This is a genomic window from Aerococcus agrisoli (genome assembly GCF_003797145.1).
Lineage (GTDB): Bacteria > Bacillota > Bacilli > Lactobacillales > Aerococcaceae > Aerococcus > Aerococcus agrisoli.
In genome coordinates, this window is the sequence record NZ_RKMG01000015.1 from 1 (window position 1) to 48921 (window position 48921).

The following is a 48921-nucleotide window of genomic DNA, read 5'->3' on the forward strand; positions in this document are numbered from 1 at the left end:
TCTAACTTTTGGGGGTCGGTACCGAACCTGATTTGGCTTCGTGGGTTTTTACTATAAAAACAATCATATTTTATTTTAGGTGGGTATGATTGTATTTATAGCATTTAAAATAACCGCTATTTGAACACTTCAGGGGGCTGTGCTTTCAAAAATGAGAAAAATCGCGTCACACAGAGGGCTGTGTGACGCGTATTTTTAAAGGCGAATCACACAAGGCGTTGTGTGACGCATTTTTTCTCATAAAAGTTCACACAGCTCCTTCAAGTGGTCAATTTCCGTATTTTTCATATCGAATATACACAATGCTCAAAAATAACCAACCCTCTTCTTCAAAAGTTAAATCATGACAATACAAAAAACGAGGCAGGGACCTTTTAATCCCTACCTCGTTTTGACTATCTTGATTTATTGGTATTCGCTTCACAAATAAAAGTACATCTAATTGAAGATGTTCACCCTTTTACAAATCCTTCCCTAGACAGAAATAATATCTTTTGGAAAAATAAAGGACTGAAAGTGTAGTTCCTATGCCGTGAAGAAGGATGAAATCGAGACCTTGGCTCGATTTCAAACCGGGAGACCTTGGCTCCCGGTGGTCCCACGGCTATAAGGAACGTACACTGTAAGGACGAAAATCGAAGATTTTAGTTTTCCCAGTATTATTCTGCGGCATCTTCGAAGACATAGTCAGGGAAGTATTTGCCGAGAATGAAGTCCAGGTCTTCATCATCTGTGAGGAAGCGGCTGTAGACTTCTTGGCCATCTTCAAAGTGCCCTTCAAAACCTAATACTTCAAATACGTCGATGACTTTAGCTACTTTCCATTGAATAGAGCGGCCTTCGACAACTTCGTATGGTTCTTCAAGGTTATCTTCTTTAATAAATTTGATCAGGTCTTCTTTCGACATATTCTCATCTAAATGATACAGTAAAATCTGATTTTCATAGGAATGGCGTTGTGAGCCATCTGTCATGTTACATGCTTGCTTTAGAATATTTACACTATAATCGTTTGTCATATGTATCAATCTCCTATCTGAAATATCTCAATTACAAATACTTAGAAAATTACATGACTGCAGAAGCGCCACCATCGATGTTTAATGCAACACCTGAAATATATGATGCGGCATCAGAAACCAAGAAGGTAATGGCTTTTGCAGCTTCTTCTGTGTTACCGATTCGACCAAGTGGTGTATTGCTTGATGCAGCGCGTGAAAAATCTTCCCACGGTGCATTTGGCATATTGTTTTGCCACATTCTTTCGATTTGTTCTGAACGAATCAAGCCGATACTTACCGCGTTTACGCGAATGTTATAAGGACCGAACTCTTTAGACAATGACTTGGTCAACGCTAATCCAGCAGCACGGCTGGTTGAAGTTGGTAATGAATTTGCGGGCGGTGTTTTCCCTGCGATTGCTGTTAAGTTTAAGATAGCACCAGATTTTTGCGCCTTGAAGTAAGGTAAAACCTCGCGGATAAAATGCACCGCACCAAAAATTTTCAAGTCTAAATCGCATTGCCAATCTTCATCGGCTACAGCTTCAAAACTAGATGCCGCACTTGATCCGGCATTATTCACTAAGATATCCACGTGTCCGAATTTTTCAACCGTTTCCGCAACCGCACGTTTAGCGTCCGCTTCACTGCTGACATCCGCCACCACATAGTGCACCTCTTTACCAGTTGCTTCTTTAATTTTCGCTTGGGCTTCAAGCAAACGTTCTTCGCGGCGTGCAATAATCGCCACGTCAGCGCCTTCGCGCACTAATTCTAGCGCCGTTTGGAATCCAATCCCTCTACTCGCGCCCGTAATAATTGCTACTTTTCCAGCTAATCCTAAATCCATATAATAGCCACCTTTCAAAATGAAAACACTTACGTCTTCATTATAACATTTTGCGTCTGATTCAGTGACTGATTGGTTTGCGAAAAAGGCGCATCCTAGCCAATCTGAAGCTTAACCAATACCAAACTTCGCGTTTTCCAATTTCGCAATATCCAATTTTTTCATCTTGAACATAGCATCTAAGACGCGTTTCTTCTGGTCTTCTTTTGCTGTTTCCATAATTTGATAGTAGCCTTGAGGGACGATTTGCCAAGAGATTCCGTGGGCATCTTGTAACCAACCCCAAGCTTCCGCATCCGGATTCGCAGACAATTTTTCCCAGTAGTAATCGACCTCTGATTGAGCGCCAGCGACGATCAAGAAGGACCATGCTTCGCTAAATTCTTCCGTGCCGCCAAAACCATGGTCCATTAAAACCAATTGTTGGTCGCCGATATTTAGTTCTGCGTAGTTGATTTTGGCACGGTCGTCTTGGGCTTCACCCTCGCCATAGTAATTCACATGACCCAATGTTGCCGTTGGGAAAACAGCGGTGTAGTGGTCAAGAGTTGCTTGCGTTTGACCGCAATATTGACCCGCAAAGAGTAGACTTACACGAATCTTGTGGTTGGCAGGCACGTTTTCGGCCAGCATCAATTGCCAAGACACACCGAAGCGATCGGCTACCCAAGCATAGCGTGGTGAAAATGGGTATTCGCCCAGTTCCATCATATCGGTACCACCTTCAGCCAGTTTGGCATAAAGTGCATCCACTTCTTCTGCTGTATCCAGTGCAACCATTAAAGAAAATGATGCATTCATTTTCATATCTGGGCCACCATTAATCGCTGAAAAAGCTTGATTTTCTAAAGTAAAATCGATGGCAACCGCATCTCCTTGAGGCATTGGATAGTGCATAGTGCGTGTAACTTCGCTATTGTCGAACAAGCTCATATAGAAAGCAACAGCTTCCTCAGCTTGGTCATTAAAGCATAATTGTGTGACAATCTGTCTCATATAAATGGCTCCTTTATTGTCTAAACTTGTAATATATATAAGTTAAGATTAACGCATTCTGCCCTACTTGTCTAATGAGACCAGTCGTCGACGAGGGGGAAAATTCGCTATGTTGAACAAAAAAAAACGACCAGTTTCCTGGCCGTTTGTCTTCATATATTCGGGTATTTTTACCAAGAGGCGACAACAGCGCCTTGGAAGGTTTCGTCGATAAAGGCTTTGACTTCATCGGTTTTGTAGTACTCTTCAAGTTGTGCTAAGGCTGGGTCTTCGGCGTTTTCGGTACGGGCTACGACCAGGTTGACCCAAGTGGTGTCTTCGCTATCTTCCATGGCAATGGCTAGGTCTTTGGCGCTCAATCCGGCATCAAGGATGTAGTTTGAGTTGATACCTGCAGCGGCCACGTCTGGTAATTGCGCGATGAATTGGGCTGGATCACCAGTGATGAATTCAAGGTTTAATGGGTTTTCTTCGATATCGTCTACGGTTGCATCGATGCCTAAGCCTTCAGGCAATGTGATGACACCAGCGTTTTCCAATACTAATAAGGCACGACCTTCTTGAGATGGTGTGTTTGGAATGGCAATAGTGTCGCCTTCTTGTAATTCGTCGACTGTATCATATTGTTCAGAGTAAATCCCCATTGGAATTGTGATATTTTCAAAGATAGGGGTTATTTCGTAACCTGTATCTGCGATAACTGTTTCTAAATAAGGACCAGTTTGGATTGAGTTGATGTCCAATTCACCTTCTGCTAAAGCTGTATTTGGTTTGACATAGTCGTTGAAGACAACTAACTCGATTTCAAATCCGTCTTCAGCGGCTTTGTCTTTGATAAAGTTAAAGATTTCTTCGTGGGGACCAGCTGTTACCCCAACAGTTAACACGCCATCATCCATCAAACCTTCACTTGCTGTTTCGCTTGATGCTGTATCGCTTGCACTATCACTGCTTGCAGCTTGATTACCACAAGCTGCTAATAATAATCCAGATGCACCCAAAATTGTTACTAAACCTTTTTGCCATTTCTTCATAACGTTTTCCCCTTTTTAAATACCTTATTTTTGTAAATCTAGATATACTTTTGCAATTCTACGTGCAGCTTCTCGTAGGATGATTTCATCTGCGATTAGTCCGATACGGATAAATCCTTCACCAGCATCCCCAAATCCGTGACCTGGTGCTACGCCGACATGCCCTTCATTGGCAATGGCCTCGAAGAAGGTTTGAGCGCTGACCCCATCTGGCGTTTGCAACCATTGATAAATGGTCCCTTTAGATGGTTTAACAGTGATGCCTGCCTTGGTGAATTCCTCAATCACCACATCGCGTCGTCTTTGATAAACGTCTTTCATTTCGGCAATGAACGGTTGCTCGTCTGCTTTGAGTAAAACAGCTATCGCCTCTTGAATTGCACCATACATACCAACAGTTGTATGGTCTTGTAGGCTGTTTAAATACTCAATCACTTGTGGATTCCCGACTGCAAAACCAACACGCCACCCAGGAATATTGTAGAGTTTTGATAAAGAGAATAACTCTAAGCCAACTTCTTTTGCGCCTGGTGTCTCTAAGAATGACAATGGTTTTTCATCATCAAATACAAATGGTGCGTAAGCAAAGTCATGAACCACGAAAACGTTGTTTGTTTCCGCAAAAGCCACTGTATCGGCGAAAAATGCCGGTGTCGCCAAGGCACTTGTCGGGTTATTTGGATAGTTGAGGAACATGATTTTGGCATCGGCCGCTGTTTTGGCATCGATTTGACTGTAGTCGACCAAGAAATCATTTTTTTCCAACAGATCCATAAAGACAGCTTTTGATTGGGTTAAACCAACGGCAGACAGGTAGTCTGGGTAAGTCGGGTTGGGCAACAGCATGGTGTCGTCCTTGTTGACCAAGACTTGGCTGACTTTCATGATGGCTTCTTTTGAGCCGTGGAACAAAGCGACTTCGGTTTTGGGGTCAATGGTCACACCAAATTGGCTTTGGTAGAAATGTGCCACTGCCTCTTTTAGGAAGGCTTCACCACGATAAGGGCCATAGCGGTCGTATTGTGGATTGTCGATAGCTGTTTTTAAAGCATCTTTTAAGGCTTGCGGTGGCTGTAAATCAGGCGTACCTACGGCCAAATCGATCACGTCGTCATATTTTGTTTTTAAATTCGCAATAATTGCGGATAGGCTTGAAAAATATTGTTTTGGCAAAGATTGATAGCTTTGCGCTGGTTGAAAATCTCCCATGTTCGCCATACCTTTCTGATAGGTTTTCTTGAATTAAATATTGTATATTTTACTTTAACCCTATTCAATCTTGAATTCAATCCATCATCCATACCCATTTCCGTCGGTTTTTGATAGTTTTAAACTATCAATAGTCATCGATTGCCATATGGCGCGGTTTGTTTGTACTATGTTCTTTCTAAAGATGCTACATATTTACTAAAAAAGCCCCGATGATAGGTTTGACCTGATCATCGGGGCTTACATGTTTTATTCAAAAGCATAGGTGCTACATTCAAGGTTGGTGGATACGCGGACCTTCACTAATGAAGTTGAGAGCTGTCTGAACGCCCGCGCTCACATCCTATGAAGTTGAGTTCGAAAAAGCAGCCCTCTGCCCACTTCAGAATAGTTTGCGTCACATTTCATGTGACACGGCACTATTCTTCCACTGGTTGAGGGCTAAACGCTTTTTCTCACATCCTATTTTTCATCCTTTATTTCTGCGTCGCTGATTTTTTTCATTTCGTCAGCTACGAATTGTACCTCTGTACCTACGACAACGTGTAGGTGGTTTTTGTCTAATTGGTTGACACCTGGTACACCCAGATTTCTGATTGCTTGTTGGTCAACTTTGTCTGCATCTTTCAATTCAAAACGTAGACGTGTTGCACAGTTGTAGTAAGAAACGATGTTGTCATCGCCACCAACTGCTTGGTAGATACCTGTTGCCATACGACCGTATTTGTCATCACTAGTGATACCTGCGCCTGCTGTTTCAGTTGTGCTTGCTTCAGATCCACCTTCCACTTCAGTCGTCACGTTTGTACCACGACCTGGTGTTGAAATATCAAATTTACGGATAACAAAGTCAAATACAAAGTAGTAAACTGCAAACATTACTAAACCTAATACCATTAACATCAATGGTTGGTTAGCAATTGGAATACGTAAGCTTAATACGAAGTCCACTAAACCGGCAGAGAAACCAAAACCAGCAGTCCAGTGGAAGGTTGCTGCGATAAACATTGATACCCCTGTTAAGAAGGCATGTAATAAGTAAAGCCCTGGTGCTGCAAACATGAATGAGAATTCAATTGGTTCAGTAATACCTGTAAAGAATGATGCGAACGCACCTGCAATCATAATACCAGCAGTAATTTTTTTCGCTTTTGGTTCAGCATTTTTGTACATTGCTAAAGCTGCACCTGGTAGACCAAACATCATAATTGGGAAGAAACCAGCTTGGTACATACCAACGACACCTTTTTCACCAGTAGATGCCCAGAAGTTACCGATATCATTAATACCGATTAAGTCGAACCAGAATACTGCGTTTAAGGCATGGTGTAAACCTGTTGGAATTAATAGTTTGTTGAAGAAACCATACAAACCAGCACCAAATGCACCTAAACTAGAAATAAAGGTACCAAATGCTACTAATGCGTTATAAGCCACTGGCCAAACGAAGAATAGAATAGCTGAGATAATCAACATGGCACCCGCAGTTAAAATTGGAATTAAACGACGACCACTAAAGAACGCTAGGGCAGTCGGTAATTTCGTTGAACTGTAGCGGTTGTACAAGTAAGCTGCCACAGTACCAGCGATAATCGCAATAAAGACGTTCTTAATTGCGCCAAACGCCATTGGCACTTCTTCAGCTGGAATACCTAATAATACCGATAAACCATTAACACTCAATAATTCCGTAACGATAAGGAAACCAACTAGACCAGAAAGACCCGCAGCTCCGTTTCCATCCTTACTCAAACCTGTCGCAATACCCACAGCGAATAAAACTGATAGGTTGTTGATTACCGCTAAACCGGCTTGAATTAAGAATATAGCAAGGGCATTTGTACCTTCACCACTTAAACCTGCCGGGTCAATCCAATACCCAATACCCATTAGTAACGATGCTACCGGTAAAATAGACACTGGTAACATAATCGATTTACCTAAATTTTGTAAATAATTTTTCATCTTCTTCACTCCCATTTATATCGAATTTATCGATGAATTGACTGTGCCATACGGAAATACGTATGACGTTTTCCGCGGACAGCTAAACTTAGCGCCACAATATTCTCTGGATGCGGCATCCGGCCATAAGACCCATCCCCAATATGATGACAATCAACACCAACACGCTTATTAGACAAGCCAATCGTCTCAATCACCGAAGTCGTCGCGCTCTCCTGACTCGTACCAATCGTAGACACTACCAGACCCCCTAGCGCATGAATCTGAGCCGTCACACGACGGTTTTCCTCCTCATACACACCAGGAACCGTATTGACCGCCGGAATCAACACCCCATCAGCACCATCACGCACAAACTGGGTCAACCGCGCCTCATCCACAATCGCCTCTTGCATCCCTGCACCATGCATCTTACCCGCAAAAACAAGGCCATTGAAATGTTGCTTAGCCAAAATAACTGCTTGTCCAATCGTCGCCATCGAAACCCCAGTCGCTGGATTACCCGTTAGGAAAAGGATGTCGATACCCAAATCATTGGCCGCCGCTAAGCTTTCGGGACTCACTTGGCGTCCCTTTGGCAAATGCACCGCATCTTCCAACAAAGCCATATCCGGATCAACCGGCTCTAAGTTGACGCCAATTGGTCGCCCCGTTAGGTGTTTAATAGTACGAATAACCTCGCGCGCCTCAACCTCATCAACTCCTGGCACCACTGGATCAAATACATCCAACTCGTTCAAGATAATGATGTCAGCACCGAAAGCAGCCATGACCTCAGCATTGGACAAGCCTTCAATCAAGGGACTTGCAGTGACAACCGTCTCACCAACAATCGTTCTACCTTCACTCGCTAAAATTGCTTGCTTCAACTCCGGTGCGGACATCTTCAAGATATCGCTCGCTGCACTTGAAATGAGTCGTTTCACATGATCATCTCTTTTCTTCTATTTGACTGTAGCCTACCTATTAAGCTCATTATAACCAAAATGATATAGTAATTCTACTTTTACTATAACGTTTTCAAATTTGCTTAAAACATTACATCATTTTAAGATTTTACCATAAAAAACAAAAAAATCTGGAACATTTTACTGTTCCAGATCAAAAATTTAGGATATTTGATGATTTCCAAACTTTTTTATGACGAATAGGTCATAAAACGTCACATGAAAATCTCATTTTATTTTTGAATAGCTTGTTCAATTTCAGCGATTAACGCTTCGTCTTCTAAGCCAGTCACTTCTTTAATAACTTCATTCACTGGTTTGGTATTCAATAACTCTTTTAATTGAACACTTTGATCATCAGCTGGGTCATCATAGTTAAAGATGAAGCCAACCGTTTCAAGTAAAGCAGTGTAAGATAAGCCACGTTCTTTGGCTTCGCGAATTGGACGGATAAAGCGTTCATCGTAACCTAATTTACGAATTGGGGTACGGGCAACACGGGTAATCGCATCAGAAATGTATGGGTTTTGGAAGCGTCCCACGATTTTTTCAATGTAAGCTTGATGTTTGTCTTGATCAAAGCCCCATTTTTCAACTAGTAAAGCACCTGTTTCGCCTAATACGTTACGTAATTGGGCTAGTACTTTTTCATCAGCTAATGCTTCATCAATTGTTTCATAACCGTAGAATTTACCTGTATAAGCAGTTGTGGCATGACCTGTGTTTACTGAGAATAGTTTACGTTCAATAAACGGTTGCAAGTCGTCTACATATAATACACCGTCTAGACGAATATCTGTCGTTTTCACATCAGTTTGGTCAATGACCCATTCGCTGAAAGGTTCAACGGATACGAATAATGGATCTTCGTGGTTTTGAATTGGGACAATACGGTCAACCGCAGCGTTAGGGAACCCAACTTTTTCTGCCGCATAGGCTTTGTCTTCTTCAGAGAAGAAAGCAGCTACTTTCTCGTGTAGGAAGTCCGTACCACCAATCATGTTTTCACATGCGATGACATCGATTGGACGTTCGTTGTTGTTTTCACGACGTTTTGCGATACCTTTCGCAATTAATTCCGCAATGTATGGTAAGACATTTGGTCCAATTGCAGTGGTTACGATATCTGCATGTTCGATTGCTTCGACTACAGCGTCAGGATTTTGACCGTTGTTGATACCTTTAAAACCAGATACTTCTAAACGTTCATGTTTGTCATCAGCATATTCGATTTCATATGTGTCTCGTTCGTTCAAAGCATTAATGATTGTTTCGTTAATATCTACAAAGGCTACTTCAAACCCATTCTTATGTAGAATTTCACCAATAAATCCACGACCAATATTACCAGCACCAAAATGTACAGCTTTCATCTACGCTTCTACCTCCTTAAGCATTTCAATAATTTCCGCTTCTGATTTCGCATCTGTCAAACGTACAACATTGCTGACGTCTGAACAGAAAATGGCGATTTTAGATAATAAATCTAAGTGATCATCGCCCACACCTGCAATCCCAAAGATGGCAGTTGCTAATTTTTCTTCTGACTCATCATCTGAAAAATCTACCCCTTGTGGTACTTGCACATAAGAAATGGCTGTTTGTTTCACGTGTGCTTTCGAACCATCAGTACCATGAGGAATGGCTACGAAATTACCCATGTATGTAGATACAATTGATTCACGTTCCAACATTGATAATACGTAATCTGCATCCACTGCACCTGCTTGTACTAATAATGCGCCAGCTGCACGAATTGCTTCTTCTTTCGAAGTGAAACTAGCATTTAATTGAATTAACTCCTGTTTAAGTTCCATATTAATCACTTCCCCTTCTGTTTTTCCTTTTTGTTTACTCTATACGTGTTGTTTCTTCTACAAATAATGAACTCAATAATTGGAACACAATCCCTTTTGTCCCGCTCTTATAGATTTCTGTATTTAAATCATTATCGATAATCGAACTTGATATTTTACCCAACAAGATTTCATTTTCATCCGACAAAGGTTCTGGTGCCAGTAGCAATAAAATTCGCTCCAAATCAATTGGTTCTTTATCCATCCCTAGAATGGAGAAAGACTTATCTAATTGGTAAATTTTAAAGAATGGCGCTTGCACCCACTGATTGGTCGAATGGAATAAAGCGATGTTGGAATGTGGAATACCTATTGGTGCTTCCAAATAACGGTGAATCACTTTGTCTGTCACCATTTCCGGATCAGACACGATTGTCGCATCAATATCTTTCACGATTGCTAATAGGGTTTCTTCAACACTATCACCAGCAACCACATCCACAATATCGAAGTTTTCCAAAATTTGATTGGCTGAATTCACTAAACGAAATAGCTTATCAAAACGTTCATCCGCACGCATTTGCATCCGGTCATTATTGAAACCACCCGATTTCATTTGCGATAGATTCTTCACTTCTTGGCGCAAACTCATAATCTCGTCATCTAGTAAGAGTGGCGAAATAACCTTGTAATTGTAATCAAAGCCTGGCAAGTAACTTGTCGATAAGATTAAATCCACTTCATTAAACTTAATCGTATCCATCTGTGAAATCTTGTAAATCTCTAGATTTTGAATTTCAGGGATTTTATTTTTAAAACGCCCCTCTAAAATCTTAGATGTACCAAAACCACCCGCTGTTAAAATGACTACTTTGATGTTGCTAGAAATCGGTTGTCGCTCAATGGACGATGCATAGTGGATGACGATATAGGCAATTTCTTCATTATTAAAGTTTTTCGCAGGAAAGACTTCTTTCAAACTCTCACCCACAGCTGCATGGAGATTCGGATATTTACTGGTAATTTTATCCAAGATATTATCATCGATACTTACCATTCCCTGATCAACACGCTTCAAAGCTGCATTTAAATGCGTCATCAAGTCTTCATATAAGGTGTTATCTTGGCGGAAGTCATAACCCGTTTGATTGGAAATCCGACGCGTTAATTCTGCCACCTGATAAGACAACTCCGTATTGAAGTTTTGGGAAAAAATATTTTGTCTCTTATTGAAGTTCATACCTTCTAATTGACGTGCAAAGAAATGGCGCTCATTCATGCTCACTGCCAAATGTCGGTTCTTCGCCACCAATTCATACAATTGATGTGATAAGCGAATAAAATGCGCCGACTGTCCCTTGGCTAATATTTCACTTTCGATTTCATGGCCCTGCTCTATACGCAAAATATTGACCGCAAAACTGATAATAATCGTTTTCAACTGATTATCCGGTAAAATCGCAAATTGATCTTTGGCAAAACCTTGGTTGAAAATATGGTGAATGAGTTGATAAATGGCACTCGGCACCAATTGTAGGAAGTAATCCTCTTGGTCCACTTGTGCAAAATCTTTGGCTTTCATCAATTGGAAGAATTCATACTCTTTAATATTTAAATCCAATAGATTAACGATTAATTGGCGAAGAATAATTTCATCGCCAACAACCGTTTGATTTCCATTTCGATCTGTTTGAAACTCTATGCCATATTCAGCAAAACTCGAACGAATCATCGCTAAATCTGTACTTAAAGTCCGTTCGCTTACCTTATAATCTGCAGCAATCGCATCAATCGTATCTACTTGATCCTGCATTAGGAAGGTCAATGCTAGGGCATTTTGCCTTTGTGCTTTGGAAAAAGTAGAAAACGGTGTTTGATGCAAGGCTTGATATAAAGCTTGCTTGTCTTCCTCGCTGCCCTCAAGATAATAACCATCGTTGCGCGGCTTCACCACAGTAAGGTGAAACTGCGCAACAGAGTCTTCGATGTTAGCTAATTCACGATATACCGTACGTTTACTAACACCTAGAATGTCTTGCAAGTCCTGTTGGTTTACACCATTGGGATAATCAAGCAGAACCCCTAATATGATTTTCTCACGTTTGGTAAAATACACGCTAACCGCTCCTTGATGCTTATTTTGTTGATAGCCTTCTACCTATTTTAGCTTGTCGATGACTTGGCTAAATTGTTTTTCTTCATATAATTTTTCAATTACTTCGAATGAAGCATTTGGTGCTTTGGCACGTGCCTCAGCATCTGTTGTTGCGTCTGTAATGACTAATACTTGTGCTGCGTTTGTTAATTCAGCAAATGGCACTGCTTCAGCAACGATGTCTAAATTCGCTTTTTTCAATTTGTTACGTAAAATTGATGCACCCATGATTGCTGCAGATGATGCATCTGTCGCATATGGTAATTGAATCAATTGAATATCTGCATAGGCTACTGTTTTAGCTTGTGTTGTTGCTTCGGTAGCATGAGCAGTTTGTGCTTGTGCATTACCTGATTGCATTTCTGCTAAGATTTCGTCATAGCGGTCACCGTCTAAGAAGTTCCCTACAGAAACGTGGGCTGAACTTGGTGCTTGTTTTTTCGCACGATCAGTTAATTCTTCTTGTGTGATGACTAAAGTACCTGGTTTGTCTTCCAATTTGCTGATGGCAGTGTTGGTAATAGACATGTCTAAACCTTGTGCTTTGGCTTTTTTACGTAATAATGACGCACCCATTGCACTTGAACCCATACCTGCATCACAAGCGAAGATAATACGGTCGATGTTGTCTACTGATAAATCAGCTGCTGTAGTTGTTGTAGCGGCACCAGTAGTTGATGTAGTTGCTTGGCCTTTAGATTGGGCTTTTGCATCTTTAATTGATTTTTGCGCTGCTTCAAAGTCATCGTCTGCTTTTTTATCCATTTTCAAAATAGCACTTGCTACTAAGAATGATACCACTGCACCGACTAAAACCCCACCGATAACGCCGATGTATGCGCCTGGTGCAGTCATACCAAGGATGGCAATGATTGAACCTGGAGATGCTGGACCTGTTAAGGCTGCACCTAATACTTGGAATGTGAATGTTCCTGATACACCACCTGCAATAACTGCTAGGAATAATAATGGTTTCATCATTACGTATGGGAAGTAGATTTCATGGATACCACCCAAGAAGTGAATGATAATTGCCCCTGGTGCTGATGCTTTGGCTGAACCTTTTCCGAATACAGAGAAGGCAAGCAAGATACCTAAACCAGGACCTGGGTTAGCTTCTAGTAAGAATAGGATTGAACGACCTAATTCTGTTACTTGTTGAGAACCTAATGGTGTTAAGATACCATGGTTGATTGCATTGTTTAAGAATAAAATTTTTGCTGGTTCGATAAAGACATTGGCTAATGGTAGTAAACCTTGTGCAATAATCCAGTCAACACCTGTCGCAAAGATTGTTGTCATTCCTGATACAAAAGGCCCTACTGCATAGAAACCAAGTAGTGTTAATAAGAAACCTAAGATACCGATTGAGAAGTTGTTGATCAACATTTCAAAACCTGCTGGAATGTGATCTTGGGCTTTTTCATCAAATTTCTTGATAACCCAACAACAGCACCCATAGTGGCGATTGCACCAGTTACGGCACCACGTTGACCGTATACCATTGAACCTCCGGTATAACCGATTAGGATTGGTAGTAAGTAGTCACGCATTGGCCCAACTAAGTTTGCTAGTTGTGCATTTGGTAACCACCCATCTGGAATAAATAACGCTGTAATAATACCCCAAGCAATAAAAGCACCAATATTAGGCATTACCATTGAGCTAAGGTATGAACCTAATTTTTGAATTGTAGCTTTTACACTTTTGTTTTCTGTTCTTTCTGACATGTTTACGCCTCCCTTTTTTTCTATATTTATATCGTACGTTGTTTTGAAAGCCGTTTCAATCACTTGTACATGCAAGTTTGGCACACTAGTTTGTGCCACCCTTTTCGCATTCCTTTTTTTAGATATTGTGATAGACTGAACGTATAGTAAATATATATTGGAGGTTAAATATTCATGGAGATTGAAATTTTTTCTACCAAAAAAGAAGCATCAAAGCGCGCTTTTGATATTTTTAGCGAAGCACTAGCAGATGGTGCCACAGTGTTTGGTCTTGCCACTGGTTCTACACCAGTTGATTTATATGACTACATCACTGCATCAGACTTGGATTTTTCACAAGCGACTGCCTTGAATTTAGATGAATACTACGGCTTGGCTGCAGATCATCCCCAAAGTTACGCAACCTTTATGAAAGAAAATCTATTTAATCAAAAACCTTTCAAAGAAACTTTTATTCCAAACGGTTTAGCCACTGATGTCACAGCTGAAGAGAATCGTTACAATGAAGTAATTGCAGCACACCCAATTGATTTACAAATCTTAGGGATTGGACAAAATGGCCATATCGGTTTTAACGAACCTGGGGCCTCACGTGATGTGGAAACTCATCTTGTTGAATTAGCGCCTTCTACCATTGAAGCTAATGCCCGCTTCTTTGATCATATCGAAGATGTGCCAACAAAAGCATATTCAATGGGCTTAGCCTCTATTATGAAATCGAAGAAAATTCTTTTGCTCGCTTTTGGTGAAGCTAAAGCGGATGCTGTGAAAGCCATGGTCGAAGGACCTATTACGCCCGATGTACCAGCCAGCATCTTGCAAGAACATGACAATGTCATTGTCTTAGTGGATGATGCTGCCGGCAGCAAACTACTAGGGAAATAATATATATAAGAAGAAAGCTGGTTGATGGCCTGACATATTTGTTAGGTATCGCCAGTTTTTTTCTATTCTTGGGGTTAGCTTGTCTAATCCCACAAGAAAAAGCTCCCCCAAGCTAGCAAATTGCCAACTTGGAAGGAGCTTTATTTTTTTTATGGATGATTATTCAACTGTTACTGATTTTGCAAGGTTACGTGGCTTGTCAACGTCTAAACCACGGTCTAATGAAGCGTAGTATGCCAACAATTGAGTTGGGATAACACTTACTAATGGAGATAACAATGATTCAACTTTAGGAAGAACGATGTCGTCACCTTCACGGTCTAAACCTTTCATTGAGATTACCAATGTTTTCGCACCACGAGAACGTGTTTCTTCGATGTTACCACGAGAGTGCGCAGCAGTATTTGCTTGTGTGATGATACCGATAACAGGTGTACCGTCTTCGATTAGAGAGATTGTACCATGTTTCAATTCACCAGCAGCAAAACCTTCAGCTTGAATATAAGAAATTTCTTTTACTTTCAAAGCAGCTTCACGGCTCACTTCGTAGTCCATACCACGACCGATGTAGAATGCGTTGCGTTTGTCAGTGAACATGTCAGTTGCTAATGCATGTACGTGATCTTTTTCGTCGATCAATACTTGGATTGCGTTCGCAATGATTGATAATTCATGTTTCATGTCGAATTTCGCTTCGAAGCCTAAATCTTTACGTAATGCTTCTGCTAAAACAGCCATTACAGCGATTTGACCAGTGTATGCTTTTGTTGAAGCAACAGCGATTTCAGGACCAGCATTCAATAACAATGTGTAATCAGCTTCACGAGATAAAGTTGAACCTTTAACGTTAGTGATTGTTAGAGATTTATAGCCTAATTTGTTTGTTTGTACTAATACTTGACGGCTATCTGCAGTTTCACCTGATTGTGTTAAGTAGATGAAGAATGGGTTTTTGCTTAATACTGGAATGTTGTAAGCAAATTCAGATGCCACGTGAACTTCTGTTGGGATACCAACAAGAGATTCGATAATATTTTTACCAACTAAACCGGCATGCATAGAAGTACCAGCACCGATGATGTAGATGCGGTCACTTGCTGTGATGGCGTCTAAGATTTCTTGATCAACAGTTAATTGACCTGCTTCATCTTGGTATTCTTGAATAATACGACGTAATACAGCTGGTTGTTCGTCGATTTCTTTGATCATGTAGAATGGGTAAGTACCTTTATCTAAGTCTGAAGCGTCTAATTGCGCAGTGTATGCGTCACGTTCAACAGTTTCACCTTTAAGGTTTTTGATTGTAACGTTTTCTTCAGTTAAGATAACGATTTCGCCATCATGGATTTCAACGTATTGGTCTGTTAAATCGATTGAAGCCATAGCGTCAGATACGATTGTGTTGAAGTCAGTACCTTTACCAATCAATAATGGAGATTTGTTTTTCGCAGCGAAAACAACACCTGGTTCTTCTGAATCGATTAAAGCGAATGCGTATGAACCTTCAATAACGTTCAATGCTTTTAAGAAAGCAGCTTCAGCATCTAAACCATCAGTTAATGCGTAATGTTCAATCAAGTTTACAGCTACTTCTGTATCTGTATCTGAATGGAAAGTTACACCTGATAAGATTGATTCTTTGATTTCGTTGTAGTTTTCGATAACGCCGTTATGTACTAATGTAAAACGACCAGTAGTTGATTGGTGCGGGTGAGCGTTACGTACACTTGGTTCACCATGAGTGGCCCAACGTGTATGACCGATACCAGTATGTGCTTCAAGGTTCATGTCTACTTCGCTCTCTAATTTCGCGATACGACCTTCTTCACGGAATAAATGACCTTGTTGACCTTCTGCATCGACAACGTAAACACCTGCTGAATCATAACCGCGGTATTCCAAACGTTCCAAACCGTTTAATAATACCTCTTGAGCTGATCCATTACCAATATAACCTACAATACCACACATGTTGTAGTTTCCTCCTATTTTGGCGGCATGAAATTAGGCCCTAGTCTTCTAGTGCCTGCCGCAGTTTTATTTGGTTACTACGCACTTGGTGGCTATTTGACTAGCTAAAATGAGTTTCTAAGTCATTGATTAGCTAGCTTTTTTCCTCACCTATGGACCGTACAGCCCCTGAATCATCCGCCGAACATTTCGATAAATTCAGTCCTCGTCTCCTGCATCGCTACAGGACTGGCGCTATCTCACTCTGAGATTTTATTAAAGTAGTAACTCACTACATTTTATAAATATAAAGATGCAATGTCAATACTTTTGCAGTTAAATTGCGGATTTTAAGACTATCTTAACGAATGCCTTGTTAGAAGTGCTTACATTTCATGTCATATTGTCCGAATAAAGAAAAAGGTGCTAGGTCCAACCTGACACCCTTAAATTGTAAGAACATGTCTCGCAATAAATGCTATCTTTAGCTTTTTAGCAACCTTTCATTTACGTAAACAAAACACTATACTATACAGTATATGGTATAATTATAAAAATAATGTACATCAATTTAATGATAATGTTAACAATTGGTCGATTTTAATAGGGTAATTTTTTAGGGAATAGAGATTATGTATGAAGAACAAGGTTACATAAAGTGAGGGTAAATTTATGAAAAAAGTTTTTGGTTTGATATTTTTCCTTTGTGTGATGTTTTTAGTTGGTTGTTCAAGCGAAAGCTCTTTTTCACGAGAATTTAAGGATGCAGCAGCATCAGAGGGTATCTATCTTGACAGCTATGCGGCGCAAATATGGTTTGATAAAGATGGCGTAAAGTTTGAGGGATTAACCATGAATACTCCTGACGACGATGCAGAAGAAGTTACGACGATTCTTCCTTTAGAAACCGAAAAATACTACGATTACGATATTACAAAAGAAGATGGCGACTTGATCCTTTCAGTTGTAACGGATTCAGATCCAGTAACCTATACCCTTGAAATACAAGGGCCACGACTATTATTTGATAACACCAATGATTTAACTTATAAATCTTCGTATGCATTTGAATAAAAGCTGATGCTCAAAGAGCGTTGGGCTACTTATAAAAGATGATTCCGAAACGTTATCGGAGTCATCTTTTTTTCTATCGATGTATTTTTACTCCGATTCCCCAATGACTTCGGTTTCGCTCAAAAATTATGTGCCGAAAACCTACACAAAAAAGTGCTGATGAGCTTGAATAAAATCCCACCAACACTATTTATAATAGAAACGAAAAAGGTGCCAGGTTAAACCTGACACCCTTAAATTGTATGAATATGTCTAGCAATGAATGCTATTTTTATCTTAGTACCAACCGTTAGCTAACCAGAAAGCTTGAGCTGCTGTCCATGAACCGTAACGTTCAGCTACATATGCATCTGCTGCTGCTTCTTGTTCAGCTGCTGAGGCACCGTATGCTACTAAACCAGAGTTTAATTGGTAACGACCGTAGTAACCACCTGCTGCGTTATAAGCTGTGTATGATCCACCTGACTCTTTTTGAGCAATCCACTCTTTAGCTGCTGCTTCTGAACCAGAAACAGTAGATACAGTAGTAGTTGCAGCTGGTGCTTCATAAGTTGTTTCTTCTGCTGCGTAAGTTTCAGCTGGTGCTTCATAAGCAGTTTCAGTTACAACTTCTTCGGCTACATCATATGTTGTTGCTTCAGCAGTAGCTGAATCTTCAACTGTTACTTCTGCAACTTCACCAGTAGCTTCATCTGTTACGAATGAAAGTTTAGTACCTGGGAAAATTAAGTTAGCGTTTTTGATGTCGTTGATAGCAACTAAATCATTAACGTCTACAGATGCTGCAGATGCGATAACACCTAATGTATCTCCGTATTGGATAGTGTAAGAAGTAGTTGATCCGTCAGCAGAAATTTCTAAGTCTGCTACGACTTCATTAGTTGAACGTGCTGTCCAAGTTGATGCTTCTACACCGTTGTTAGCTGTTACTGCGAACAAACTTGCTAATGCAAATGATGTGCCTAAGATAATTTTGTTTAATTTCATAATTTAATACGCTCCTTATTCAATTAAGAATACTTTTTAAATGTTTTATTTAAGTTGTTATGGTCTTGCCTATGTTGTGGTGCTGCTCTTATTGGCGCACCTTCGCTAGATGAAGCTCATATCTTCTTATCTACAAGCAATATCTTAGCACGGGGATTTTTTGAATGCACTAAAATGGGGCATCTGTTAATGGCTCTTAACTGACCTGCAACCTAAAACCGGACTTTTGCAAAGATTGTGTAAAGCTGTAATATTTCTGTAATATTAAATTTGCGACTTTTTTCCTTAAAAGTGATAATCCCGAAAATTTCACAATTTCTGTAACAAAAGGCTTGATTTTATTGGTTTTTAATATTTTCAAACAAACAAATGTTTAAAAAACGTTGATATATCAACACCCTTTAATGTTCGCCTTTAGAAATACCCCTGTAACAAAAGTCCTTTTCTTTGTTAAATTACCTTTTTTAAAAGCTATTTGTACAAATGACGGCATAAAAAAAGACCGAACCGAAGTTCAGTCTTTACGTTTTATAGTACTGGGATAGCTGGATTCGAACCAACGCATGACAGAGTCAAAGTCTGTTGCCTTACCGCTTGGCTATATCCCAATGTAGAATGGAGGGAGAAGGATTTGAACCTTCGAACCCGAAGGAACGGATTTACAGTCCGCTGCGTTTGGCCACTTCGCTATCCCTCCAAATATCGTACTTGAATAGTATAGCATCTGAAAATAATTTTTTCAAGCATCTTTCCCAATTTTTTTTGAAATTTTTTCATGACGATCATCCGGGCAAAAATTACCCGTCAACCATTCCGTCTATTATATAGAAGAAACATGTCCATCACGGCCAATTTTTCCGTCTCATTTAAAGATCGATATGCCCCTTCAGGCAAGTCTCCCAAGTCTAACGGGCCAATTTTTTGGCGAAACAAATCTGTTACTTTCACCCCACAAGCAAGGAACATCTTCTTAATTTGATGGCGTTGCCCTTGAGAAATTCGGACAATCCCCGTCGACGACTGCGCACTAGCGGTTAGAATGTCGAGCGTCGCTGGCTTACACACCGTCCCGTCCTCAAAAACCACACCTGCTTCAAAGGCAGCCACCATTTTCCCATCCATCAAACCATTCACCGTCACACGGTAGGTCTTTTCGATGTCGAACTTGGGCTGTTGCAGGATGTAATGGAGCTGGCCATTGTTGGTTAAAAATACGAGTCCATGGGCGTCGCGGTCCAATCGACCTGAAATAGACAGATTTCCGGGGTTATCCTCAGGCGCGATAAGGTCTAAAACCGTTGGGAATTGGGCATCTTTATTGGCGGACACATAGCCTTTTGGTTTATGTGCAATGTAATAGGTATGGGTTATATTAGTTTCTAGGGGCACCTCATCTACGGTAATGGTCATCCAAGATGGATCCACAACGGTCCCAAATTCATAGACCACTTGCTGATTGACCAGAATTTTCCCATCTTTGAATAGGCGTTTGATTTCTTTACGCGTGCCTAGGTTGGATTCCAATAACAATTGACCTAGTAACATATGTTCACCCTTTTCCCTTTGAAGTATCTTGCGACATAAATAAGTGTTTATTATAGAACAATTTTTGCGAAATGTGTCTTAAATACCAATGAGCAATTTGCCACTATGGTATAATTTAAAGTGAAAAACAATAGAATGGAGGATAGATTCATGCAAATAGATTGGTCAAGCATCTTTTCATGGACAAATGTTTTCAATCTAATTGATATTTTAATTGTCTGGCTCTTTATTTTCCAGCTCTTAAAAATCTTGAAAAATACGAAAGCCTTCAATATTTTGAATGGCGTATTCATCTTTTTGCTGATCAAAATTATTTCTACCCTATTTCAACTGAAAACCGTTGACTGGATTATGAATAACATCATTCAATGGTCTGTTATTGGGGTAATTGTGATTTTCCAACCAGAAATTAGACGTGGATTGGATCATTTGGGTCAACAGTTCTTTGCCGGTAAACGTGAAGCTGGTGCCCGCAATCCGAATGAAAAAATGGTTCGCGACCTCGTTGAAGCGAGCGAATACATGAGTAAACGACGGATTGGTGCCCTTATTTCCATGCAACGTTCTCAACCTTTGAATGAATATGCGTCTACAGGGATTACCCTGAATTCTGCTATCTCATCTCAATTGTTGATTAATATATTTATTCCGAATACACCTTTACATGATGGGGCTGTCATTATCCAAGATATGACGATTACTTCAGCCGCTTCCTATCTGCCTTTGTCAGAAAACCCTGATATTCCTAAAGAATTGGGTACACGACACCGTGCAGCCGTTGGGTTAAGCGAAGTTACTGACGCCTTAACGATTGTTGTGTCGGAAGAGACTGGGGGCATTTCGGTTGTTGAGCGTGGTGAAATCACCCGCGACTTGTCGAAAGATGCGCTATATAATATTTTAGCTGATAACTTTATTCATAGTAGTGACGAAGATAATAGTGATAATTTCTTATCCAACTGGTTTAACCAATTAACAGGAGGTGGCAAGTCGGATGATTAATAAATTTTATAACAACAAAATTGCTTTATTATTACTGTCCTTATTCTTGTCCCTTCTTTTATTTGTTTACGTGAAGGCAGAACAATATAACGAGAATCCGATTAGCTTTTTCCAAAATGTGAGCGAAGCGACAACGGAAACCATTTATAATGTGCCCGTCTATATCGATGGTAATGTGGATAATTACTATATTAGTGGTTTGCCTGATTCTGTTTCTGTCAGTTTGTCTGGGCCAAAAAATGTCATTGATCAAACCTTAGAAACAAATGACTTCAAGGTTGTGACTGAAGATTTAACTAATCTTGGTGAGGGTTCGCACTATATTCAGTTACAAATGGAAAACTTACCTGAATCTGTATCGTATGAAATTTCACCATCAAGTGTAAACATTGCAATCGACACAGTGCAAACAACTGATGTGCCTGTAGAGGTTGACGTGGTTAATAGTGATGCTGTTGCAGAAGGTTTTAGTATCGCTGATATTACGACAAATACGAGCACCGTTACTTTAACCGGTGCTACATCAGATATTAATAGCGTCAGCAAGGTATACACAAACGTGACGATACCAGATAATTTGAGTGAAGACTACACGACGACAGCAACCGTGATTACGGAAAATGCGGATGGCGATATTTTAAATATCAATACGGACCCAACAGAAGTTGAAGTGACTGTTTCTGTAGAAGCAGATGCTGCTGCGGTGCCAATTGAATTGGAAATCACCAATCAACAAGACAACTATACTTATGAAACAACCCTACTTGATGGTCCAAATGCTTCTTTATCTGGTGATTATGACGTCATCAATGCCGTTGAGAGCGTAACAGCAACGGTTGATGTAGCTGATATTACGGAAACAACGACGATTGATGCACCGATTACTTTGCCTACAGGTGTTGAAGCGGTGACGCCAACAAGTGTCCGTGTTCAAGTAGTCCCAACTGCCACAAGCTCTAGCTCAAGTTCTTCAAGTAGTTCATCTTCTAGTACGTCGAGCACTTCAAGTGCTAGCGCAAGTGCCAGTTCCAGTGCTGCCTCTTCTAGTGCATCGACGAGTAGTTCTAGCGTGATTGAATCTTCTGCATCCTCAACATCGAGCGAAGCAGCGAGTGAAGCGAGTAGCGCAACAGATACTTCTGTAGGTGTTGGCGATACGGATAACACTGATTTTACTGGTCTTGATCGTGAGGTTCAGGCCGATGAAATTAATAACGATGCGTCAACGAATGACGACAATGGTTCATCGAGTGTAAATGTTTTTAATGGAATACTTGCATTTTTCGCAAGTTTTTTCTAGTATTAACCAATACAGCCTTTTTCTAGTGATTGGTCACAGCAAATTGACCATCTGAGGTTTATTGGGAATCCATATATATATCAATGAATAAAATTGAAGCAAAGACTTCAACAATAAAAGGAGTAAATTATGAGAAAATACTTTGGTACTGATGGTGTTCGTGGTTTAGCAAATGAAGAGTTAACCCCTGAATTAGCATTTAAATTAGGTCGTTTTGGTGGTCACGTGTTAATGCAACATGCACCAGAAGGCATCGAACACCCTCGTGTTTTAGTAGCCCGTGATACACGTATTTCTGGTCAATTATTAGAACAAGCACTTTCAGCAGGTTTATTATCTGTTGGTATTGAAGTACAACAACTAGGTGTTATTTCAACACCAGCTGTTTCTTACTTAACACGTACAACAGGTGCGACTGCTGGTGTTATGATTTCAGCAAGTCACAACCCTGCACCAGATAATGGTATTAAATTCTTTGGTAGTGACGGTTTCAAATTGTCAGATGCTCAAGAAGAAGAAATTGAAGCTTTATTAGATCAAGCTGAAGATACATTACCACGCCCTTCAGCAGAAGGTTTAGGTACTTTATTCGCTAACCCTAGTGCTGTTGGTAAATACTTAGAATTCTTAGCTTCTACAATTACTGGTGACCTTTCAGGTATTAAAGTAGCGGTTGATGCTGCCAATGGTGCAACTTCTCCACTAGTAAACCGTTTATTCGCTGATTTAGGTGCAGACTTTACAACAATGGCAACTTCTCCAGATGGCGTAAACATCAACAAAGGTGTTGGTTCTACTCATCCAGAAAAATTACAGGAACTTGTAAAAGAAACAGGCGCTGATATCGGTGTTGCTTTCGATGGTGACGGCGACCGCTGTTTAGCTGTTGATGAAAATGGTAATCTTGTTGATGGTGACCAAATCATGTTCATCTGTGCAAAATTCTTAAACGAACGTGGCAAATTAGTAGATAACACAGTTGTTTCAACTGTAATGTCTAACTTAGGTTTCCACAAAGCCGTTGAAGAAGCTGGTATGAAAGCTCCTCAAACAGCAGTTGGTGACCGTTACGTAGTTGAAGAAATGCGTGCAAAAGGTTACAACTTAGGTGGAGAACAATCAGGTCACATCATCTTCATGGACTACAACAATACTGGTGACGGTCTTTTAACAGCTGTTCAATTACTATATGTATTGAAAACAACTGGCAAAAAATTATCAGAATTAGCTGGCGAAATGAAAACTTACCCACAAGAATTGATCAACGTTCGCGTAACTCGTGAAGGTAAAACTGAAGCTATGAACTCTGAAACAGTTCAAAAAGTCATCGCAGAAGTTGAAACTGAAATGGCTGGCAACGGTCGTATCTTAGTTCGCCCTTCAGGTACAGAAAACTTACTACGTGTCATGGTTGAAGCCCAAACTGACGAAGATGCACATGCATTCGCAAAACGTATTGCTGACCAAGTAACAGCAGAATTCGGTATCGAAGACTAATTTACTTCAAACTACATACAATCAAAAAACGAGATTGAGCCCTTGCCCAATCTCGTTTTTTTGTACTTATTTCCCTGCTAAATAGATTGTCATGGCGCGATGTAAAAAGTCGGTTGCACCTGGCGCAATCTTTTCATAGTAGGCTTTGAATCGGTCATCAGTTTGATACATATCAACAATGGCTGCATGTTTGCTAGCATCATACATACCATCCGGCCAATAAAAAGTTAGCCATTGGCGGTGTAAGTCACAAACCTCTTGCGCCAAATCGCTACTTGGATCTCCTAAAGCCACTGCCTCAGCCAATTTGCTATTTAATTGGTCATTCAATTCCTCAATTGATTGCCAGCTCGCTTCATCAGCATCGCGTAATTTGTCTTCGCTTGCATCCACAATATCACCCCCATATTTGGCGCGAATTTCGACCCCATATTGGTTTTCATTTTCTCGGATAACTGTTTCTTTCATTGCTTCAAATTTTTCTTCATTGGACATGGTCAGCCCCTCCTTCTCTGCTATTAGTGTCTTATTCACCATATGGATGAGTGTATCCAACCGTTGCCGTTCCTTATCTAGATACGCTAAATGGTCAGATAATGCTCTTTTCACATCAAAATCTGGTGCATAAATAATTTGCTTAATCGCATCCAGCGACAAGCCCATTTCTCGATACAACAAAATTTGTTGCAAGCGGTCCAAATCTGCCTGCGCATATAAGCGATAACCCGCATCTGAATAATCACTCGGCGTCAGCAAACCAATGCTATCGTAATAACGCAACGTTTTGTGCGTCAAGCCGGTCATCTTAGCTACTTGTCCGATTGTATACATTTCACTCACCTCACTAATAGATTAAGGGCTGCCCTAGGGTAAGGGTCAAGCGTTTTTGTAAAAAAAGTTGGACCGATTTTTCTCAGCCCAACTTTATCATAGTATCTTTAAATTAATGGTCGTGATGATGATCATGTTGGTGTTTTTCCATTTGCATAATCATATATGCACGGTCCTCATCCGACATTTCCTCGCGATTCCGCTTCAAACTGAAGTGATCCGGAACCGGGTCCAAGCCCCCCGGAACCATCGGATTACAACGCAAAATCCGTGCCGTACCCATCAACGTCCCCTTGCCTGCCCCGTGCTTATTAATAGCCTGAATCATGTACGTCGAACATGACGGATAATACCTGCACGTTGGTGGGAACATAGGCGAAATATACTTTTGGTAGCCTCGTACCATCTTAATTAATGTCTTTTTTGCCATCCTACGCCTCTTTTTCCCCTTTTTCAACCATTGGTAATAAAAGTGCATCTGCGATTTTCTCAGCAGCTGCCTCACCTTTTAATAATTTGATAATGTCCAATGCAAAATACACCGCTGTCGCCGGACCACGAGAAGTTAATACTTTATGGTCTGCGTCGTAAAAGGTAATATCTTCATGGAAATGCTTGTAATTCACACGGTCCTCGAAACCAGGATAGTTCGTCCCGTCTAAATCACCAGCGATACCTGCCGCATTCAGTACAATTGGTGATGCACAGATGCTTGCGATATATTTTTGATTGTCATATTGTTTGGCAATCAAGTCTGTTACACGTTTGTCTCCCGCCAATTTCTCAGCGCCTGGACGTCCACCGGGTGTAATCACCATATCGTAGGCATCGACATCGATGTCATCTAACATTTTGTCGGCCATAATCTCAATCCCATGGTCGCCAAGTGTGGAAAGACCCTCATTAATTGATACGATATCAACCGGAATATCCGCGCGACGCAAGTAATCGATGACGGTAATTGCTTCTACTTCTTCGTAGCCTTCGCCTAATAAAATCATTGTTTGCATGATAAACCCTCCTGTCTGCTCGTCTGCTTTAGACATATCTTAACGGATTTTTCGCCATAAGAAAAGGACCGACACTCGTCGATCCTTGTTATTGCATGTTAGAAAAAATTATTCTACGCGAGAACCATCTGCGTATTCACCATTTTGGTGGGCACGACGACGTTCCTCAGCTTGTTTGCGTTGCTCTTCAGTTTGTTGTTTTTGATAATCAGCACGTGTCATCACGTCGCTCACATTCATATTCACTTCAACAACTGTTAAACCAGTCATACGTTCAACATTGGCTTTAATTTTTTCAATTGCTTGGTTAAATGCAGCTGGAATATCTTTACCATATTCAGCGATTACAGATAAATCAACAGCAACTTCTTTTTGACCGACTTCAGCGCTTACGCCTTTAGTCTTATCGTCGCCACTAGAGAAGAGACTTTTCACACCTGATGTGAAGTCACCTTTTAATTCTAAAATGCCATCAACATCTTGAACAGAGTTATTCGCAATACGTTCTAAGACGCGAGGTTCAAAAGCTAATGTATTTTCGTGTTGTACTTGTTCATTTGTTTCTGCCATTATAAATTCCTCCTATTTTTGTCGTTGGTCTAGCCAACAGGTTCATAACCTATAAGTTAACTATACCGTGAATATTTCATCATTTCAAATGATACGGGTTATTATCTGGTAAAAAAGCGAAGCCACTCGCGAACATCCAATTTACCATCGAAATATGCCCCTACAAGGTAGCCAATACCTGCAATGATAAATACCAGGGCGGCTGTCGCAAAGTTGAAAATGACCCATAATAAGGCGAATAAGAAGGCCGATAATAAGCCGACAATCCGTCCTTTATATTGGCGCCATACTGCCTTTAATTGTGTATGATCATTTCTTTCTGACATATTATCCCCTCCTTACTGTACGCGTGGTGCAGCGGCTTTTTTCGCTTGATTTGCCGCTTCAATACTTGCTTGACTCAATTGTGTTACCTTAACGTCCACGTCTTTGACAGGCACACCCATTGTTGTTTCAATGGCGTGTTCTACATGACTTTGCACTTGGTTTGCCAAGTTAATCACGTCTGCCACTTCATCCACTTGGAAGTTCACTTTTACTGTTGTATCTTCCGGTGATTTACCAAATTTGGCTTTGGCAGTTGGGAACTTCACGCTAGGTAGATGTTGAATAGACCGAATAGCCGTATCTTCAACTGAACGTTTCGTAAATGTTAATTCCCCTGTTTCCGTCTTCACCAATAGATTGTCTCTTTTTCCCGGTGCGAAAACTGCTTGTAATAAAACAAATAGGATGACCAAAGCTACAAAAGCTAAGGCGCCCAGCATCGCCCAGCGACCGTATTCATTAGCTAGGACGACGTCTTGTACAAATGGGGTCAAATATTGAATTGGATAGAAGATTGCGATGGCAAATAACAATGCCAAGAATCCTACCAAGGTTAATAAAATTTGTAAGTACCTTCTAAATGTACCCATTGGATCTCCTCCTACGCTATATAATATAAATTATCATAATTAAATCTTACAATAAAAGTTATCAACATTGCAAACAATCTGCATAATAATTCGAATTAAAAACAAATTATTTCAATTAATCATCAAACCGTGCTAAACTAGGGGAAATCAAGCACATAGAAGGAGAAAAAAGATGAAAACTGTTGTAATTAGTGGATCGAACGTTGGTACAAAATCTCGCGTAGCCGCAGATGCCTATATTGAACAAGCGAAAAACTACCGCCCTGATGCGGATATTGAATTAATTGACCTTGCCGAAAAAGATATGATGTTTTCTGATGGTCGTAACTATTTTGAATATCCTGGTGATACTGGTGAGGTATTAACTACCATCATGGCTGCGGACGTTTTGGTCTTATCAATGCCAACCTTCCAAGCCTCTTACCCAGCAACAGTGAAAAATCTTTTTGATTTATTACCTGTTAACGCCTTCCGTGACAAAGTAGTCGGCGTCATCAACACCGCTGGTTCACCACGTCACTACTTAATGGTAGAAACACAATTGATGCCAATTCTTCATTATATGAAAGCAACAGTTGTCACAAAATACGTCTTTATCGAAGACCGCGACTTCAGCCGTAACGAAATCGTCAACGACGACATCATCTTCCGAATGGAACGCTTAGTCGACGACGTCTTCACCATGGCAGACGTTCAAGCCGAAATCATGGCCAAAAAAGACGCAGAATACGGATTTTAAGAACAGGATGCGACAATTAGCGCTAAGACCCAAACACTGGAAGACTATTGCAGTGACACACGCAGTGTAGCGCAATATAGTCTGAAGTGGAGTTGGGTCTGCTAATTGGAGCTCAACTCCAGGATGCGAGCGCGGGCGTTTAGACAGGTACACTGGAGGGAATATGCAGTAGCAAGCGCAGCTTGCTGCAAATATTTCCGAAGTGGAGACCTGTCTGCCCAAGCGAACTCAACTATAGGATGAGAGAAAAAGCATCCACCCAAACAAAAAACGACCGCCAGCGCGAAGCTAGCGGTCGTTTTTCTGTAGGTATAATAAAATTAGCTGTTTTGTGCGATAAAGTCATTCACTAATTCAGCGAATGGACCTGATTTTTCGATTTGTACCCAGTGGCCACATTGACCAAATAGGTGCAAGTCAGATTTTTCAATCAAGTTGCTTAGACGTAATGATGTTTCTTTTGGCACAATCTTATCATCGCGACCATGTACTAATAATGTACGGTTGGTAATGGTTTTGAATTTTTCATCCGGGAATGATAAGTTGTTTACTGATTTTTGACGTGGATATGGGAACATGCTTGAGAATGCTTCGTGGAAACCTTCTTCGCGGCTTGCTTCATAACGTGTTGTGATCAACTCTTCAGAAGCAAATTTTTTGTTGTAAGTAAATAAATCAACTAGTTCAGCCATATGGTCACGTGTACCTTGGTAACCCCATACTTCATTCAAGCCGTAAGGGATATCCATTTCAACACCCATGGCACCCATGGTAATCAATAAGTTCGTACGTTCTGGATGATTTAAAGCCATAGAGAAAGCTAATGAACCACCAAATGAGTTCCCTACAAAGTTCGCTTTTTCAATGTCTAAAGCGTCCATGAAGTCCACAATTTGTTGTGTCCATAATTCGATACCATAGTTTACTTGGTCCCCTGTTGGTTTATCAGAATAACCGAAACCAATCATATCTAAAGCATACACATGGTTTTGTTTACCAACTTCTGGTAATACTAAACGCCAGTTAGCGTATGCTGAAACCCCAGGGCCTGAACCGTGGATAAAGATTACTGGTACGCCACCATTTTCTTGGCCAACCTCTAAGTAGTTTGTATTAAAGTTACCTGTTTTTACACTATTTTGAATTTCTGGTCTTGTCATATTTCTTCCTCCTTCGCTAAATCGCTGCCTATCAGTCGCATAAATTGAATGAACACCTATATTATAGGTGTCCATCCTTTTCTATGCGTCTAGTTGTTCCACATAGCAGAACGATTATTAAACTTCACGTGGTTCAACAGTGTCAGTATCGAATGTTAAATCTGTTAAGTCGTTACGCCCAATTGGATTTTCACCACGGTATAACTCATCAACTTTGGCATCACTTACATCGTAGATGAAGTTTGCTTGTTCCAATTTGTTTTTAATTGGCTTGTTGTATACGTTCAATGCTTCCTTAGGATCTGTTACTTGAGGTGTACCGTAACGGAAGTAAGTTTCTGGAAGTTCGCCACCAAACCAAATGATTGCGCGTTCTTTGTCTTTTTCTGTCCAGATAACCGGTTCCCAGTCTGGTTCGAAGATTAAGTATCCAGAGTCACCGAATAATTCAATACGGTTTCCACCTGGTTCAATGATGTACATACATAATGCTTGAGAAACCCCATGTTTTAATGGACCAGCTTCAATTGGAATACCCCATTCCACACAAGCTTCAGCTAAGTCATTTAAATGTTGCGGTAAACCATACCAGTAAGCTAAATGGTGTAAACGACCGTGTTGTCCTAATTCATCACCCATCAAAGCAACTTCATGCACTAATGGTGATACAGATAACCAAGTTGCAAAGTATTCTCCATCTGGTTTTTGCACTGCTTCACGTAAGTTGAAACCTAATGCATCTAAGAAGAATTCATGGTTTTTATGAACGTTATCTGGATGTGTTAATAAGTTAATGTGGTCGATACGACGAACTGGCACACCACGTAATGGTTTTCTTTGAGAACGGTTGATTAAGCCTGATTGTAAATGTTCTGGTGCTTTGTAACGTTCAACTTCCCAGAATAATTCTAATGTATGGCCATCTAAGTCTTTGAAGCGGTAAGAAGGACCAAAACCATAGTGATCAGTGATCCATTCACCTTCAATACCTAACTCATCTAAAGCAGCAACACGACGGTCTAAAGCAGCTTGTGAGCTTGTACGGAAACCAGTGTAAGCTAAACCAGCTTCATCAGCAGCCGTTAATTTTAACGAGTATAAGTAAGTATCTTCGTATGCACGTAAGTAAACTGATTTTTCATCACGATGCACTACAGTCATACCCATTAATTTTGTAAAGAAAGCTAATGATTCTTCAGGTTTTGGTGTGTAAAGTTCTGCAACTGCTAATTGGTGTACGTCAAAGTTTAATTCTCTCGCTGTGTTTGTCATAATAAATTCTCCTTTATCTTATATGATTATTTGACAGTAAAATGTAACGATTCTAAGTTTTGAAATTTCACTTGAATCGAATCGCCGCTATTCAATGTAACGGCTTGACCTAGAGCGCCAGTTAAAATAGGTTGTCCCGCTTTGACACTTTCGCCACGCTTGGCTAGCTGATTAATCAGCGATACCAATGCGTTAATGGGACTGCCTAGAACATTACTTCCTTGACCATTACTAATCACTTCACCATTTACCAAAATCTGTGCTGTTTCGCTTTCAATGTCTATATCCTCGAGTGCAAAAGCTTGCTCCGATAGATAGTAGCCACTGGCTGACGTATTGTCGGCGACGACATCCTGCAATTGAAATTTGAAGTCTTCATATCGACTATCAATAATTTCCACCCCACTGAAGACAGCGCTTACATTTTTAGCGACGTCTTCAGCAGTGACAGGACCCATCATGTCTTTTGCTAAAGTAACGACAATTTCTGCTTCAATTTTAGGATGGATATAGTTATCGACCAGTATGGTATCGCCAACAGATCCATCCGCAAAGATGTAGCCATATATTGGTTGATTTACCCCCATTTGGGTCATCTTGGCTTCAGAGGTTAAGCCCAATTTTGGTGCCAACACCCTGCTACCGTGCATGCGTTTCAACTGAATGAGCGCTTCTTGCACATGGTAGGCCTGATCCAGAGATAAATCAATTGCTTGTGTATCGACAATGGATGAGATGGCCCTTTTTTCTTTCTGGGCATCATACAATTCCATCGCGATCTCGTGTATCAGTGAGTCTTCATTCATAATCCTCCCCCTCTATTCTTGCCTTTTGGATAATTGTGCTGCGATATCCATCACCATATCCTCTTGCCCCCCTACTACACCAATTTTTCCTAATTCCATTAGAATACTTCTTGAGTCGACATTGTATTTCTTACCAGCTCTTTGCGCGAACAAGCGGAAGCTTGAGTACACACCAGCATAGCCTAAAATTAACGAGTCATTGTCGATGATGACTGGTTCTGGTAATAATGGTGCAATAATATCTTGCGCCACGTCCATTATCTTGAATAAATCAACGCCAGTTTGGTAGTTCATCTTATCTAAAACTGCTACCAATACCTCCGTTTGCGCATTTCCGGCACCAGCACCCATACTACGGGCTGAACCATCTACAAAACTTGCGCCAGCTTCAACAGCTGCAATCGTATTACCAATCGCTAAGCCCAAGTTATTGTGGGCATGGAAACCAACTTTACAGTTTAAGTTTGCCACTAGCAATTCAATACGTTCTTTCACTTCACTTGGTAGTAAAGCCCCTGCAGAGTCTGTACAATACACCACATCTGCACCATAGCTTTCCATCAATTTCGCTTGTTCTAGTAATACTTCTGGTGAAGCCATATGGGCCATCATTAAGAAGCCAACTACTTCCATACCTAATTCATTTTTGGCAAATTTGATATGTTCAGCCGAAATATCTGCTTCAGTAACATGTGTCGCAATACGCACCATGTCTGCACCAGCTTCTCGTGCTTCTTTTAAATCATCCAAAGTCCCTACACCAGGTAAAAGCAAACAAGCAATTTTTGAAAATGGTGAATTTTCTTTGGCTGCACGAATCAATTCAATATCAGAATCTTTTGAAAAACCATACTGGATAGATGAACCACCAATACCATCCCCGTGTGAAACTTCGATGTATGGTACTTTGGCCTCATTCAATCCCTTGGTTACTTCAATTACTTTTTCTTTGGTGTATTGGTGGCGGATGACATGGGAACCATCTCTAAGCGCTACTTCAACTAAGGTAATCTCTTGACTCACTGTAATTCCCCCTTCACTCATGCTTGATGAAATACTTTATCCGCAAGCTCTTCAGCAACACCAACAGCTGAAGCTGTCATGATGTCTAAATTGCCTGAATACACTGGCAAGAAGTCACCAGCACCTTCAACTTCAATAAATAAGGTGATTAAATTGCCTTCAATAATTGGATCTTGACGTAAATGGTAACCAGGTACGTAAGATTGAATTTCTTTCTCACGTTTTTTAATCGAAGCAACAATCTTTTCTTCATCCATATCTTCTGGATCAACCAAGGCATATACCGTATCACGCATCAAGATTGGCGGTTCCGCTGGGTTTAAAATGATAATGGCTTTCCCTTTATCAGCCCCACCCACGATTTCCAAGGCTTTTGATGTTGTTTCGGTAAATTCATCGATATTTGCACGTGTACCCGGACCAGCTGATTTACTAGAAATCGTCGCCACAATCTCAGCATATTGCACATGGGCAACATCCGAAATCGCTGCTACTAAAGGTGTCGTTGCTTGACCACCACACGTAATCAAGTTCACGTTCTTTTCATCAATATGTTCATCGATATTCACACTTGGTGATACATACGGTCCAATCGCTGCTGGCGTTAAATCTAACATGATGATCCCTAATTCTTGCGCCACTTCATTATTATGATGATGGGCACCCGCTGAAGTAGCATCGAACAAGATTTGCGGTTTATTTTCTGATGCTAGTAAACCATCAATCCCTGTATCAATTACTTCAAGTCCGTTTTCCGCAGCTAACTTCATACCGCGCGACTGTGCATCTATCCCAATCATATGGGTCACTTGCAACTTATCGCTCTTTAGTAGCTTCATCATCAAATCTGAACCGATATTCCCAGAACCAATAATGCCGGCCGTTACTTTTTCAGTCATCTTATCTCCTCCTGCCTCGTTTACGCTTCAAAACGAATGGCTACCTCGCCTAAACCTTCAGAAAACTCACATGTAAATGCATCACCAGGATTTGCTGCAATCGCTGCAGATAAGGCTCCTGATAAAATCACTTCACCACCCTTCAATTGAATATCAAATTGCGCTAACTTATTGGCTAACCAAGCCACACAATAGGCTGGATCTCCTAGCACCGCTGCCCCGTTTCCTTCATTCACAAATTCACCGTTCTTGTATAACTTCATCGTCACACCGATACGGTCAATCTCCTCAGGCTTGAAACGTTTATCTGACAAAATGTAGAAAGCAGAAGAACCGTTATCCGCCACCGTATCCGCTAGCGAAATCTTCCAATCCTTAATTCGACTATCCACAATCTCAATTGCCGGTACAATAAATTCGGTTGCCTTCAGCACATCCGCTGTCGTCACATCCGGTCCAGCTAAATCTTCCTTTAAGATGAAGGCTAATTCTCCCTCCACACGAGGTTGGAGTACTTTGTCAAAAGGAATTACAGGATTTGCTGACGTAACCTCCATATTGTCAAACAAATGACCATAATCGGGTTCATCCACCCCCAAAGACTCCTGCATAGCCTTAGACGTTAAACCAATCTTTTTGCCGACAATCACTTGTCCTTGATCTAATTGTGCCTGGACATTTGCCAATTGCACGTGGTATGCTTCTTCAACCGTTAAATCCGGTTCTACACTAGTAACTGGTTGCGTACTTTCATGATCTACACTAGCTTTGGCTAATTGCGCTGCTAGTTGGGAAATCTTGGCGTTCGTCATCTTAGATTCCTTCTTTCTAATTACTTGTATCGCTTTGTTAGTGTTATTATATGTAAGCGCTTTTATAAAATAATAGAATAATTCCGCTATACGGTACAAAACGAATTCTAATTAAGTTATAATGTAGAAAAGGCATTTAATTGGGGAAATTATACGTAAGTTATGTAAGCGCTGCTATTTTTGCCGTTCCGATATGCGGAACACCTTTTCAGTAAGATTCAGAAAGGAATGTATCTGGTGACCGAATCAAATAATGATCAATTAAAGTCCGTATCTAACGCCCTGCGTATCTTGGAGTACTTCTCCAATACCCGCACTGTCATCTATGTAAGTGAAATTGCTAAGGAGATGAATCTCTCTAAATCAACGGTTAGCCGTCTTGTTCGAACCTTGGAAAAGGAGAAATTCCTCGAGAAAGATATCTATTCTCAAGGCTATATCTTAGGGAAAAAGATACTTGCGATTGCGGGGGTATTATCTAATACCAACGAAATCTACCGCGAATTAAGCCCTGTCCTCTCCGATATTGTCCAAGCAACCAAAGAAAGTGCCCAAATTGCCGCCCTAGACGGGACGGATGTTTACTATATTAGTAAAATCTCTGGCCCCTATTATGCCGATATCAATACCCAAATTGGCCTCAAACACCCATTTCACGCAACTGGTACCGGTAAAGTGCTCATGGCCTATCAGGATGAAGCAACGATTGACGCTGCCTTAAGCCAAGACCTCGAAGCCTTTACCGAACACACCCTCACCAACCCTATCCGCGTCCGCAAAGAATTAAGCAAGGTAAAAGAACAAGGTTATTCCCTTTCAATAGAAGAAATGACATATGGCAATTACTCACTTGCTTTCCCTGTCCGCAATTATGAGAACAAAGTTGTATGTTCTTTATCAATTGTTGGTCCCTTGTCTCGGGTCAATAATCAAAAATTAAAAGAATACATGCATATTTTACGTGATGCTACCATGGATGCGTCTGAACGCTTGGGTTATGAGCCATAAACAATATTGTTTTATTTTAATATTTTGACCGATTACTATGCAAAAAAGTGATGACACGTTTGTTGCAATTCGCTATACTCTGCGTATCTGGCTTTTTGGCCACACAATAGGAGGAAACATATGGAATTTTCACTAATGACGCGCTTTATCGCGGAGATCATGGCAACTGCATTGCTGATTATATTGGGGAATGGTGCGGTAGCCAATGTTGAGTTGGATGGTACAAAAGGGACCAAATCTGGATGGTTAGTCATCGCATTTGGTTATGGACTTGGGGTTATGATACCTGCACTTATTTTTGGTTCTATTTCAGGTAACCACATCAATCCAGCCTTTACAATTGCCTTGGCCGTATCTGGGTTCTTCCCATGGTCAGAAGTAATCGTTTATATCGTTGCCCAATTAATTGGTGCTATCATCGGTCAATTAATTGTCGTGTTAATTTACAAACCATACTATGATTTAACAACAAATGTTGATTGTGTATTTGGTTCTTTCTCTACAACAAGCAATTCACCAGGTCCTTGGTATGGATTTGCCAATGAATTCGTTGGTTCATTCATCTTATTCTTCGGTGCCTTAGGTATTACCAAAGCACCGTTCTTCGCAGACTTCCAAGGTTCTGCACACTACGGAATTGGTTTCTTAGTAATGGTACTTGTTGTCTCAGTTGGTGGTCCTACTGGTCCTGCCTTAAACCCAGCGCGTGACTTAGGTCCTCGTTTGGTACATCATTTCTTACCATTAAAACACAAAGGTTCTTCTCACTGGGATTATGCTTGGGTACCAGTTGTTGCCCCTATCTTAGCTGGGATTGTAGCCGTTGCTTTATACAAAGGTTTATTCCTATAAAATATGACACTCTTTTTCAACACATGCATGCCGTCAAACAGACGATGTGCATTTTTTTTATTTAAGGATGTGAGGACCGACGCTCAGAAAGCCACCGGTGGAAGATTAGGGCAGACGATGACGGTAGTCATCGGCAATCTAATCTGAAGCGCAGGGCTTTCTGGAGGTCCGAGCTCAACTTTAGGATGTGACAATAAGCGCTTAGACCCAAACACTGGAAGACTATAGCAGTGACACACGCAGTGTGGCGCAATATAGTCTGAAGTGGCGTTGGGTCTGCTTATTGGAGCTCGACTTCATAGGATGTAAGGATTGGATTCGATCAAAAGAGGGCTGAGGCCCTCTTTTCATTTTGGTTTTTAGATGTGATTCAGTAGATTTCACACTGATAGTTGAGGATTGTATTTATTGAATTTAAAATAACCGCCATTCGAACACTTCAGGGCGTTGAAGTGTTCAAAATGAAAAAATTTGCGTCACACAGAGGGCTGTGTGATTTCTTTTTATATAGTTGAATCACACAGGCAGTTTTGTAAACCATTTTTTCTCATAAAGGTTCACAAAACCCCTTGAAAGAATCAATATCTACTTTTATCCATTTTGATAAATAACATAATGTATTTTTTGCTTTATTAGTATTGAATAGAAATGCTGTTGATCATACGCCTGAGATTTCAAGACCACTAGAGGTTGGTGGTTGATGCGGGCAAAGAAAAAATGCGTAACCCCAGCAATAACTGAGATTACGCATTTTATAGCGCTTGTTCTTTTCACCAATTAGGCTACTTCGATTTGTGCATCCGGGTTGTTGAATACTTCTTCGTCTAGCGTACCTAAACGTTTTGAAGTTACGACACCTGCTAGGATTGAATCGTTTACGTTTAAGGCTGTACGGCCCATGTCTACGATTGGTTCGATTGATACCATCAAACCGATGATTTCAACTGGTAATCCTAATGTACCGAAGACGATTAATGATGCGAATGTTGCACCACCACCTACACCGGCAACACCGAATGAAGAAATGACTACAGTACCGATAATTGTTAACCAAACCATTGGATCAGATAGGTCTAAACCGACTGTTGGTGCAACGATTGCAACCAACATTGTTGGGTAGATACCTGCACAACCGTTTTGACCGATTGATAGACCAAATGTTGCGGCAAAGTTTGCTGTTGCGTCTTCAACACCTAGTGATTCAGTTTGTGTTTCGATATTTAATGGTAAGGCACCACCACTTGAACGTGAAGTGAAGGCAAAGCTCAATACATTACTTGCTTTCTTGAAGTAGTTGATTGGACTGATCTTGAAACCTGCCAAAATAATTGCATGGATAGCAAACATGATGATGATCGCTACATAAGCTGCAACCACAAATGTTGCCATGTTGATTAAGGCTTGGAAACTAGATGATGCTAATGCTTTTACCATCAATGCGAAGATACCATAAGGTGCCATACGCAATACTAACGTTACGATTCTTGAAACGATGACGTCAAAAGTATCGATCATTTTTTTGAAGTAGCTTGCTTCTTCTGGGTGTTTCTTCGCAATACCTAGGTAGGCCACACCTACAAAGGCTGAAAAGATCACTACGGCCAAGTTAGAAGATTGGCGTAAACCGGCTAAGTCTTCAAAAATGTTTGTTGGAATAAATGATAAGATTTGTTGCGGTAATGTTGTATCCGCAATTTCAGCTTGGCGTTCTTGGATATATGCGATACGCGCTGTTTCAGCTGCGCCTTGTGTAAATTGGGCACCATCTAAATTGAATAATAAAGCAATTGCTAAACCTACGAATGATGCGATGGCTACGGTAATAATTAAGATCGATAGGACACTAGCCCCAATTTTACCTAAATTATTTCCACCCTCTACACGAGTAAAGGCACGAACTAATGATACGAAGATCAAAGGTACTACTAACATTTGCAAGAAGCTTACATAGCCGTTCCCTACAATGTTGACCCAATCTAAAATTGTTGTCGTTGTACTTGAATCTGAGCCAAATAATAATTGAATAGCAATACCAAATACAATACCAATACCTAAACCAATGAATACACGGTTAGCATATTTCACGTGTTGGCGAGCTAAACGGTTCAAGAATAAAAGTACAAGCACAAATACGACAAGTGTTAATACGACTGCCATTTCTTTTCCCCCAATATAAAAATATAATTTATGCTGGTTCATCACCAGCAACATCAATTACATCAGTTAATTGGTCAGCTAATATTTCAATGAAATGCTCGGCTTCAGCACTTAGTTTACGGTATTTATTTTGAATATAAATCATATGGTTGGCCTCAGCATCAACGATAGGGATGGTACGCATCATATCGCGGAAGGGTGAAGTCAAAATACCCGTACCAACTAAGATAGCTTCCGTTTTGACAAGCACATTGATAGAAGTTGCCCGGTCACTAACGTAAATGGTTGCTTGTGTAGACTCTTCAGCCAAGTCAAGGGCTTCTTCAGTTAGTTGGGCTGAAGAACCTTGTGCTTGCTCGAAAGTAACAGATGGGTATGCTAACAAGTCGGCTTGCGTAACAGTTTCCCGGTCTGCTAAGGGATGGTTAATACCAACGAAAACGTGCGGCTGGAACGTACCCATTTCTGTGTATTGCAACTCATTGTGGTTTAAGTATTGTTTGATTACCTTTTGATTGTAGGCATTCATATACAAAATACCGATTTCTGAGTAGGCATTTTTCACATTTTCCATTACATGCGTTGTTGAAGTTTCCAACAAACGGTAATGGTGGGTATGTTCTTCATCCGTTGCTAATAAAATCGCAAAGGCTTCAGAAACAAAATCATAATGCTGACTAGAAATAGAAAATAATTTCTTTTGATTAGCATCTAAATAGCGATTTTCCATGACAGAAACTTGTGACAGCACATCACGGGCGTAAGAAAGGAATTCGCTTCCTTCTTCAGTAATAAAAATCCCCCGTTTTGTACGTTCAAAAATTTGAATGTCATACTCTTCTTCAAGCTCACGAATGGCCGTTGATAAACTTGATTGTGCCATGAAGAGTCGTCTAGCAGCCTCACGGAATGACCCACTATCTGCAACAACAACCGCATACTTTAATTTTTGAAAATTCATGGCGTTCTCATCCTCCCCTTTTAACGACTACACTCACATTTTTAAATGTTACACTAGTCTAACTATTTTTACATTGAATCTGCTCACAAATGCACAAATTATACTTGAAAAGCTTGATTGATATCCGCCACAAGATCTTCGCTATTCTCAATCCCTGTAGAAATACGTAAAATCTTGTTAGTTAGACCATATTTGGCCCGCAATTCAGTCGGAATATCCGCATGCGTTTGCGTCTCTGGGTAGGTAATTAAACTCTCAACCCCACCCAAACTTTCTGCAAAGGTAAAAATATGCAACTTGTTCAAAGCATCTTTAATGATTGATTCATCCTTCACCGCAAAGGTCACCATACCTCCACGTCCAGCATAATACACTTTTTCAACTGCATCGTGTGCTTCTAGCGCTGCAACCAATGCCTTGGCGTTCTTTTCATGTTGTTGTAAACGAACAGCCAGTGTTTTTAAACCACGGATAATTAACCAACAGGCAAACGGATCTAACGTAGCACCTGTTGTATTTAATTGGAATGTTAATTTTGTATTGATAGCTTGGCCTTTGCTGACCACTAACCCACCTAACACATCATTATGACCGCCGATATATTTGGTCGCAGAGTGTAGGACGACGTCTGCCCCATCTTCTAAAGGTCGTTGGATAACTGGCGTATAGAACGTGTTGTCAACTACTACAATCGCGCCCACGGCATGTGCTTTTTCCGAGATTGCTTGAATATCAAATTCTACCATCATTGGGTTTGTTGGGGTTTCAATGAAGACTAATTGTGCACCCTTTTCAATTTCAGCGTATAACTCAGCTTCATTTAAACAGTAAGTAAAGTTGTAGAAGCCTTTTTCTTCTAAATGATGGAAATAACGGTATGATCCACCGTATAAATCTTGTAAGGTCACAACACGGTCACCAGAATCTAATAAACCTTCAATAACTAATTGGATGGCAGCCATACCAGAAGATGTCGCAAAACCTTGTTCGCCGTTTTCCAAAGCAGCAATTGCTTGTTGTAAAACGTCACGAGTTGGGTTAGCTGTCCGCGTATAGTCATAACCAGTAGATTGGCCTAAACCAGGATGTTTGTATGCAGTTGAGAAATATAGCGGAGTGTTAATTGCGCCATAAGATTTGTCGCTACGGTTACCAATTTGTGCCAATACTGTTTCAATATGTTTATCCGTCATGATTATTACCATCCTTTTCGAAATTATGCAAAACCGGAATTATCGCTTTTGCCAATCATACCACTCATTTCTTCGTTCTTATTTTCGAATATATGAACGATAGTGTTAAGAATAGACGAACACACGCTGATAAGTATAGTATAGCCCTATTTTCGCCAACAAAAAATGGCTAGGAAAATAAATTTCCCAGCCATTCTTGGTATATTATTTATTCGAAAAAATGTTTGTCGCCTAAAATTATTTGAAAGCTACGTAAACTGTTACGCCGTTAGCGTCTTTTGCAGTTACTAAGTTTTCTTCTTCAGCTACAACACGGTTGTTTGCTTTTAATTTTGCAACAATTTCGTTGTATAAATCTTGGTTATGGTAAGTCAATGTGTATGCTGCTAAACCAGTTTGGTCATCAGCGTAAGGTACCATACGTTCTGAACCCCAAGTATTTACAGCAACATGGTGATGGTAGTTAGTGTATGAAGTAAAGTGAACATTACCAGGGAAGCCCATTTGTTCTACTAATTGCAATTCATCACGTAAGAAACCAAAGAATTCTTCTACTTTATCAGATGATAAGTGTAAGTGACCAATGATTGTGCCATCAGGGAAGAATGCTTGTGGTTCGTCAGATGAACGGCTAGCCAATACACCTTCAGCATCCATAGGTTCAGTCACACCTACAACACCACCATTTGCATCATGTGTCCATCCGTCAGATGAGCGGTCAGAGTAAATTTCGATACCATTGTCTTCTGGATCTTGTAAGTATAAAGCTTCAGAGTATGCGTGGTCAGATGCACCAGAAAGTGGTGTTCTGTTTAATAACATACGGTACAATACATCACCTAAGGCTGCGCGGTTTGGTAATAACCATGCAGTATGGTATAAACCATTTTTAGGACCAGTGATTAGTTTGTAGTCTTTAGAACCATCTAAGATTAAAAGTGGTGTTTCTTCGCCTTTCATACCCAATTCCACAATACCAGGTACTTCTTCATCTTTTAAGATGTGTAGACCAATTGCTTCATTATAGTAGCGTTTCATTTTGTTTAAGTCTTTGACACGGTAAGTAACCGTTGAAATTGTTACGTCGTTAAAAAATTTCTTTTCCATTGTGATACCCCTTATATTAAGTTATTTTATGTTTGTTTTGTTTAATGTATGGTTTACTTGGTTGTCAATCTACTTACTTTTTGTAAGTACACGAATAGTATACCCTATTTTACATGTTTGGTAAACACTTCTTGCTCATAATTTCGTTAATTTATTTTTCTTAATGTTTTTGGTGAACCGAAATATTTTTGCGAAACTTTGCTAAATTTAATGAAACGTTACGCCAAATGATTTATAATAAGAATGAACAATTAGAAAAAAGGAGTGACTCAAAAATGTTAGATTGGTTTGCAAATGCCAACCCCGTTTTACAAGCCACGCTTGCCGGCGTATTCACTTGGCTCATGACGACACTTGGCTCAGCATTAGTATTTTTCTTCAATGATATTAACCGTAGAGTCCTTGATATAATGAATGGTTTTGCCGCTGGTGTGATGATTGCAGCAAGTTTCTGGTCCCTATTAGCGCCCTCTATTGAAGCCTCAGTTGAAGCAGGCTGGGGTCGTTTAGCCTTCTTCCCTGCCTTAGTTGGTTTCCTCGTTGGTGGTCTATTCTTACGTGGTATTGACTATATCACCCCCCATTTACATATGGGTAAAAACAAGACAGATGCCGAAGGGCCTAAGACCAAGTTACCTGCAACAACCCTACTATTCTTGGCTGTAACTATCCATAATATCCCCGAAGGATTATCTGTCGGTGTTGGCTTTGGTGCCCAAGAATTAGGCCTATCTTCTCTAGCAAGCGCCATGGTACTAACCATGGGTATTGGGCTACAAAACTTCCCTGAAGGTGCAGCCCTATCAATGCCAATCCGTGCTGAAGGTGCCAGCAAATGGCGTGCTTTCCAATTAGGACAAGCTTCTGCTTTAGTAGAAATCGTTGGTGCTGCGATTGGTGCGTTACTTGTTTCACAAGTTACCGTTATTTTACCATATGCCCTAGCATTTGCAGCAGGTGCGATGATCTTCGTCTGTGTGGAACAATTGATTCCAGAATCTCAATCACACGGTAACTCAGATATCGCAACCATCGCTTTGCTAGTAGGTTTCGGTGTCATGATGACATTAGACGTAGCCCTAGGATAAAAAAACAGAGTGCGACAAAAGTTGCCCAGCTTTGGAACGTTGGAAGAAAATGAACAGCAAGCCCGCACTTTGGGATTTATGGATTTTTCTGAAACGCAGCCAAAGCTAACTTTTGGAACACGTTTCAGCGTGCGACAAAAGTTGTTTTAGAATTATGATAGGAAAAACGATTAGCGGCTAAAATTATAGTCCTAGTCGTTTTTTTACTCATTTGGTTGCATACAAAAAGGATGAAATGAACGCATCCGGCGTCATTTCACCCTTTCAAACTGAATAATGATTAGAATTTCACGCCAGCGTCTTTCATTGCTTCTTGAATGTAAGCAGCTGATTCGTGTAATTTGGCTTCTTCCCATTCGTTCAAAGCGACTGGAATGCGTTTTTCAACACCGTTGATACCAATTACACAAGGCATTGATAAAGCAACGTTTCCGTCATAGCCGTATTCACCACGTAAAGTCGTTGAAGCTGGGTAGATAGAACGTTCATCTAAGACTACTGCCTTAGCCATTGTAACTGCAGATTGTGCAACACCCGCATTGGTCCATCCTTTACCGTTGAAAACATCGTAAGCTGCTGTCACAACATTGGCTTTGATATCTTCTGGACTAGATAAATCAACTTGTGGATCACGGTCCAAGTAAGTATCTAAGTCAGCGTATGGTACACCTTGAATGTTCAAGTGGCTCAATACAGGGAATGCAGTCGCACCGTGTTCACCCATCATGTAACCAACAACTGATTTAGGGTCAACGTCATAGGCATTGGCGAAGACGTTACGTAAACGTGCTGAATCTAGCATTGTACCAGTACCGAAGATTTTACCAGCTGGGTAATCAAATTCATTTTCCGCGATGTACAGAATCGTATCCAATGGGTTGGTGATTACGATAATGATTGCTTCACGAGTATGCGCAGTAATATTCCCCATAACGTCACGAATAGTTTGACTGGTAATTTTCGCAAGACTTGCACGGTCTGGTTCAGCAGTTGGGTCATCCGGGTCAGGCATAATTGAATTTCCTGCTGCGATGATGATAACGTCCGCGTCATCTGTTTGTTCATAGCCACCGTGTGTTACTTTAATGTTGTTCATATAAGTTAAAGCGCGGGCTTGTTCTTGGTCTAAAGCCTCACCACGAGCCACGTTTTCCTTAATATCAATCACACCAATTTCACCGAACACGCCAGCTTTCATCGCATCTGCTAAGACGTATGAACCTACGTGACCTACACCAACAACGACAAGTTTATTTGTTTTCATAATAGCCTCCAATTTTCTCATGTATTTTTAATTAATTATAACTCATTTTGGTGAAAAAAACAGAAAAAATCCGAGCTGGCTTTGACACCCGCTCGGAAAAGCACATCTATCCTTATTTCACGACTAAGACATGGGCCTTCACATTCCGTACCACGTATTCAGAAACAGAACCCATCATGGCCCGTTCAATGGCACCTTTACCTGTCGCACCAACGACGACTAAATCGGCCTTATTCTTATCAGCAAATTCCACAATACCATATCTGGCATCGCCCTTGATTACTTCTAAGGTTACATTGGTAAAGCCAAGTTCCTCAGCTTCTTTTTGGTAAGAATCAAGGATTTCGAGTGCATCCACACGACTTTCTTCATACAGTTTGATTGAGGCATCCGGATTCGCAAATCTTACAAAATCATCTAAGACATGTAAGACGATTAATTCAGAATCGTTACGTTTCGCAATAGATACCGCTTCGCGGAAAGCACGGTAAGATGCATCAGAACCATCAACGGGTAATACTATTTTCTTGTAGCCTGTGACTGTCATCATAAACCCTCCTTATTTTACTGGGTATTGAAACTTACAAACACTTTATTTAATTACTAGCACTGGGATTTGAGATAAACGCACTGTATATTCGGCAACAGATCCAACAAGTGCACGAGAAATCGCACCCTTACCTGTTGCGCCAATTACCACTAATTGGTAGTCCCCTTCATTGGCAATTTTGGCAATTTCCCTTCTTGGGTTACCAAAAGCAGTGAACGTACGAATATCAGTGAAATTGCGATTTAAGCCGTACTCAACGTATTTTTCCAAACTTTCTAATGTTCGATCTTTCATCTTTTCCTTATCAGATTCAGAAATTCGAATGTCACCGAACACATAATCATCAGCGACCACGGATAAGACATCTACCTTTGCACCAGATCTTCTAGCAATCTCGACTGCATTTCGAAACGCCTCTTTACTATGCTCAGAATCATCAACCGGTACTAAAATTTGCTTAATGTTATCTAACATCTCTCGTTCCCTCCCTTGCTCCTTTGTTCACTCATATTATACCACTTTATTGTAATCGCTTACACAAATATACCCTTTATTTTATCAAATAATTTTTTCGTAAAAAAAAAACGACACCAGGTCGATGTCGTTTCGTTTTTTATATCACTCACACCACTTACAGTGTTTTTAACTCAGTAAAAGCAAAGTCTTCCGCAGTCAAATCTTTCAAGAAAGCAACGGTTAAATCAACTGTATCTTGGAAATCTTGATAAGCAGAGATTAAGTAATGCGTATGCGCGTAGCGTGTTGGCATACCTAAAGTTGCAACCGGCACACCGTTATGGCCAGTATGGATTGATCCCGCATTGGTACCACCACCGTCACGGACAGCCTTTTGAATATGGATGCCGGCTTTTTCACTCGCAGCCACAATCATGGCATTGAAATGATCGCTAGCAATATAGGTAGAATCACGGTAACGCAATTGTGGCCCTTGTTTCACACGACCTTGGCCCAAGGTTGCTGATTTCGCATAGTCATCTGACGGCGTACCTTCAAAAACGATGGCCGCTTGTGGATTTACACGGTTAGTCGTTACTTTCGCACCACGCAAACCAACTTCCTCTTGTGTCGCAAAAGCCCCAACCAAGTTAAATGGCAAAGCCTTCACCGCATCCGGACCCAACTCATTGAAGACAGCAAGTGTTGCCGCCACACCAAGACGGTTATCAAAAGCCTTACCCATCATCATACCGTTACGTTCATTCACATAGAATTTCGTTGCCGGTACCACAGGTTGACCCACTTCAATCCCAAAATCATTGATGACTTCCTCGCGACTTGTCGCCCCAATATCAAGCTTCAAATCCTCCAAAGCAACCGGTTTTTGGCGTTCAGCAGCCGACATGAAATGAATCGGTTTACTCGTCGCAACCGCAGGCACATAAGACATATCCTTCGTACGCACCATAAATGCTTGAGATTGCGCAGACGCAGCCGTCCAACCACCCAAAGCTTGCATCAACAGCAAACCATTCTCATCGATTGCTTGCACCATAAAGCCCACTTCATCCATATGCGAATCCAACATCAAAGTTGGTTTATTCGGATCCAACTCAGCAAAATTCAAATACAAATTCTTCATCGCATCCTCTTGCAGCGTAAAATCACCCTTATTGGCCTTCACAACCGCAACCACATCATCCTCAAAGCCCGGCGCACCGTAAGCATTCGACAAATCTTCTAACAATTGAATATATTTCATATCGCACCTCTTCTATCCTCTAATGTATCCATTTTAGCGAACTTATTGGCAAAAAGAAAGGCATCCCAATCAGGACACTGACCCTTCCACTTCAACACCCCAAGCAAAACAAAAAAGGCTAGGATCTCCCTAACCTCTGCGAAACTGCTTATTTATCAGCATTGATAAAATCGTATTTTTCCGGTTCTTCGTTAAATTTACGTACAACATATGGGCATAATGCCTTGATTTGAATATCTTTTTCATCCGCAAATTCAACTAAACGCGTTAACAATTTTTCTGCAACGCCTTCGCCACGTAATACTGGGTCAACCCAAGTATGTGTCGCAACGATGATATCTTCTGCTGTTTGTTGGTATTCGATCTCAGCGATACGTTTATCACCTGACTCATCGAAAATCGCAAAACCGTGATCTACTTCTTTAATTTCAAAATCCATAATAGTCCTCCTAAGTATGTTTTACAAATTGAAGTATCTTTATATTTAATTATATCAAACTCTGCTCAATATCTCGCCTCATAAGCCCTTGTTTGACTATAAATTGCCCTGGTCGGTATAATAGACATGACACCTAGCAAATACCGCCAGCGACACAGAGGAGTGACAAAATGGGCTTATTTTCAGGATTATTCGGTAATGCATCCGAAGCAGATAAAGAAAAAGTAGCAGCAACCCTAGAAAAAGTATTAATTCCAGGTGAGCAAATTGAACTATCTTACAACATTTTACGAGACTTAGTTGTTTTCACATCATACCGCCTCATTTTAATGGACAAACAAGGCGTCACCGGCAAAAAACGTGATTTCATGAGTATTCCTTACAAATCAATTTCCCGTTTTTCAGTCGAATCAACTGGTAACTTCGATATCGACGCCGAAGTTAAAATCTTCCTATCAGGTAACGAATACCCAACCATTTCCCTACAATTCAAGGGTGGCGACGTCGTCTTTGATGTGCAACGCGCATTAGCAGCCGCCGTATTATTATAAAAGGAACAAGCAAATAAACAGAAAACCACAAGGACCCCCAAGCGATGCTGCCAAACTAACGGCTTTTAGGCTTGAGACTCGACCTTGTGGTTATTTTTATTGGTATTTTTATATCAATAAGCTATTAACGGCTAGCACCGAGATACCTATGGATCACCTCCTTAAGGTGGGACAACCTTTGAATGCATCATCCGATTAACAAAGGCAACATGCGTCTTATGTTGTTTATTAGAGATCATACATTTTTTCATTTTATATCTCCTCCTAAGGGTGAAAATCCATAAAAAAATAGCGTCAGACACTAAGGCCCAACGCTATGGTTTTCATGATATTTTTCAATGTTGTCGTTGCAAAAAGTGCAGGCGCAAGCACACAAAGGCCCAGTAAATCATTCAATACCTGTGTTGACAGTATATTCCAAGATTTAAACAAGTGATTCATCAATTCATCCCTCACAAATAATGGCAAAGTGTTGAAAATCATCGGCTGTTTGCTGGCTACATTTTTTACACCCTTATCATAGCACGCACGAAAATCCTTTGTCGAATTTTTGCACTAGCAAATCCCTGCTAAATTTTACCCCACTTAAACAAATCATAAGAATTAAGTAACGAATTCATCACAATTTTTGCGCAATTCTTCATAATATCTTCAAGCCTGTCGCCTATTATATATACATACCCAATAAACAAACCAAACAAACTTTTCTTCATAAAATCTTTCTCCTCCCAAATGAAAGATAAATCAAAACGAGTCGACCTCCCATCGACTCGTTTTTTGTTTGTCTCATTCAAATCTACTAATGGATTTTCCCACCGATAACCTTCAAATCTTCCTTACCATCAAAATCCACAATCGCCTTAATGGCCGCTTCAATACCGCGAACAATATCATCTAAAGCCATTGACGGCGTATTTGGACGGTTCGTCACTTGCTCAGGTAAGAAAGGAATATGCATAAAACCTGCTTTTATTCCTGGATAATCATGATGCGTCATATATAGCGAATGGTACATGATGTGGTTGCATACAAAGGTCCCTGCTGTATTAGAAACCTCTGCCGGCACATTCGCCGCTTTCATATACGTAACCATCGCCTTAATCGGTAACTGACTAAAGTAAGCAGCATCCCCATCCGCCTTAATCGATTCATCAATCGGCTGTTGTCCCGCATTATCCGGAATACGCGCATCATCCGCATTGATTGCCACACGCTCAGGCGTTAAGGCAAAACGCCCACCCGCTTGACCAATATTCAAAATATAATCCGGTCCATATTCTTCAATCGCCGCTTTTTCCACTTCCGCACTTTTGTGAAAAATAGTTGGCACTTCTAATTTGATAATCTCTGCCCCTTGGATTTCATCTGGCAAACGTTTCACAGCCTCAATCGACGGATTGATGACATCATCACCAAACGGATCAAAACCCGTTACTAAAATTTTCATTGGAAGACCTCCTTCTATCCATGCTTGCGAACGTCTTTCACCATAAACACATCCATCGTCGTATGTTCACCCTCAAACAAAGGGCCTTCAATCCGTTCAAAGCCAAATTTTTCGTATACATGAATCGCTGCAACTAATGTATGGAAGGTTTCCAAATACAAATAGTCATAACCAAAATCCTGTGCAAAGCTGATGACCACTTCCATTAAATCCTTACTCAAACCAAAACCTCTGACACTGGCATCCAGGTATAATTTCTGTAATTCAGCTACTTTACCTAAGGTATTTCCCGGGAAATCTATTGGTGCAATCCCAACACCTCCTGAGAGGCCATTATTGCCCGTTACAACCCAATACTGACCGCCATCTATATCCTTATAGTAGTCATACAAGTAATCCAATTGTGGGTCAAAATAAGCCGTTCCTGGTTGATCTAAATGATTCTCCGCTAATACCTCACGAATAATCTTTCCTATAATCAGGTTATCCTCTTTTGCGATTGGTCTGATATTGAACATCGAGCCAGTCCCTTCATTTCCATTTCTTCTAGTATAAGCGAGATTCAATCCCGGCACCTATAAAATTTAAATAAAGACACAAAAAAAACCAGCGGATCAACCGC

General features: G+C 40.6%; 46 protein-coding genes, 2 tRNA genes and 1 pseudogene. 10 read left to right on the plus strand and 39 right to left on the minus strand.

Annotated features, from left to right (window positions below; genetic code table 11):
• Nucleotides 1-659: 659 nt before the first annotated feature.
• From EF384_RS05500 to EF384_RS05550, 11 genes and pseudogenes are all read right to left on the minus strand, one after another.
• Entirely contained in the window at nt 660-1019 is a 360-nt protein-coding gene (locus EF384_RS05500) for a DUF4288 domain-containing protein (protein WP_123780065.1), read from the minus strand.
• 49 nt (nt 1020-1068) lie between these two features.
• Nucleotides 1069-1851 (minus strand): SDR family NAD(P)-dependent oxidoreductase, encoded by a 783-nt coding sequence (locus tag EF384_RS05505; RefSeq protein ID WP_123780067.1) that lies wholly within the window; start codon nt 1849-1851, stop codon nt 1069-1071.
• A 111-nt stretch (nt 1852-1962) separates the two neighbouring features.
• Entirely contained in the window at nt 1963-2847 is an 885-nt protein-coding gene (locus EF384_RS05510) for a VOC family protein (protein ID WP_123780069.1), read from the minus strand.
• A gap of 170 nt (nt 2848-3017) precedes the next feature.
• The gene (locus EF384_RS05515; protein WP_123780071.1) at nt 3018-3881 is read right to left on the minus strand and encodes a MetQ/NlpA family ABC transporter substrate-binding protein; all 864 of its coding nucleotides are present in this window, start codon (nt 3879-3881) and stop codon (nt 3018-3020) included.
• A 24-nt stretch (nt 3882-3905) separates the two neighbouring features.
• Nucleotides 3906-5090, minus strand: coding sequence for an aminotransferase class I/II-fold pyridoxal phosphate-dependent enzyme (locus EF384_RS05520; RefSeq protein ID WP_123780073.1), 1185 nt, complete (start codon nt 5088-5090; stop codon nt 3906-3908).
• Nucleotides 5091-5552: 462 nt separating this feature from the next.
• Nucleotides 5553-7055 carry an N-acetylglucosamine-specific PTS transporter subunit IIBC gene (gene nagE, locus EF384_RS05525; protein ID WP_123780075.1) on the minus strand — a complete coding sequence of 501 codons (1503 nt, stop codon included), beginning with the start codon at nt 7053-7055 and terminating at the stop codon, nt 5553-5555.
• Nucleotides 7056-7081: 26 nt separating this feature from the next.
• Nucleotides 7082-7981, minus strand: a complete 900-nt coding sequence (locus EF384_RS05530; protein WP_123780077.1) for a DUF7916 family protein — start codon at nt 7979-7981, stop codon at nt 7082-7084.
• 254 nt (nt 7982-8235) lie between these two features.
• Nucleotides 8236-9375, minus strand: coding sequence for a mannitol-1-phosphate 5-dehydrogenase (locus EF384_RS05535; protein WP_123780079.1), 1140 nt, complete (start codon nt 9373-9375; stop codon nt 8236-8238).
• Nucleotides 9376-9819 carry a PTS mannitol transporter subunit IIA gene (locus EF384_RS05540; protein ID WP_123780081.1) on the minus strand — a complete coding sequence of 148 codons (444 nt, stop codon included), beginning with the start codon at nt 9817-9819 and terminating at the stop codon, nt 9376-9378.
• 34 nt (nt 9820-9853) lie between these two features.
• The gene (locus EF384_RS05545; protein WP_123780083.1) at nt 9854-11914 is read right to left on the minus strand and encodes a BglG family transcription antiterminator; all 2061 of its coding nucleotides are present in this window, start codon (nt 11912-11914) and stop codon (nt 9854-9856) included.
• A gap of 42 nt (nt 11915-11956) precedes the next feature.
• A pseudogene (locus tag EF384_RS05550) lies at nt 11957-13683 on the minus strand (PTS mannitol transporter subunit IIBC).
• Between the two features lie 174 nt (nt 13684-13857).
• Here EF384_RS05550 and EF384_RS05555 point away from each other — a divergent pair.
• Nucleotides 13858-14568 carry a glucosamine-6-phosphate deaminase gene (locus tag EF384_RS05555; RefSeq protein ID WP_123780085.1) on the plus strand — a complete coding sequence of 237 codons (711 nt, stop codon included), beginning with the start codon at nt 13858-13860 and terminating at the stop codon, nt 14566-14568.
• A 159-nt stretch (nt 14569-14727) separates the two neighbouring features.
• Here the strand turns inward: EF384_RS05555 and glmS are convergent, their stop codons facing one another.
• A complete protein-coding gene (glmS, locus tag EF384_RS05560; protein WP_123780087.1) occupies nt 14728-16539 on the minus strand; it encodes a glutamine--fructose-6-phosphate transaminase (isomerizing) in 1812 nt (603 codons plus the stop codon).
• A 651-nt stretch (nt 16540-17190) separates the two neighbouring features.
• Here glmS and EF384_RS05565 point away from each other — a divergent pair.
• Entirely contained in the window at nt 17191-17592 is a 402-nt protein-coding gene (locus tag EF384_RS05565; protein WP_148076702.1) for a hypothetical protein, read from the plus strand.
• A gap of 276 nt (nt 17593-17868) precedes the next feature.
• Here the strand turns inward: EF384_RS05565 and EF384_RS05570 are convergent, their stop codons facing one another.
• From EF384_RS05570 to EF384_RS05585, 4 genes are all read right to left on the minus strand, one after another.
• A complete protein-coding gene (locus tag EF384_RS05570) occupies nt 17869-18579 on the minus strand; it encodes a LysM peptidoglycan-binding domain-containing protein (protein ID WP_123780091.1) in 711 nt (236 codons plus the stop codon).
• 536 nt (nt 18580-19115) lie between these two features.
• A tRNA-Gln gene (locus tag EF384_RS05575) sits at nt 19116-19187 on the minus strand.
• A gap of 8 nt (nt 19188-19195) precedes the next feature.
• Nucleotides 19196-19276: transfer RNA gene (locus tag EF384_RS05580), tRNA-Tyr, on the minus strand.
• 107 nt (nt 19277-19383) lie between these two features.
• Nucleotides 19384-20124, minus strand: a complete 741-nt coding sequence (locus EF384_RS05585; protein ID WP_123780093.1) for a pseudouridine synthase — start codon at nt 20122-20124, stop codon at nt 19384-19386.
• 150 nt (nt 20125-20274) lie between these two features.
• Between EF384_RS05585 and cdaA the strand changes: the two genes are divergently transcribed.
• The 3 genes from cdaA (at nt 20275) to glmM (ending at nt 23923) form a co-directional block, all read left to right on the plus strand.
• Nucleotides 20275-21126, plus strand: a complete 852-nt coding sequence (gene cdaA, locus EF384_RS05590) for a diadenylate cyclase CdaA (RefSeq protein WP_123780095.1) — start codon at nt 20275-20277, stop codon at nt 21124-21126.
• On the plus strand, nt 21119-22426 hold the full coding sequence (locus EF384_RS05595; protein ID WP_123780096.1) for a CdaR family protein: 1308 nt from the start codon (nt 21119-21121) through the stop codon (nt 22424-22426). The genes cdaA and EF384_RS05595 overlap by 8 nt, the downstream gene beginning before the upstream one ends.
• Before the next feature lie 129 nt (nt 22427-22555).
• On the plus strand, nt 22556-23923 hold the full coding sequence (gene glmM / locus EF384_RS05600) for a phosphoglucosamine mutase (protein ID WP_123780098.1): 1368 nt from the start codon (nt 22556-22558) through the stop codon (nt 23921-23923).
• Between the two features lie 66 nt (nt 23924-23989).
• Here glmM and EF384_RS05605 read toward each other — a convergent pair whose 3' ends face one another.
• The 6 genes from EF384_RS05605 to amaP all read right to left on the minus strand — a co-directional run bounded on the left by EF384_RS05605 (nt 23990) and on the right by amaP (nt 27251).
• Complete coding sequence (locus EF384_RS05605; RefSeq protein ID WP_123780100.1) at nt 23990-24754, minus strand: MerR family transcriptional regulator; 765 nt, start codon at nt 24752-24754, stop codon at nt 23990-23992.
• A 112-nt stretch (nt 24755-24866) separates the two neighbouring features.
• Nucleotides 24867-25184: a membrane protein insertion efficiency factor YidD gene (gene yidD, locus EF384_RS05610; RefSeq protein ID WP_255421239.1), complete on the minus strand. Its 318-nt coding sequence runs from the start codon at nt 25182-25184 to the stop codon at nt 24867-24869.
• Between the two features lies 1 nt (nt 25185).
• Entirely contained in the window at nt 25186-25764 is a 579-nt protein-coding gene (locus EF384_RS05615) for a DJ-1 family glyoxalase III (RefSeq protein WP_123780104.1), read from the minus strand.
• Between the two features lie 108 nt (nt 25765-25872).
• Nucleotides 25873-26334 carry an Asp23/Gls24 family envelope stress response protein gene (locus tag EF384_RS05620; RefSeq protein ID WP_123780106.1) on the minus strand — a complete coding sequence of 154 codons (462 nt, stop codon included), beginning with the start codon at nt 26332-26334 and terminating at the stop codon, nt 25873-25875.
• Nucleotides 26335-26435: 101 nt separating this feature from the next.
• Complete coding sequence (locus EF384_RS05625) at nt 26436-26660, minus strand: DUF2273 domain-containing protein (protein ID WP_123780108.1); 225 nt, start codon at nt 26658-26660, stop codon at nt 26436-26438.
• Between the two features lie 12 nt (nt 26661-26672).
• Entirely contained in the window at nt 26673-27251 is a 579-nt protein-coding gene (amaP, locus tag EF384_RS05630; RefSeq protein WP_123780110.1) for an alkaline shock response membrane anchor protein AmaP, read from the minus strand.
• Nucleotides 27252-27423: 172 nt separating this feature from the next.
• On the opposite strand from amaP, the gene EF384_RS05635 reads away from it, so the two are divergent.
• Nucleotides 27424-27990: an NADPH-dependent FMN reductase gene (locus EF384_RS05635; protein ID WP_123780112.1), complete on the plus strand. Its 567-nt coding sequence runs from the start codon at nt 27424-27426 to the stop codon at nt 27988-27990.
• A gap of 320 nt (nt 27991-28310) precedes the next feature.
• Here the strand turns inward: EF384_RS05635 and EF384_RS05640 are convergent, their stop codons facing one another.
• The 6 genes from EF384_RS05640 to EF384_RS05665 all read right to left on the minus strand — a co-directional run bounded on the left by EF384_RS05640 (nt 28311) and on the right by EF384_RS05665 (nt 33962).
• On the minus strand, nt 28311-29150 hold the full coding sequence (locus EF384_RS05640; RefSeq protein ID WP_123780114.1) for an alpha/beta fold hydrolase: 840 nt from the start codon (nt 29148-29150) through the stop codon (nt 28311-28313).
• A gap of 117 nt (nt 29151-29267) precedes the next feature.
• Nucleotides 29268-30422, minus strand: coding sequence for a VOC family protein (locus EF384_RS05645; protein ID WP_123780116.1), 1155 nt, complete (start codon nt 30420-30422; stop codon nt 29268-29270).
• A gap of 26 nt (nt 30423-30448) precedes the next feature.
• On the minus strand, nt 30449-31228 hold the full coding sequence (locus EF384_RS05650) for a 2-keto-4-pentenoate hydratase (RefSeq protein WP_123780118.1): 780 nt from the start codon (nt 31226-31228) through the stop codon (nt 30449-30451).
• Nucleotides 31229-31240: 12 nt separating this feature from the next.
• Entirely contained in the window at nt 31241-32251 is a 1011-nt protein-coding gene (gene dmpG / locus EF384_RS05655) for a 4-hydroxy-2-oxovalerate aldolase (RefSeq protein WP_123780150.1), read from the minus strand.
• Nucleotides 32252-32268: 17 nt separating this feature from the next.
• A complete protein-coding gene (locus EF384_RS05660) occupies nt 32269-33150 on the minus strand; it encodes an acetaldehyde dehydrogenase (acetylating) (RefSeq protein WP_123780120.1) in 882 nt (293 codons plus the stop codon).
• A 20-nt stretch (nt 33151-33170) separates the two neighbouring features.
• Nucleotides 33171-33962 carry a 2-keto-4-pentenoate hydratase gene (locus EF384_RS05665; RefSeq protein ID WP_123780122.1) on the minus strand — a complete coding sequence of 264 codons (792 nt, stop codon included), beginning with the start codon at nt 33960-33962 and terminating at the stop codon, nt 33171-33173.
• Between the two features lie 237 nt (nt 33963-34199).
• Between EF384_RS05665 and EF384_RS05670 the strand changes: the two genes are divergently transcribed.
• A complete protein-coding gene (locus tag EF384_RS05670; protein ID WP_158607415.1) occupies nt 34200-34970 on the plus strand; it encodes an IclR family transcriptional regulator in 771 nt (256 codons plus the stop codon).
• Nucleotides 34971-35090: 120 nt separating this feature from the next.
• Entirely contained in the window at nt 35091-35822 is a 732-nt protein-coding gene (locus tag EF384_RS05675) for an MIP/aquaporin family protein (protein ID WP_123780126.1), read from the plus strand.
• 777 nt (nt 35823-36599) lie between these two features.
• Here the strand turns inward: EF384_RS05675 and EF384_RS05680 are convergent.
• From EF384_RS05680 to EF384_RS05695, 4 genes are all read right to left on the minus strand, one after another.
• The gene (locus tag EF384_RS05680) at nt 36600-37979 is read right to left on the minus strand and encodes an L-cystine transporter (protein ID WP_123780128.1); all 1380 of its coding nucleotides are present in this window, start codon (nt 37977-37979) and stop codon (nt 36600-36602) included.
• Nucleotides 37980-38007: 28 nt separating this feature from the next.
• Nucleotides 38008-38940: a LysR family transcriptional regulator gene (locus EF384_RS05685; protein WP_123780130.1), complete on the minus strand. Its 933-nt coding sequence runs from the start codon at nt 38938-38940 to the stop codon at nt 38008-38010.
• 98 nt (nt 38941-39038) lie between these two features.
• Entirely contained in the window at nt 39039-40133 is a 1095-nt protein-coding gene (locus EF384_RS05690) for a PLP-dependent transferase (protein WP_233487782.1), read from the minus strand.
• A 237-nt stretch (nt 40134-40370) separates the two neighbouring features.
• A complete protein-coding gene (locus EF384_RS05695) occupies nt 40371-41240 on the minus strand; it encodes a VOC family protein (RefSeq protein ID WP_123780135.1) in 870 nt (289 codons plus the stop codon).
• 275 nt (nt 41241-41515) lie between these two features.
• On the opposite strand from EF384_RS05695, the gene EF384_RS05700 reads away from it, so the two are divergent.
• On the plus strand, nt 41516-42328 hold the full coding sequence (locus tag EF384_RS05700) for a ZIP family metal transporter (protein ID WP_123780137.1): 813 nt from the start codon (nt 41516-41518) through the stop codon (nt 42326-42328).
• Nucleotides 42329-42608: 280 nt separating this feature from the next.
• On the opposite strand, the gene EF384_RS05705 is transcribed toward EF384_RS05700, so the two are convergent.
• The 5 genes from EF384_RS05705 to EF384_RS05725 form a co-directional block, all read right to left on the minus strand.
• A complete protein-coding gene (locus EF384_RS05705) occupies nt 42609-43592 on the minus strand; it encodes a lactate/malate family dehydrogenase (RefSeq protein ID WP_123780139.1) in 984 nt (327 codons plus the stop codon).
• A 112-nt stretch (nt 43593-43704) separates the two neighbouring features.
• The gene (locus EF384_RS05710) at nt 43705-44142 is read right to left on the minus strand and encodes a universal stress protein (protein ID WP_233570048.1); all 438 of its coding nucleotides are present in this window, start codon (nt 44140-44142) and stop codon (nt 43705-43707) included.
• Nucleotides 44143-44184: 42 nt separating this feature from the next.
• The gene (locus EF384_RS05715) at nt 44185-44616 is read right to left on the minus strand and encodes a universal stress protein (protein ID WP_123780141.1); all 432 of its coding nucleotides are present in this window, start codon (nt 44614-44616) and stop codon (nt 44185-44187) included.
• A gap of 157 nt (nt 44617-44773) precedes the next feature.
• Complete coding sequence (locus EF384_RS05720) at nt 44774-45862, minus strand: M42 family metallopeptidase (protein WP_123780143.1); 1089 nt, start codon at nt 45860-45862, stop codon at nt 44774-44776.
• A 148-nt stretch (nt 45863-46010) separates the two neighbouring features.
• On the minus strand, nt 46011-46301 hold the full coding sequence (locus EF384_RS05725; RefSeq protein ID WP_123780145.1) for a GNAT family N-acetyltransferase: 291 nt from the start codon (nt 46299-46301) through the stop codon (nt 46011-46013).
• A 170-nt stretch (nt 46302-46471) separates the two neighbouring features.
• On the opposite strand from EF384_RS05725, the gene EF384_RS05730 reads away from it, so the two are divergent.
• A complete protein-coding gene (locus EF384_RS05730; protein ID WP_094518849.1) occupies nt 46472-46852 on the plus strand; it encodes a PH domain-containing protein in 381 nt (126 codons plus the stop codon).
• Nucleotides 46853-47651: 799 nt separating this feature from the next.
• Here EF384_RS05730 and pcp read toward each other — a convergent pair.
• Nucleotides 47652-48299, minus strand: a complete 648-nt coding sequence (gene pcp, locus EF384_RS05735) for a pyroglutamyl-peptidase I (protein ID WP_123780147.1) — start codon at nt 48297-48299, stop codon at nt 47652-47654.
• A gap of 14 nt (nt 48300-48313) precedes the next feature.
• The gene (locus EF384_RS05740) at nt 48314-48817 is read right to left on the minus strand and encodes a GNAT family N-acetyltransferase (protein WP_123780149.1); all 504 of its coding nucleotides are present in this window, start codon (nt 48815-48817) and stop codon (nt 48314-48316) included.
• Nucleotides 48818-48921 lie beyond the last annotated feature (104 nt).

Coding starts and splice junctions, on each gene's coding strand:
- EF384_RS05740 (WP_123780149.1), bottom strand. CDS start 48,817: ATGTTCAATATCAGACCAATCGCAAAAGAGGATAACCTGATTATAGGA.
- EF384_RS05555 (WP_123780085.1), top strand. CDS start 13,858: ATGGAGATTGAAATTTTTTCTACCAAAAAAGAAGCATCAAAGCGCGCT.
- EF384_RS05605 (WP_123780100.1), bottom strand. CDS start 24,754: ATGTATACAATCGGACAAGTAGCTAAGATGACCGGCTTGACGCACAAA.
- EF384_RS05705 (WP_123780139.1), bottom strand. CDS start 43,592: ATGAAAACAAATAAACTTGTCGTTGTTGGTGTAGGTCACGTAGGTTCA.
- EF384_RS05690 (WP_233487782.1), bottom strand. CDS start 40,133: ATGACGGATAAACATATTGAAACAGTATTGGCACAAATTGGTAACCGT.
- glmS (WP_123780087.1), bottom strand. CDS start 16,539: ATGTGTGGTATTGTAGGTTATATTGGTAATGGATCAGCTCAAGAGGTA.
- EF384_RS05715 (WP_123780141.1), bottom strand. CDS start 44,616: ATGTTAGATAACATTAAGCAAATTTTAGTACCGGTTGATGATTCTGAG.
- amaP (WP_123780110.1), bottom strand. CDS start 27,251: ATGGGTACATTTAGAAGGTACTTACAAATTTTATTAACCTTGGTAGGA.
- EF384_RS05665 (WP_123780122.1), bottom strand. CDS start 33,962: ATGACGAACGCCAAGATTTCCCAACTAGCAGCGCAATTAGCCAAAGCT.
- EF384_RS05710 (WP_233570048.1), bottom strand. CDS start 44,142: ATGATGACAGTCACAGGCTACAAGAAAATAGTATTACCCGTTGATGGT.
- nagE (WP_123780075.1), bottom strand. CDS start 7,055: ATGAAAAATTATTTACAAAATTTAGGTAAATCGATTATGTTACCAGTG.
- EF384_RS05520 (WP_123780073.1), bottom strand. CDS start 5,090: ATGGGAGATTTTCAACCAGCGCAAAGCTATCAATCTTTGCCAAAACAA.
- EF384_RS05650 (WP_123780118.1), bottom strand. CDS start 31,228: ATGAATGAAGACTCACTGATACACGAGATCGCGATGGAATTGTATGAT.
- EF384_RS05660 (WP_123780120.1), bottom strand. CDS start 33,150: ATGACTGAAAAAGTAACGGCCGGCATTATTGGTTCTGGGAATATCGGT.
- EF384_RS05700 (WP_123780137.1), top strand. CDS start 41,516: ATGTTAGATTGGTTTGCAAATGCCAACCCCGTTTTACAAGCCACGCTT.
- EF384_RS05595 (WP_123780096.1), top strand. CDS start 21,119: ATGATTAATAAATTTTATAACAACAAAATTGCTTTATTATTACTGTCC.
- EF384_RS05645 (WP_123780116.1), bottom strand. CDS start 30,422: ATGACAAACACAGCGAGAGAATTAAACTTTGACGTACACCAATTAGCA.
- EF384_RS05585 (WP_123780093.1), bottom strand. CDS start 20,124: ATGTTACTAGGTCAATTGTTATTGGAATCCAACCTAGGCACGCGTAAA.
- EF384_RS05695 (WP_123780135.1), bottom strand. CDS start 41,240: ATGGAAAAGAAATTTTTTAACGACGTAACAATTTCAACGGTTACTTAC.
- EF384_RS05675 (WP_123780126.1), top strand. CDS start 35,091: ATGGAATTTTCACTAATGACGCGCTTTATCGCGGAGATCATGGCAACT.
- EF384_RS05640 (WP_123780114.1), bottom strand. CDS start 29,150: ATGACAAGACCAGAAATTCAAAATAGTGTAAAAACAGGTAACTTTAAT.
- glmM (WP_123780098.1), top strand. CDS start 22,556: ATGAGAAAATACTTTGGTACTGATGGTGTTCGTGGTTTAGCAAATGAA.
- EF384_RS05725 (WP_123780145.1), bottom strand. CDS start 46,301: ATGGATTTTGAAATTAAAGAAGTAGATCACGGTTTTGCGATTTTCGAT.
- EF384_RS05685 (WP_123780130.1), bottom strand. CDS start 38,940: ATGAATTTTCAAAAATTAAAGTATGCGGTTGTTGTTGCAGATAGTGGG.
- yidD (WP_255421239.1), bottom strand. CDS start 25,184: ATGGCAAAAAAGACATTAATTAAGATGGTACGAGGCTACCAAAAGTAT.
- EF384_RS05535 (WP_123780079.1), bottom strand. CDS start 9,375: ATGAAAGCTGTACATTTTGGTGCTGGTAATATTGGTCGTGGATTTATT.
- EF384_RS05510 (WP_123780069.1), bottom strand. CDS start 2,847: ATGAGACAGATTGTCACACAATTATGCTTTAATGACCAAGCTGAGGAA.
- cdaA (WP_123780095.1), top strand. CDS start 20,275: ATGCAAATAGATTGGTCAAGCATCTTTTCATGGACAAATGTTTTCAAT.
- EF384_RS05625 (WP_123780108.1), bottom strand. CDS start 26,660: ATGTCAGAAAGAAATGATCATACACAATTAAAGGCAGTATGGCGCCAA.
- EF384_RS05680 (WP_123780128.1), bottom strand. CDS start 37,979: ATGGCAGTCGTATTAACACTTGTCGTATTTGTGCTTGTACTTTTATTC.
- EF384_RS05615 (WP_123780104.1), bottom strand. CDS start 25,764: ATGCAAACAATGATTTTATTAGGCGAAGGCTACGAAGAAGTAGAAGCA.
- pcp (WP_123780147.1), bottom strand. CDS start 48,299: ATGAAAATTTTAGTAACGGGTTTTGATCCGTTTGGTGATGATGTCATC.
- EF384_RS05635 (WP_123780112.1), top strand. CDS start 27,424: ATGAAAACTGTTGTAATTAGTGGATCGAACGTTGGTACAAAATCTCGC.
- EF384_RS05620 (WP_123780106.1), bottom strand. CDS start 26,334: ATGGCAGAAACAAATGAACAAGTACAACACGAAAATACATTAGCTTTT.
- EF384_RS05505 (WP_123780067.1), bottom strand. CDS start 1,851: ATGGATTTAGGATTAGCTGGAAAAGTAGCAATTATTACGGGCGCGAGT.
- EF384_RS05500 (WP_123780065.1), bottom strand. CDS start 1,019: ATGACAAACGATTATAGTGTAAATATTCTAAAGCAAGCATGTAACATG.
- EF384_RS05720 (WP_123780143.1), bottom strand. CDS start 45,862: ATGAAATATATTCAATTGTTAGAAGATTTGTCGAATGCTTACGGTGCG.
- EF384_RS05565 (WP_148076702.1), top strand. CDS start 17,191: ATGAAAAAAGTTTTTGGTTTGATATTTTTCCTTTGTGTGATGTTTTTA.
- EF384_RS05540 (WP_123780081.1), bottom strand. CDS start 9,819: ATGGAACTTAAACAGGAGTTAATTCAATTAAATGCTAGTTTCACTTCG.
- EF384_RS05570 (WP_123780091.1), bottom strand. CDS start 18,579: ATGAAATTAAACAAAATTATCTTAGGCACATCATTTGCATTAGCAAGT.
- EF384_RS05515 (WP_123780071.1), bottom strand. CDS start 3,881: ATGAAGAAATGGCAAAAAGGTTTAGTAACAATTTTGGGTGCATCTGGA.
- EF384_RS05730 (WP_094518849.1), top strand. CDS start 46,472: ATGGGCTTATTTTCAGGATTATTCGGTAATGCATCCGAAGCAGATAAA.